Origin of the sequence: Corynebacterium sp. Marseille-P3884 (genome assembly GCF_017942225.1) — a bacterium.
GTDB lineage: Bacteria > Actinomycetota > Actinomycetes > Mycobacteriales > Mycobacteriaceae > Corynebacterium.
The window spans coordinates 1-54418 of the sequence record NZ_JAGKSD010000016.1 but is presented as its reverse complement, the minus strand read 5'-3'; the positions used below and the strand labels follow the sequence as shown (position 1 = coordinate 54418).

62 protein-coding genes, 1 pseudogene and 1 riboswitch (1 of these 64 cut by a window edge) are annotated in these 54418 nt (G+C 62.6%); of the genes and pseudogenes, 17 read left to right on the top strand and 46 right to left on the bottom strand.

The features are described from left to right. From rpsE to J5Y21_RS09660, 6 genes are all read right to left on the bottom strand, one after another. Positions 1–542 carry the 5' portion of a 30S ribosomal protein S5 gene (gene rpsE / locus J5Y21_RS09685; RefSeq protein ID WP_210575065.1) on the bottom strand. It extends 142 nt beyond the left edge of the window, so the window shows 542 of its 684 coding nt (coding positions 1–542); the start codon lies at positions 540–542; its stop codon lies beyond the left edge, outside the window. Between the two features lie 38 nt (positions 543–580). Beyond that, positions 581–988 carry a 50S ribosomal protein L18 gene (gene rplR / locus J5Y21_RS09680; RefSeq protein ID WP_246875142.1) on the bottom strand — a complete coding sequence of 136 codons (408 nt, stop codon included), beginning with the start codon at positions 986–988 and terminating at the stop codon, positions 581–583. A 3-nt stretch (positions 989–991) separates the two neighbouring features. Further along, positions 992–1528 carry a 50S ribosomal protein L6 gene (gene rplF / locus J5Y21_RS09675; RefSeq protein WP_210575047.1) on the bottom strand — a complete coding sequence of 179 codons (537 nt, stop codon included), beginning with the start codon at positions 1526–1528 and terminating at the stop codon, positions 992–994. Positions 1529–1545: 17 nt separating this feature from the next. After that, complete coding sequence (rpsH, locus tag J5Y21_RS09670; protein ID WP_210575045.1) at positions 1546–1944, bottom strand: 30S ribosomal protein S8; 399 nt, start codon at positions 1942–1944, stop codon at positions 1546–1548. A gap of 387 nt (positions 1945–2331) precedes the next feature. Continuing rightward, positions 2332–3693, bottom strand: coding sequence for an esterase-like activity of phytase family protein (locus tag J5Y21_RS09665; protein WP_210575040.1), 1362 nt, complete (start codon positions 3691–3693; stop codon positions 2332–2334). A 140-nt stretch (positions 3694–3833) separates the two neighbouring features. After that, positions 3834–4559 (bottom strand): DUF2786 domain-containing protein, encoded by a 726-nt coding sequence (locus J5Y21_RS09660; RefSeq protein WP_210575037.1) that lies wholly within the window; start codon positions 4557–4559, stop codon positions 3834–3836. Between the two features lie 195 nt (positions 4560–4754). On the opposite strand from J5Y21_RS09660, the gene J5Y21_RS09655 reads away from it, so the two are divergent. After that, positions 4755–5762 (top strand): L-lactate dehydrogenase, encoded by a 1008-nt coding sequence (locus J5Y21_RS09655; RefSeq protein WP_210575035.1) that lies wholly within the window; start codon positions 4755–4757, stop codon positions 5760–5762. Between the two features lie 21 nt (positions 5763–5783). On the opposite strand, the gene J5Y21_RS09650 is transcribed toward J5Y21_RS09655, so the two are convergent. Both J5Y21_RS09650 and J5Y21_RS09645 read right to left on the bottom strand, forming a co-directional pair. Further along, positions 5784–6548 carry an ABC transporter permease gene (locus J5Y21_RS09650; RefSeq protein ID WP_210575033.1) on the bottom strand — a complete coding sequence of 255 codons (765 nt, stop codon included), beginning with the start codon at positions 6546–6548 and terminating at the stop codon, positions 5784–5786. Beyond that, positions 6545–7369: an ABC transporter ATP-binding protein gene (locus J5Y21_RS09645; RefSeq protein WP_349236984.1), complete on the bottom strand. Its 825-nt coding sequence runs from the start codon at positions 7367–7369 to the stop codon at positions 6545–6547. Before J5Y21_RS09645 ends, J5Y21_RS09650 begins: the two co-directional genes overlap by 4 nt. Positions 7370–7508: 139 nt before the next feature. Here J5Y21_RS09645 and J5Y21_RS09640 point away from each other — a divergent pair, with 139 nt between their 5' ends. Beyond that, on the top strand, positions 7509–8297 hold the full coding sequence (locus tag J5Y21_RS09640; protein WP_210575028.1) for an HAD-IIA family hydrolase: 789 nt from the start codon (positions 7509–7511) through the stop codon (positions 8295–8297). Between the two features lie 21 nt (positions 8298–8318). On the opposite strand, the gene J5Y21_RS09635 is transcribed toward J5Y21_RS09640, so the two are convergent. From J5Y21_RS09635 to J5Y21_RS09620, 4 genes are read right to left on the bottom strand one after another with little or no spacing between them, the layout of a single operon-like run. After that, entirely contained in the window at positions 8319–9125 is an 807-nt protein-coding gene (locus J5Y21_RS09635; RefSeq protein WP_210575026.1) for an ABC transporter ATP-binding protein, read from the bottom strand. Between the two features lie 35 nt (positions 9126–9160). Beyond that, complete coding sequence (locus J5Y21_RS09630; RefSeq protein ID WP_210575024.1) at positions 9161–10189, bottom strand: iron ABC transporter permease; 1029 nt, start codon at positions 10187–10189, stop codon at positions 9161–9163. Continuing rightward, the gene (locus J5Y21_RS09625; protein ID WP_210575022.1) at positions 10190–11209 is read right to left on the bottom strand and encodes an iron ABC transporter permease; all 1020 of its coding nucleotides are present in this window, start codon (positions 11207–11209) and stop codon (positions 10190–10192) included. Positions 11210–11216: 7 nt separating this feature from the next. Then, complete coding sequence (locus tag J5Y21_RS09620) at positions 11217–12158, bottom strand: ABC transporter substrate-binding protein (RefSeq protein WP_210575019.1); 942 nt, start codon at positions 12156–12158, stop codon at positions 11217–11219. Between the two features lie 130 nt (positions 12159–12288). Here J5Y21_RS09620 and J5Y21_RS09615 point away from each other — a divergent pair, with 130 nt between their 5' ends. Further along, positions 12289–13083: a siderophore-interacting protein gene (locus tag J5Y21_RS09615; protein ID WP_210575017.1), complete on the top strand. Its 795-nt coding sequence runs from the start codon at positions 12289–12291 to the stop codon at positions 13081–13083. 20 nt (positions 13084–13103) lie between these two features. After that, positions 13104–13430: pseudogene (ldh, locus tag J5Y21_RS09610) on the top strand (L-lactate dehydrogenase); the annotation flags it as partial. 138 nt (positions 13431–13568) lie between these two features. Here ldh and J5Y21_RS09605 read toward each other — a convergent pair. The 3 genes from J5Y21_RS09605 to J5Y21_RS09595 form a co-directional block, all read right to left on the bottom strand. Then, complete coding sequence (locus tag J5Y21_RS09605) at positions 13569–14822, bottom strand: DUF4143 domain-containing protein (RefSeq protein ID WP_210575013.1); 1254 nt, start codon at positions 14820–14822, stop codon at positions 13569–13571. A gap of 85 nt (positions 14823–14907) precedes the next feature. Further along, positions 14908–15648: an ABC transporter permease gene (locus tag J5Y21_RS09600; RefSeq protein WP_210575011.1), complete on the bottom strand. Its 741-nt coding sequence runs from the start codon at positions 15646–15648 to the stop codon at positions 14908–14910. After that, entirely contained in the window at positions 15645–16349 is a 705-nt protein-coding gene (locus J5Y21_RS09595; protein ID WP_246875138.1) for an ABC transporter ATP-binding protein, read from the bottom strand. The genes J5Y21_RS09600 and J5Y21_RS09595 overlap by 4 nt, the downstream gene beginning before the upstream one ends. A gap of 37 nt (positions 16350–16386) precedes the next feature. Here J5Y21_RS09595 and J5Y21_RS09590 point away from each other — a divergent pair, with 37 nt between their 5' ends. Continuing rightward, complete coding sequence (locus tag J5Y21_RS09590) at positions 16387–17007, top strand: TetR/AcrR family transcriptional regulator (RefSeq protein WP_210575009.1); 621 nt, start codon at positions 16387–16389, stop codon at positions 17005–17007. A 32-nt stretch (positions 17008–17039) separates the two neighbouring features. On the opposite strand, the gene J5Y21_RS09585 is transcribed toward J5Y21_RS09590, so the two are convergent. The 5 genes from J5Y21_RS09585 to rplN form a co-directional block, all read right to left on the bottom strand. Further along, positions 17040–17942 (bottom strand): esterase-like activity of phytase family protein, encoded by a 903-nt coding sequence (locus J5Y21_RS09585; protein WP_349236985.1) that lies wholly within the window; start codon positions 17940–17942, stop codon positions 17040–17042. 520 nt (positions 17943–18462) lie between these two features. Further along, positions 18463–20175 (bottom strand): AIPR family protein, encoded by a 1713-nt coding sequence (locus tag J5Y21_RS09580; RefSeq protein ID WP_210575008.1) that lies wholly within the window; start codon positions 20173–20175, stop codon positions 18463–18465. A 160-nt stretch (positions 20176–20335) separates the two neighbouring features. Further along, a complete protein-coding gene (rplE, locus tag J5Y21_RS09575) occupies positions 20336–20917 on the bottom strand; it encodes a 50S ribosomal protein L5 (RefSeq protein WP_210575006.1) in 582 nt (193 codons plus the stop codon). Continuing rightward, positions 20917–21231, bottom strand: a complete 315-nt coding sequence (gene rplX / locus J5Y21_RS09570; RefSeq protein ID WP_210575004.1) for a 50S ribosomal protein L24 — start codon at positions 21229–21231, stop codon at positions 20917–20919. Before rplX ends, rplE begins: the two co-directional genes overlap by 1 nt. Continuing rightward, positions 21232–21600 carry a 50S ribosomal protein L14 gene (rplN, locus tag J5Y21_RS09565; protein ID WP_210575002.1) on the bottom strand — a complete coding sequence of 123 codons (369 nt, stop codon included), beginning with the start codon at positions 21598–21600 and terminating at the stop codon, positions 21232–21234. Between the two features lie 333 nt (positions 21601–21933). Beyond that, a riboswitch (TPP riboswitch) is annotated at positions 21934–22089 on the top strand. Here rplN and J5Y21_RS09560 point away from each other — a divergent pair. The 4 genes from J5Y21_RS09560 to J5Y21_RS09545 all read left to right on the top strand — a co-directional run bounded on the left by J5Y21_RS09560 (position 22079) and on the right by J5Y21_RS09545 (position 28016). After that, the gene (locus J5Y21_RS09560; RefSeq protein WP_210575000.1) at positions 22079–23647 is read left to right on the top strand and encodes a bifunctional hydroxymethylpyrimidine kinase/phosphomethylpyrimidine kinase; all 1569 of its coding nucleotides are present in this window, start codon (positions 22079–22081) and stop codon (positions 23645–23647) included. (Overlaps the previous riboswitch by 11 nt.) 70 nt (positions 23648–23717) lie before the next feature. Next, positions 23718–24512 (top strand): formate/nitrite transporter family protein, encoded by a 795-nt coding sequence (locus tag J5Y21_RS09555; RefSeq protein WP_210574997.1) that lies wholly within the window; start codon positions 23718–23720, stop codon positions 24510–24512. Between the two features lie 59 nt (positions 24513–24571). Further along, entirely contained in the window at positions 24572–26425 is a 1854-nt protein-coding gene (locus tag J5Y21_RS09550) for an ABC transporter (protein WP_349236983.1), read from the top strand. Further along, complete coding sequence (locus J5Y21_RS09545) at positions 26412–28016, top strand: GTPase (RefSeq protein WP_210574990.1); 1605 nt, start codon at positions 26412–26414, stop codon at positions 28014–28016. Before J5Y21_RS09550 ends, J5Y21_RS09545 begins: the two co-directional genes overlap by 14 nt. Here J5Y21_RS09545 and J5Y21_RS09540 read toward each other — a convergent pair. The 16 genes from J5Y21_RS09540 to rpsJ all read right to left on the bottom strand — a co-directional run bounded on the left by J5Y21_RS09540 (position 28013) and on the right by rpsJ (position 37804). Continuing rightward, positions 28013–28444 carry a hypothetical protein gene (locus J5Y21_RS09540; RefSeq protein ID WP_210574988.1) on the bottom strand — a complete coding sequence of 144 codons (432 nt, stop codon included), beginning with the start codon at positions 28442–28444 and terminating at the stop codon, positions 28013–28015. The genes J5Y21_RS09545 and J5Y21_RS09540 overlap by 4 nt on opposite strands. A gap of 63 nt (positions 28445–28507) precedes the next feature. Beyond that, the gene (locus tag J5Y21_RS09535; protein WP_210574986.1) at positions 28508–29434 is read right to left on the bottom strand and encodes a hypothetical protein; all 927 of its coding nucleotides are present in this window, start codon (positions 29432–29434) and stop codon (positions 28508–28510) included. Between the two features lie 46 nt (positions 29435–29480). Then, entirely contained in the window at positions 29481–30470 is a 990-nt protein-coding gene (locus J5Y21_RS09530; RefSeq protein ID WP_210574984.1) for a hypothetical protein, read from the bottom strand. Positions 30471–30619: 149 nt separating this feature from the next. Continuing rightward, positions 30620–31630, bottom strand: coding sequence for a hypothetical protein (locus J5Y21_RS09525; RefSeq protein WP_210574981.1), 1011 nt, complete (start codon positions 31628–31630; stop codon positions 30620–30622). Between the two features lie 28 nt (positions 31631–31658). Then, positions 31659–32552, bottom strand: coding sequence for a hypothetical protein (locus tag J5Y21_RS09520; protein ID WP_210574980.1), 894 nt, complete (start codon positions 32550–32552; stop codon positions 31659–31661). 94 nt (positions 32553–32646) lie between these two features. Continuing rightward, entirely contained in the window at positions 32647–32910 is a 264-nt protein-coding gene (gene rpsQ, locus J5Y21_RS09515) for a 30S ribosomal protein S17 (protein WP_210574978.1), read from the bottom strand. Further along, positions 32910–33143, bottom strand: a complete 234-nt coding sequence (rpmC, locus tag J5Y21_RS09510) for a 50S ribosomal protein L29 (RefSeq protein ID WP_210574975.1) — start codon at positions 33141–33143, stop codon at positions 32910–32912. The genes rpsQ and rpmC overlap by 1 nt, the downstream gene beginning before the upstream one ends. Next, positions 33143–33559, bottom strand: a complete 417-nt coding sequence (gene rplP, locus J5Y21_RS09505; RefSeq protein WP_210574973.1) for a 50S ribosomal protein L16 — start codon at positions 33557–33559, stop codon at positions 33143–33145. Before rplP ends, rpmC begins: the two co-directional genes overlap by 1 nt. A gap of 5 nt (positions 33560–33564) precedes the next feature. After that, positions 33565–34308: a 30S ribosomal protein S3 gene (rpsC, locus tag J5Y21_RS09500; protein ID WP_210574971.1), complete on the bottom strand. Its 744-nt coding sequence runs from the start codon at positions 34306–34308 to the stop codon at positions 33565–33567. A gap of 3 nt (positions 34309–34311) precedes the next feature. Next, positions 34312–34668, bottom strand: a complete 357-nt coding sequence (gene rplV, locus J5Y21_RS09495; RefSeq protein WP_210574969.1) for a 50S ribosomal protein L22 — start codon at positions 34666–34668, stop codon at positions 34312–34314. A gap of 3 nt (positions 34669–34671) precedes the next feature. Next, complete coding sequence (gene rpsS / locus J5Y21_RS09490; RefSeq protein WP_005286746.1) at positions 34672–34947, bottom strand: 30S ribosomal protein S19; 276 nt, start codon at positions 34945–34947, stop codon at positions 34672–34674. Positions 34948–34963: 16 nt separating this feature from the next. Further along, positions 34964–35800: a 50S ribosomal protein L2 gene (gene rplB / locus J5Y21_RS09485; RefSeq protein ID WP_210574967.1), complete on the bottom strand. Its 837-nt coding sequence runs from the start codon at positions 35798–35800 to the stop codon at positions 34964–34966. Between the two features lie 42 nt (positions 35801–35842). Continuing rightward, positions 35843–36145, bottom strand: coding sequence for a 50S ribosomal protein L23 (gene rplW / locus J5Y21_RS09480; protein WP_210574964.1), 303 nt, complete (start codon positions 36143–36145; stop codon positions 35843–35845). After that, positions 36145–36834, bottom strand: coding sequence for a 50S ribosomal protein L4 (gene rplD / locus J5Y21_RS09475; protein ID WP_210574962.1), 690 nt, complete (start codon positions 36832–36834; stop codon positions 36145–36147). Before rplD ends, rplW begins: the two co-directional genes overlap by 1 nt. Further along, the gene (gene rplC, locus J5Y21_RS09470; protein WP_210574960.1) at positions 36831–37484 is read right to left on the bottom strand and encodes a 50S ribosomal protein L3; all 654 of its coding nucleotides are present in this window, start codon (positions 37482–37484) and stop codon (positions 36831–36833) included. Before rplC ends, rplD begins: the two co-directional genes overlap by 4 nt. A gap of 14 nt (positions 37485–37498) precedes the next feature. Next, positions 37499–37804, bottom strand: a complete 306-nt coding sequence (gene rpsJ / locus J5Y21_RS09465) for a 30S ribosomal protein S10 (protein WP_003848085.1) — start codon at positions 37802–37804, stop codon at positions 37499–37501. A gap of 632 nt (positions 37805–38436) precedes the next feature. Between rpsJ and J5Y21_RS09460 the strand changes: the two genes are divergently transcribed. Genes J5Y21_RS09460 through J5Y21_RS09435 form a run of 6 tightly spaced genes read left to right on the top strand, consistent with a single transcriptional unit; the run spans position 38437 to position 41717 of the window. Next, positions 38437–38934: an Asp23/Gls24 family envelope stress response protein gene (locus J5Y21_RS09460; protein ID WP_210574957.1), complete on the top strand. Its 498-nt coding sequence runs from the start codon at positions 38437–38439 to the stop codon at positions 38932–38934. Positions 38935–38936: 2 nt separating this feature from the next. Beyond that, positions 38937–39254, top strand: a complete 318-nt coding sequence (locus J5Y21_RS09455) for a hypothetical protein (RefSeq protein ID WP_210574955.1) — start codon at positions 38937–38939, stop codon at positions 39252–39254. 54 nt (positions 39255–39308) lie between these two features. Next, positions 39309–39509 carry a hypothetical protein gene (locus J5Y21_RS09450; RefSeq protein ID WP_210574954.1) on the top strand — a complete coding sequence of 67 codons (201 nt, stop codon included), beginning with the start codon at positions 39309–39311 and terminating at the stop codon, positions 39507–39509. After that, positions 39509–40591, top strand: a complete 1083-nt coding sequence (locus tag J5Y21_RS09445) for an Asp23/Gls24 family envelope stress response protein (RefSeq protein ID WP_210574951.1) — start codon at positions 39509–39511, stop codon at positions 40589–40591. Before J5Y21_RS09450 ends, J5Y21_RS09445 begins: the two co-directional genes overlap by 1 nt. Beyond that, positions 40588–41160: a DUF6286 domain-containing protein gene (locus J5Y21_RS09440; protein ID WP_210574945.1), complete on the top strand. Its 573-nt coding sequence runs from the start codon at positions 40588–40590 to the stop codon at positions 41158–41160. Before J5Y21_RS09445 ends, J5Y21_RS09440 begins: the two co-directional genes overlap by 4 nt. After that, positions 41157–41717: a hypothetical protein gene (locus tag J5Y21_RS09435; protein ID WP_210574943.1), complete on the top strand. Its 561-nt coding sequence runs from the start codon at positions 41157–41159 to the stop codon at positions 41715–41717. The genes J5Y21_RS09440 and J5Y21_RS09435 overlap by 4 nt, the downstream gene beginning before the upstream one ends. On the opposite strand, the gene J5Y21_RS09430 is transcribed toward J5Y21_RS09435, so the two are convergent. Then, positions 41714–42463, bottom strand: coding sequence for a hypothetical protein (locus J5Y21_RS09430; RefSeq protein ID WP_210574937.1), 750 nt, complete (start codon positions 42461–42463; stop codon positions 41714–41716). The genes J5Y21_RS09435 and J5Y21_RS09430 overlap by 4 nt on opposite strands. A gap of 41 nt (positions 42464–42504) precedes the next feature. Here J5Y21_RS09430 and J5Y21_RS09425 point away from each other — a divergent pair, with 41 nt between their 5' ends. Beyond that, positions 42505–43503, top strand: coding sequence for a hypothetical protein (locus tag J5Y21_RS09425; RefSeq protein ID WP_210574935.1), 999 nt, complete (start codon positions 42505–42507; stop codon positions 43501–43503). 140 nt (positions 43504–43643) lie between these two features. Here J5Y21_RS09425 and J5Y21_RS09420 read toward each other — a convergent pair whose 3' ends face one another. From J5Y21_RS09420 to rpsL, 5 genes are all read right to left on the bottom strand, one after another. Continuing rightward, the gene (locus J5Y21_RS09420) at positions 43644–45737 is read right to left on the bottom strand and encodes a TerD family protein (protein ID WP_210574933.1); all 2094 of its coding nucleotides are present in this window, start codon (positions 45735–45737) and stop codon (positions 43644–43646) included. Positions 45738–45840: 103 nt separating this feature from the next. Continuing rightward, positions 45841–47031, bottom strand: a complete 1191-nt coding sequence (tuf, locus tag J5Y21_RS09415; RefSeq protein ID WP_210574931.1) for an elongation factor Tu — start codon at positions 47029–47031, stop codon at positions 45841–45843. Positions 47032–47421: 390 nt separating this feature from the next. Beyond that, the gene (gene fusA, locus J5Y21_RS09410) at positions 47422–49545 is read right to left on the bottom strand and encodes an elongation factor G (protein ID WP_210574929.1); all 2124 of its coding nucleotides are present in this window, start codon (positions 49543–49545) and stop codon (positions 47422–47424) included. Positions 49546–49754: 209 nt separating this feature from the next. Further along, complete coding sequence (gene rpsG, locus J5Y21_RS09405) at positions 49755–50222, bottom strand: 30S ribosomal protein S7 (RefSeq protein ID WP_210574927.1); 468 nt, start codon at positions 50220–50222, stop codon at positions 49755–49757. Positions 50223–50228: 6 nt separating this feature from the next. Then, the gene (gene rpsL, locus J5Y21_RS09400; protein ID WP_076598032.1) at positions 50229–50600 is read right to left on the bottom strand and encodes a 30S ribosomal protein S12; all 372 of its coding nucleotides are present in this window, start codon (positions 50598–50600) and stop codon (positions 50229–50231) included. A 299-nt stretch (positions 50601–50899) separates the two neighbouring features. Between rpsL and J5Y21_RS09395 the strand changes: the two genes are divergently transcribed. Further along, positions 50900–51556 carry a DUF1707 domain-containing protein gene (locus tag J5Y21_RS09395; RefSeq protein ID WP_210574918.1) on the top strand — a complete coding sequence of 219 codons (657 nt, stop codon included), beginning with the start codon at positions 50900–50902 and terminating at the stop codon, positions 51554–51556. A 25-nt stretch (positions 51557–51581) separates the two neighbouring features. Here the strand turns inward: J5Y21_RS09395 and J5Y21_RS09390 are convergent, their stop codons facing one another. The 4 genes from J5Y21_RS09390 to J5Y21_RS09375 form a co-directional block, all read right to left on the bottom strand. Next, complete coding sequence (locus J5Y21_RS09390) at positions 51582–52967, bottom strand: hypothetical protein (protein ID WP_210574911.1); 1386 nt, start codon at positions 52965–52967, stop codon at positions 51582–51584. 28 nt (positions 52968–52995) lie between these two features. Beyond that, the gene (locus J5Y21_RS09385) at positions 52996–53727 is read right to left on the bottom strand and encodes a hypothetical protein (protein ID WP_210574909.1); all 732 of its coding nucleotides are present in this window, start codon (positions 53725–53727) and stop codon (positions 52996–52998) included. 19 nt (positions 53728–53746) lie between these two features. After that, on the bottom strand, positions 53747–54181 hold the full coding sequence (locus tag J5Y21_RS09380) for a hypothetical protein (protein ID WP_210574907.1): 435 nt from the start codon (positions 54179–54181) through the stop codon (positions 53747–53749). Next, on the bottom strand, positions 54178–54418 hold a 241-nt coding region (locus J5Y21_RS09375; RefSeq protein WP_210574905.1), incomplete at its 5' end, for a hypothetical protein. The genes J5Y21_RS09375 and J5Y21_RS09380, both read right to left, overlap by 4 nt.

Here is a 54418-nt window from a genome sequence, read left to right as displayed (position 1 = left end):
TTGTCGGAACCCAGCGACTTAGCCAGGATGTCCTGGACGCCGGCGCACTCGAGCACCGGACGGGCAGCGCCGCCGGCGATGACACCGGTACCGGGAGCAGCCGGACGCAGCATGACCACGCCTGCGGCATCCTCGCCCTGAACCGGGTGCGGGATGGTGCCGCCGATCATCGGGACGCGGAAGAAGTTCTTGCGAGCCTCTTCTGCACCCTTCTGGATAGCGGCGGGGACTTCCTTCGCCTTGCCGTAGCCAACGCCGACCATGCCCTGGCCGTCGCCGACCACCACGAGGGCGGTAAAGGACATGTTGCGGCCACCCTTGACGGTCTTAGCAACACGGTTGATGGTGACAACGCGCTCGATGTACTTATCGCGCTCGTCCTGTGCACCACCTCGACGGTCATCGCGGCGGCCACCACGGCCACCACGGTCGTTGCGGTCATTGCGTCCGCCACGGTCGTTGCGGCCGCCGCGGTCGTTGTTGTTCTGGTTCTTCTGGTCGTCGGCGGATGCTCCGCCGTCACGCCGTTCACGCTCGGCCATGTCGCGATCCTTCCGTTGAGTTTCGTCTGCGGTGGTCATTAGAACTTCAGACCACCTTCGCGGGCGGCGTCGGCAAGCGCGGCGACGCGGCCGTGGTACTTGTAGCCGCCACGGTCGAAGACGACCGTTTCGATGCCGGCTTCCTTGGCGCGCTCAGCGATGAGCTCGCCGACCTTAGCTGCCTTAGCCTTCTTGTCACCCTCAAGGGTGCGCACTGCATCTTCCATGGAGGAAGCGGACACGAGAGTGTGGCCGGCTAGGTCGTCGATGACCTGGACATGCATGTGGCGGGAGCTGCGGTGCACGACGAGACGCGGGGTCTCCGGGGTGCCACGCAGGGTCTTGCGGATGCGGTTGTGGCGGCGGACGCGGGCCTCGCGGCGGCGGGTAGCAATGTCCCGGCCGACCGGGGTGCGCTTCTGAGTAGTCTTTTCTTCAGTGCTCATGGATTACTTACCCGTCTTTCCGACCTTGCGGCGAACCTGCTCGCCCTCGTAACGGATGCCCTTACCCTTGTACGGATCATCCTTGCGGAGGCGGCGGATATTCGCAGCGACCTGGCCAACCTGCTGCTTGTCAATACCTTCGATGGAGAGCTTCGTGTTGCCGTCGACGGCGAACGTGATGCCCTCCGGAGCCTCGATGAGGACCGGGTGCGAGTAGCCGAGGGAGAACTCGAGGTTCTTGCCCTTGAGCTGGACACGGTAGCCGACACCGAAGATCTCCATGTTGATCTTGTAGCCCTCGGTGACGCCGACAACGCAGTTGTTGATCAGCGAGCGGGACAGACCGTGGAGCGAGCGGTTGTCGCGGTGGTCATTCGGACGAGAAACCACGATCTGGTTCTCTTCAACGGCTGCGGTGATCGGTTCCGGAACATCGACGGTCAGGGTGCCCTTCGGGCCCTTGACCTCGACGTGCTGGCCGTCGATCTTGGTTTCCACACCGTTGGGGATGGCGATAGGCGCGTTACCTACACGAGACATATCTGTTCAACCTCCCTTTACCAGACGTAGGCGAGGACTTCCCCACCTACACCCTTCTCTTGGGCCTGACGGTCGGTCAGCAGGCCGTGGGACGTGGAGATGATCGCCACGCCGAGGCCGCCGAGAACCTGCGGCAGGTCGTTGGACTTCGCGTAGACACGCAGACCGGGCTTGGACACGCGACGCAGACCAACGATGGAGGTCTGACGCGACGGGCCGTACTTGAGCTCGAGGGTCAGGGTCTTGCCGACCTTTTCTTCCTCGACCTTGTAGTCAGCGATGTAGCCCTCCTGCTTGAGGATCTCCGCGATGTTGACCTTCAACTTCGAGGAGGGCATGGACACGGTCTCGTGGTGCGCATTATTTGCGTTGCGCACGCGAGACAGCATGTCCGCAATGGGATCTGTCATGGTCATGGTTGACCGCTTACCTTTCTCGTTGCGGTTCCCATAACCCACCTGGTCCATGTGCCCGAAAGCACCTTGAACTCGCGTTTTCCGTGTGTTCTGTCGGGGGCTACTACGAGTGGAAAATTCACCTGACCGGCGTGTTTTCCGACTCAAACAGTGTGGGCGCTCCTTGCCGCTCAATAACGGAAGATGCTCGCCGCCACCCTTCATACGGTCCGCATTTCGGCGGGGGGCCTGCAACAAAGTTGGATGTATACGTTCAATGCGGATCTGGCGCACGCATACCGCGCGCGCAGAACCGTTGGTAAACCATACAGGTCAGGGCAAAGAAAGCACAAATTGCTTAGCGACGCCCCGTGTGCCCCATCGTCCTGCCGAATCGTGAGCGTTCGGCTACGGCACCAGGACGGTGTGGAAATACGTCGTCTGGGTCTCGTTGAAATTGTTGTCCGAGACGACGATCAGGGTGCGGCGCCCGTCCTCGGTGCGCGGACCCCATGCCAGGCCCTCCACGTTGTCCGGGTGCGGCTTCTCGGTGGCGAAATCGAAGACGAGCTCCTTGGACACCGTCTTCTCGTCGCCGTCCAGCTTTTCTTTGCCCAGCACGTCGTCGGCGCCGTCGAGATCGAGCTTGTAGATCTCAGCCTTGTTCTCGCCGTTTTCGCCCAGGTCCTTGAAAAAGCCACGCTGCAGCATGTAGAGATCGCCGTTGTCGTCTGCCAAAAGCGACGTCGCGCCGCGTCCGGCTTCGAGCTTGACAACGAGCTCTCGGGTCGGCTTGCCGCTCTCCAGGTCGTAGAAGGTGATGCGGTTGACCGATGCGTCCTTCTCCGTATTCTTCGCGCCATCCTGGGCGAGGGCGTTTTCTTCGACGGTGACGGCCGTACGCCCGCCGTCGATAAGCGTCATGCCCTCCGGCCCGTTGTTGTTGTAGATGCCTCGCGTGGAAATGCCGTTGGGCACCTGGTAGCCCGGCACGTCAATGCGGCGGATTTCCTTGCCGTCAGGCGCGGACTCGATGAGCTGCGGCGCGACGACCTGACCGGGCTTGCCGTTGCCCTCCGTGGTCCACAGGAAATTGCCGTTCGGCAGGACACGGATTTCCTCCGGGTCAATGAACTCGTCGTAGGCCTTGCCCTCCGGATCGGTGAACTCGATGACGCCGTCGCGGGTGAATGTCTTGTGGTCCGTCGTGGTGAAGACATACGCGCGGACCGGGCCGTGCTCGTTCTTGTCGTCGGAGAGCACGACGTAGCGGCCCGGCGCGACCTCGTCGATGCCGCTGAACCCGCCAGCAGCCGGATCATCGTTGACCGCGCTGAAATCGAAGCGGTTCGCGTACTCCGCCCCCTTCGGCTCCGCTGGTGCGGGCTGATCCTTGTCCCCCTTCGAAGAACCCGGCAGCGCGCCCGTGATCGCCTGGATGATCACGAAGCTGAGACCGCCGAGCACCGCAGCTGCGGCCACGACACCCGCCAGCGCCGCCGGCACCGGCACCGTGACCCCACCGATATTCACCTCGCGCTGCCCGAGGCCTTCCAGGTCGAACGGCAACGACGACAGGTCGTTCAACCCTGGAATAGCGGGCGCTGGGGCCGGCTGCGGAGCGGGCGCCGGGGCTGGTGCCGGCTCAGGGTGACCGCCGTGCGCGACCGCGGGTGCTGGGTTGACTGCGAGGGCGACCGAAACGGTGAGGGCGACAGCGGCGCGCACTGCGGGGCGGCGGCCAGCGGCGAAACGGGTGGAACGGGACATGACTACTCCTGTGGCTCGGCGAAACGTGATTCCAAGCCTAAGAACCACCGCGTGTGCCGCAAGCGCTGCAGCGGCAATTCATGTCCCCGTAATAGACGCGTTGATCCGCGTTCAACTCGCCGGAGCGCCCCGGATGTGGCCTAGCACGGCAACGCCGGGCGCGCGCGGACACGAGTCTGGCCGAGATCGCTGGTCTCCCCCGCACTCACGCCGCGGAAATACGACCCGGCGTCGACCGTCGCCTTCGATGCGCGGTTGGTGAATTCGATGCCCTGCTGTGCGGCGAAAGCGCTCATCGCGTCACTTGCTTTATCGCGGTCGTCCATCAGTGCGAGGGCGTATTCGCCCTTGCCTGCGGCGACCGTGCCTTCAGCTGCTTGCAGCCGCTCAGTGATCACGCTGATGAACCCGCCCATGAAAGAGCGGCGCGCCACCACCGTCGCCACACCGAGTGCGCGGCTGCCGCTGATCTGCTGCGCCCCGGCAGCCATCTGCGGGTTGAGGACTCCGAAGAGCATGTCCACCCGCTCTATGTGGCGGCGGAGACCGAAAGCGGTGACGGTGGAGATTTTGCGGGAGCGCCTGGTGCTTTCCATGTAGCCCATGCAGTGCAACGCATTGCAGAGATTCAGCAAAAGCGACGCCTGCATGTCGGTATAAGAGCCGCCCAAGGCGAATGTGCGCATAATCACCTCATCACCGTCGGTCGGGTTCCGCAGATCTCTTTCCTCGAAACCGTACGCCGCCATGAGCTCAAAAGCCTTCTGGTAAAAGATCTCCCCCTCGGCCGTTCCGGCCCGGTCCGCTGCCTGGTTAAGCAGCTTTTGAACACGTTCTTTGACCTTGTCGATATTCGTCGTACCCATAATGTCCCCCTTGGTTTTGTTGTATGGAAGGTACGCCACTGGTTCTATCGCGCGCATGCACCCACGTCGCCCGCTGTCGAACACCGCCCTGTGGATAACTTCGTCCCCGGCACAATATTGCGGCCGGGACTAGGGTCGGGAACTAAGGCTGCCAACTGCTTTTGCACAGCAGCGACAACGAGCGAAGGAGCATCAATGATCCATCCGAACGCATCGCGCAAGGTCGACGTCGACACCAACACCCCCACCCCCGGCAACAAGGTCGTTCTGATCGGTGCCGGCGACGTCGGAATGGCCTACGCCACGGCCATCGTCAACCAGGGCTTGTGCGACCACCTCGCCATCATCGACCTGAATGAAGAGAAAGTCTGGGGCGAGGTCGCTGACCTCAACCACGCTGTGCCGTGGTCCGGACACAACACCCGCATCACCCAGGGCACCTACGAGGATTGCCGCGACGCCGCTGTCGTGGTCAACTGCGCGGGCGTCGCCCAGCGCGACGGCGAGACCCGCCTCGAGCTCGTCGGCCGCAACGTGAAGATCTTCAAGTCCATCGTCGATGAGGTCATGGACCACGGCTTCAACGGCATCTTCGTCGTGGCCACCAACCCGGTCGATGTCCTCGCGTACGCGACCTGGAAGTTCTCCGGCCTGCCGTCCAACCGCATCATCGGCTCCGGCACCGTGCTGGACACCGCACGCTACCGCTTCGCTCTCGGCGAGTACTTCGGCATCAGCGCTTCCTCCGTCCACGCCTACGTCATCGGCGAGCACGGCGACACGGAGCTGGCTGTCGTCTCCTCCGGTTCCGCAGCGGGCATCCCGCTGACCACCCGCCTGGAAAAGATGGCGGAGACCGACCCGAACACCTCCAACAAGATGGAGGAGATCTTCGTCAAGACCCGCGACGCGGCCTACGACATCATCCGCGCGAAGGGTTCCACCAGCTACGGCATTGGTGGCGGTCTCGCCCGCATCACCCGCGCTGTACTCAAGAACGAAGATGTCGTCCTGCCGGTCAGCGCCCTGCTCGAGGGACAGTACGGCGAAGAAGACATCTACATCGGCACCCCGGCCGTGATCAACCGCAACGGCATCCAGGACATCGTCGAACTCTCCCTCGACGAGCGCGAGTCCGAGCAGTTCGCCCACTCCGCTAAGGTCCTGCGCGATGTCATGAACCAGGCGGAGCTCACGGACTAGTTCCCGCTCTAACCGCGGCCGCTACTCGCGGCCTTTCTCTCGCCGGTCGAGCATCATGCTCGCACCGGCGAAAATTATGCTCCAGACAATGACACTGACGATGGCCCACCACAGTGGGTCGGTGACGAGTTGGTCACCATCGTTGGTCACCTGAGCTCCTTCGGTCAGCGGATACCGGGTCAACACGGCCGCCCCGTACAGCGGGGTGAATCGTGCGGCCTGCAGCATTGCGCCGGAAAGCGGAACGAACATATTCGCCGCGAAGCCGAGCACCACCACCGACATCGTCGCGATGGACACGGAAGCAGGCGTCTTCAGCGCCTGCGCCCACACGAGCCCGTAGAACCCGAACGGAAGCGACAGCAACGAGGTGAGCAAGAATGTTTGCCACCAGGCATTCGGCTGCATCTCGGCATTGAACAGGGCACCTGTGAGGAAGACTGCGGCGACGGGCAGCACGGCATGCACGGCGATGAGCAGCAGCCTGGCCCCCATGATCTGCGAGCTGCGCAGCGGGGTCAGCGCGAGCGTTCGCCCCCACCCCGTGATGTTCTCCACGACGGCGTTGCTCGCCGTGGAGACAGCTCCAGTGATTCCGCCGTACAGGGCCATACCGACCATGACGTAGGCAGCGACATTGCCGTTGCCGAATTCTGCGTCGGTCTGCTGGGTTGCCGAGCTGAAGATGAGATAGAAGACGACGGGGAGCACGACTGAGGAGATGAGCGTGCTCCACCGGGTGCTGATGCGTTTGAGGTTAAAGAGTGCGAATTTTGCGGAACTCATGAGTTGATCTCTTTTCCGGTCAGCTCGATGAATGTGTCTTCAAGCGTGGAGGGGGTCACGGTGAGATTGCGGGCGTCGGTTTCCGTGAGCAACCAACGCACCAACTCATCGGATTTCCCGGTTCGCACCGTCAGCGTTCCGTCGCGGTATTCGGCCCCGGGAACCTGCTGCGCATATTGCTTATCGACGACAGCGCTCACCCAATTCCACCCCGTGGCCTCCCGCAGTTCTGTGGCACTACCATCTGCGATCACTTGGCCCTTGTCCAGGATGACGATGCGGCGCGCCATCTGTTCTGCTTCTTCCAGATAATGCGTGGAGAACAAAATGGTCCGCCCGTTTCGGGCTTGCTCATGCATGGCATCCCAGAAAGTGTGCCGAGCAGCGGGATCCATGCCCGTTGTGGGCTCGTCGAGCACGAGGATGTCCGGGTGCCCCAGCAATGCGAGCGCGAACCTCACCCGCTGCTGTTGCCCGCCCGAGCACTTCCCTACCCTGCGTCCTGCAATATCCTGCAGACCTGCCGCTTCGATGGCGCTGTCGACGCTCATCGGATCGTGGTGGGTCGACGCGATCATCGCCACGGTGTCGCGCACCGTCAGGTCCGGCAGCAGCCCGCCGGTCTGCATGACCGCGCCGATACGAGCATCGCGCACAGCATCGTGCGGAGTCGTTCCAGCAATCCGCACGTCCCCCGATGTAGGCCGTGTCAGTCCGAGCAATAAGTCGATCAACGTCGTCTTGCCCGCACCGTTGCGCCCAAGCAAGCCGACTACTTCGCCCTCCCCGACATCCAGCGAGACATCGTTGAGGGCCGTCACACTCCCGAATTCTTTGTTCAATCCCCGTGTTTGGATCACAAAATAAATTTAAGCGTGATGTGGCTCACTTGTCCATATATTTCCCTTGTTTTTTGGCGAGTAGACTCGCGGGCGGATTCTCGCCCGGAAGGAGAAAAGCATGATTTCCTACTTGACCGACATGGACGGCGTGCTGCACCGCGAGGGATCGGTGATCCCGGGCGCTGAGGAGTTCGTCTCCGCCCTGCGGGAGGAGGAAATCCCGTTCATGGTGCTCACGAACAACTCCATGCAAACGCCACGGGACCTGTCCGCGAAGCTCGTGCGCATGGGCCTGAACATCGACCCCGAACGGATTTGGACATCTGCGACAGCCACCGCCCACTTCCTGTCCAAGCAGGCGGGCGAGTCCAGCGCGTACGTCATCGGGGAAGCAGGCTTGACGACGGCTCTTCACGAGCAAGGCTGGATCCTCACCGACGCCGACCCCGCCTTCGTGGTCCTGGGTGAAACGCGCACCTACTCCTTCGAAGCGATCTCTACCGCGGCGAACCTGATCATGAACGGTGCCCGCTTCATCGCCACCAACCCGGATGTGACCGGCCCCGGCCCGAACGGAGTCGTGCCCGCCACCGGCGCAGTCGCCGCGATGATCACCGCCATGACCGGCAGGAGCCCCTACTACGTGGGCAAACCCAATCCGGTGATGATGCGCACGGCCCTGAACAATATCGGCGCCCACTCCGAAAACACCGTCATGATCGGCGACCGCATGGACACCGATGTCAAAGCCGGCCTCGAAGCCGGCATGCGCACCATCCTCGTGCGCACCGGCATTTCCGACGACGCCGAAATTGCCCGCTATCCCTACCGCCCCACCACGATCCTCGACTCCGTAGCCGAACTGGCGAGTCGCGTTCACGACCCGTTCAACGACAACGAGGCCTAGGGGAGCCGGTATGGGAAGCACCTAGCGCACGGTCCCGCGCGGGACGATGACGGGGGCAACACCGGCTGGGTCGTCCCACACCTCGGCCCGCAGCCCGTAAGCCTGTGCCAGAACTTCCGCTGTCAAGGCCTGCTCCGGCGTGCCATGCGCCACGATGGCGCCGTCGCGCATGACCACCATCGTGTCGGAAAACATGCCGGCCAGCATGAGGTCATGCAAGACCATCACCACGGCCTTGCCGCGGCGCGCCTGCTCCCGGGCGAGGGAGAGCATGTCAATGGCGTGGGCGGGATCGAGGAAGGTAGTTGGCTCGTCGAGCAGCAGCACGGGTGTGTCCTGCGCCAAGGTCATGGCCAGCCACACTCGCTGACGCTGTCCGCCGCTCAATGCGTCGATATCGCGTTCAAGGAGATCGCTGATCCCCGTGGCCTCGCATGCGCGGGCGATCGCCTCATGGTCAGCGGCGGACGGGCCAGCCATGCGGGCCTGGTGCGGGTGTCGCCCGCGGGCGACCAGCTCCCCGACATACAACCCGCTCGGTGCGCTCGGGTGCTGCGGCAGGAGAGCCACACGGCGGGCGGCCTCGCGCGCCGACAGGGAGTGGATATCGACACCGTCGACGTGCACCATTCCCGCACTGGGCACGAGGAGTTTGGACATCGCCTTGAGCAGTGTCGACTTGCCGCAACCGTTCGGCCCAATGAGCGTGTTCACCTCCCCTGCGCGCGCCGTTAAGTCGATGCCATGGAGCACCTCCGCTCCGTCCCCGTAGCCCACCCTGATGCCCTGGGCCACGAGTGCGTCCGCGGTCTGTGTCTTGCTGTTCATTTCCTTGCTTTCCTTCTGGATTGTTGCGCCTCGCGCTAGCGGTCTCGGCTCCACACCAGCACCACCAGAACGACCCCTCCTATAGCGGCGGAAACAGCTCCGACCGGCGCTGTCGACGGAATGAAACCGCCGATCACAGCGCACACCCCCAAGATCGCCGCCCCTGCAGCCCCCGCCACCACCGGCGAGGGAGTCGGGGTGCCGGCGACGAGCCGACCGAAGTGCGGAGCGATAAGCGCGACGAAGCCGATCGGCCCGGCAGCTGCGACCACCACCGCCGATACACCCGTGGCCGCGATGAGCAACGCCCTGCGCTGCGCAGTAATGCTCACTCCGAGCATCGCGGCCGAGTCGTCGTCATGCGCCAAAACCGGCAGGTCGCGTCCACACCACACCCCGAGCGCGACGAAGGGCGCAAGCCCCAGCAGCAGCGGCAGGATGGCATCCATGCGGACAAACTCAGTGGACCCAGCCAGCCAGGTCTGTGCCTCGGCGGCGCGCAGGATCTCGGCGCGAAGCAGCAGGTAGCTCACCGCCGCATGCAGCATGAGGGTCAGCGCGACACCAACGATGACGATCCTGTCACTTGTACCGATTCCCCCGATCAGCGCCAGCACCACGACGACGGCAGCCGCGCCCACCAGTGCGAGCAGCGCGCGCCACCAGAAGACGGGGATGTCGTCTGCGAAGGAGGGGCGGTAGGTGATGCTGCCCAGCACCACGAAAGCCGCCGCACCGGAGGTCACCCCCAAAATATCCGGGGAGGCCAGCATGTTGCGTGACATCGACTGCGTCCACGCCCCCGCCATTCCGAGCGCTGTCCCGACGATGAGTGTCGCCAGGGCGACGGGCATCCGCAGGTCCCACACCGCCATGATCTCGCGATTGGTGCCACCTCCGGTAAGAACGTCCACCACACGCGCTGGGCTCAGCTCCAACGCCCCCTGCCCGAGAAGGACCAGGTAGGCAGCTCCAGCCACGGTGGCAAACACTGCTCCGGCGACGGCCGTCCTTCTCCTGCGCTCGCGCCGCTGCGCGCCCAGGACCTCTACGATCCGGTCCATCTACGCCACCGCCTTCTGCATCGTCGAGCCCTGGCGCACCGCCGCGATGAGCACAGGCCCACCAATCACGGCCATGACGATCGACATCTCAACCTCACCGGGACGCATGATGAGGCGCCCAACGACATCTGCGAGCAGCACCAACGCTCCGCCGAACAGGGCCGAGGGCAGCAGGAGACGGCTAACCTGAGGGCCGACGATGCGACGCATGATGTGCGGCGCCGCGAAGCCGACGAAGGCGACGGGTCCGGCGGTCGCGGTGGCGCAACCGGCGAGAATCACCACGCCGAGTGCAGCGAAAACCCGCGCCAGCCGGGGCGAGCCGCCCAGCGCGAGGGACGTCTCCTCCCCCATGGCCAAAAGGTCCAGGGGGCGTGCAGCCAACACAGCGACCAGCATCCCGACGGCGAACCCGGCCCACGCAACAGCAGCGTCGGCGTAGCCGCGGCCAATAGTCGAGCCGACCACCCAGTGCCTCATACTGTCGAGCACCTCAGTGTCGAACAGTCCGATGAGGACTGAACCCGCGCTCAAGGAGGCACCGACTCCCATACCCACCAGAATCAGAGTGAGCGGGCTGGCAGAGCGGCGTGACACGACGAGCACCAGAGCGGAAGCGGCAGCCGCACCAACGAAAGCGTGAACGGTGGCTCCGGCAAGGCCCGCCACCGTGCCCATGGCGCTACCGAGGGCCACCGCGAACGCTGCGCCCGCGGTGACTCCGATGAACCCGGGGTCCGCCAGCGGATTGCGTGTCCACGCCTGAGCCAAAACGCCGGCAACGGCCAAGCACGCCCCGACGGCGTAGGCGAGCAGGGTGCGCGGAACGCGCAGCTGCCAGAAGATGGTGCGCACGTCGATGCTGCCTTGCCCTGCTGCCGCGCCGACGAGCTCACCGAGCGGGATCGCGCGTGATCCAAGAGCGAGTGAGGCCACCACCGCCACGGCTGAAACGGCAACAAGTGTGATGAGTGCTCGTCGCGTTACCGCGGTGCGGACCAGGATATTAGCTGTGCTCATCGGGCTCTCAGAGCTGTTCCTCGAACCTCTCCGCGACCCACGGGATGGTCACCGGGTTGGGCATGCTCATAGCGCTGCCGGTATCGGTGTCGAGGTAGCGCACGCGCCCATCGCGCACCACATCGAGATTCTTGAACGTCGGGTCATCTTTGATCTGGTCGACCAAGCCGTTGTAGTCGAGGACAAACAGGTAGTCCACGTTATTGAGCTCGGTGTAATTCTCCGGCGCATAATCGACGAAGAAAGTCGAGCCGTCGCCCTGCAGTTCATCCGGGATCTCAAAGCCTAAGTCCTCGATAAACTGTCCTCGCCCGTCCTCCGCCGTGTAGAGGCCGATCTTGCCGTCGTACGGCATGACGATGGCCGCACGCGCGCCCTGCACCTCAGGGTGATCCCGGCGGAAATCATCGAAGACCTGCTGCGTCTGCTTGATCAGCTCCTGACCCTCAGACTTCTTTCCGACGCCCTCGGCAATCGCAGTGACCTGATCTTCCCAAGGGACCTGCCAGTCGTCGAACTCTTCAGGCGCAAGCGTCGTCGGCGCGATGTTTTCCAGTGATTCCTGGGCTTCGACATCGACCGCCTGGTTCACGGCGACAATATGGGTGGGGTCCACCGCAGAGACCTGCTCGAGAATATCGGCGGTAAAGCCACTAGCGGAGTTATAGATGGCCACGGGGTCGGCATCGCCAAGCAAGTGCTCAGACCACGGACCGACGCCGGAAGGGCCAATGTCTCCCTCCGCTCCCCACGGGGCAACGGCGACAGGAGTGATTCCGAGGGCGAGCAGCGTGTCAGCGTCGCCGAGGCCGAGGCTGGCCACGCGCATCTCGGCGGAGTTCGCCGCAGGCTCGGGCTCGCCCTCGCCGCGCGAGCAGCCCGTCAGTGCGACGGCGGCGGTTGCCACGAGGGCAACGGTGCTGACGGCACGCGTTTTCAGAAATTTCATAGTGGGGTCCTTGGAGCATCTGGGCCCATTTAGGGCACAAAAATGTGTTCAAATTGTGTCGACTGTCGTACCGTAGACCCCATAGGTAGAATAAAGCAAGCCTCACCTTACTTAGGACACCCTACGACACATGCCAACCCACCTCCTCCACCCCGTCACCCTCGTCGCCAACGAGCAGCTCAAGCCACGTCTGCACCGCCTCACCTTCACCGGAGAGGCTTTCGCGGACTACCCCTTGAGCGGCCCCGATGAGTATTTCGGCTTAGTCATGCCGAAGCCGGGCCACCCCTTCCGCCCCTTCAGCTTCAGCGGCGTCAACATCCGCGCGGCGGTGGCAGCAATCCCCGAGGAGACACGCCCCGCCCTCCGCTGGTACACCATCCGCAGCCTCGACAGGGCACGCAAGCTTATCGACGTCGACGTGGTCACCCACGGCGATTCCGGACCCGGCTCCCGGTGGATCCGCCAGGCGCGCCCAGGCGACACCGCCGGCATGTTCACGTGTCCCGCCCTGTGGAAGCCCCCGGCATCCTCGCAGCTACTCGTCGCCGATGCCTCAGCGCTGCCCGCCCTGCGCCATATCCTGGCCTACCAGGAGGCCAACGCACCCCAGGCCCTCACGCAGACCCACGCCGTCGCCGTCGTCACGTCCCCAGAGGAAATCGAGGACGGCCTGGCTGAGCAGTGGCACGAAAAGCTCGCCTCCCTCACCGTCATAGAAGCGCCGAAAACCGCCGAGACCGAAGCCACTCTGGCCGTCTTGCGCGAACACTTCGGCGCAGGACAACCGCCGCGCTCCGTGTGGGTCTCCGGCGAAGGGAACCTCACCAAATCCGTACGCGCACTCGCCGTGAAGGACTGGGGCCTTGCCCCGTCCGACGTGGTCTGGGTCCCGTTCTGGTTCCACGGCAAGGCCCGGCCATAACCGACCCGAGCACCTCCAACAAGATGGAGGAGATCTTCGTCAAGACCCGCGACGCGGCCTACGACATCATCCGCGCGAAGGGTTCCACCAGCTACGGCATTGGTGGCGGTCTCGCCCGCATTACCCGCGCTGTACTCAAGAACGAGGATGTCGTCCTGCCAGTCAGCGCCCTGCTCGAGGGCCAGTACGGCGAAGAGGACATCTACATCGGCACCCCGGCCGTGATCAACCGCAACGGCATCCAGGACGTCGTCGAGCTCTCCCTCGACGAGCGCGAGTCCGAGCAGTTCGCTCACTCCTCCAAGGTCCTGCGCGACGTCATGAACCAGGCGGAGCTCACCGACTAAGAGCTTTTCGACGGACGCGTTCACACCCCCTGACCCCGCCTCCCCCGAGACCGCGCGCGGCAGGGGGCCGCTGCCCGGAAAATGTGAACTGCAGCCCTGACGCGGTAGGTTGGGGCACCTTACGATCAGCGGCCGGGATCATGGACCGAAAAGGCCGATGGGCACGATCCACGTCCGATCGCTGACTTGCGCCGCGACACCAGTTGGAGTGACAAGCAGCAGCGCCTCGGGAGGACGCTTAATACTTTCGGCCACCTGTTGCAGACGCGGCGCAGCTTCAATAGCTGCTTCTTGGGTGAGTTTGACCTCGACACCGACCCATCTTCCGTCACGAAGTTCTAGCACAATGTCGATCTCCGCTGTCCCGTCCTTATTCCGGAAGTGGAAAGCGGTCCCGCGCAAAGGCTGGCTGTAGACGCGAAGGTCACGCAGCACTAGGGATTCAAATAGGAAACCCAGTGTGCGGGGATCTTTCGCGAGCGCAGTATGAGATGCACCCATCGCCGCAGCCGCCAACGATGGATCAACTAAGTGTCTTTTCGGTGTGGCATTCAGACGCGACTTGGAGCGTCGGGCCGGGGCCCACGGAGGCTGGTCTTCCACAAGGTACATTCGGCCAGCGAATTCATGGAAAAGAGGCGCGTATTTTTCCCCGACCTCGATTCCTTCTTCTCCTAACCGTTCCTGGATTGTGGTCAACGGAGATGGATGGGCTGTTAAGGACGCGTATGCGCGGACGAAATGCAGGAACCGCTGTGGCGAGCGTCGTGTTCCTCCCACAAACGGGAATTCGTTCTCGGCGAGATTATCCAGATAGCCTTCGACCAGAAGTTCAGCGACATCCGCATCCCTGTCAACCCAGGAAGGCCAACCGCCCCTCGTGATGAGACGACAGACATCCGAGATCGAATGTGTGCTCGACGCCGCGCCCTCGAGTGGAGTTTCTCCCGCAAGAAGCCGGCGAAGGGAAAAACTACCGGGCGAATCACCCGATTCGTAGAGTGTCATCGGGCGCATCGTTAAGTTCAGAATTCTCCCGGCGCCGGGATGCTTGATTGTTTCACTGTCGGGCCAGGCCGAGCCAGAAAGTATAAACCGCCCCGGAGTGGGATCTTCATCGACAGCTCGACGAACCGCACCCCACAAACTCGGGGCAAGCTGCCACTCATCCAACAAGCGCGGTGCCTCACCTTCGAGAAGCGCGGCGGGATTGAGGGCAACAATCTGAGCCGTCTCAGCTCCCATACGGTCAATCTGCGCGATTGAGCATGCGGCCTGCATGCCAGTTGTTGTCTTTCCCGAGGCGCGGGCACCCGCCAACTGCACCGCTGGTGAAGCTTCCAGATAAGCGTTCAAGAGCTGGTCTACAATCCGCGGACGATAAGTCTTCATACTGCAAGAATAGACAAACCTGCCGGAAGTGTCGACGTTAACCTAACGGAATAGTCGACGCAAACCTGCCGGAAGTGTCGACCTCCTATGGCGTCCTACGCCGTAGACTGAGCGAGGCGACTCCGAGCAACACGACGCAGACCGCCAGCAAAATCGCCGCATCGATCCCGATATTGCCCTGCGGGAAGGCAGCTTGATCCGGCACTCCACCGAGCGATTGCATTGCATCGACGGCGTAGCTGACTGGCATGGCCGCGGAGATCACTTCGAGAATCCGTGGCATATCCGCGCGCGGAACGAGGAGGCCGCAGAGCAAGAACTGTGGCACAACGACTGCTGGCACGAACTGCACAACCTGAAACTCCGTTCGTGCGAATGCTGAGGCAGTGAGACCGGCGGCGGTTCCCACCAGAGCGTCGAGAAGCGCGATGCCAAAGAAAGCCGCGAGCGACCCGTCGACATCAACCCCTAGCCACATCACGCAGACTGCGACCGTGATGAAAGTTTGCACGAGCGAGAGCAGCGAGAACGCCAAGGCGTATCCCCCGATAAAGGCTGCCCGCGACACAGGCATGGTGAGCGTGCGTTCCAACGTGCCGGACCTGCGCTCACGAAGCGTCGTGATGGATGCCACGAGGAACATCACAAGGAAGGGAAAGAGAGCGAAGATCGCGTGCGCAATGCGGTCGAACAGCTGAGTGTCGATGAGAATCCAGTAGAGCAGGGACATGAGTAGAGACGGGACCGCAAAGACAAGGATTAGGGTGCGCGGGTCACGTCGAAGCTGCATGAGCACGCGCTTTGTAACGGCTAGTGTTGCTCTCATTGTTCCATCACCGCCAAGAAAGCCTCTTCCATCGACTCCGCTCCTGTCTGCGCCAGGATGTCGTCATGGGTCGCGTGCGTGACCCGGCCATCATGGACGAACAGCACGTGTTCGCAATGATCAGCCTCGTCGAGAATGTGGCTGGAGACGATCAGTGCCGCGCCCTCGTCCACCATTTGCTGAAACAGGTCCCAGAGTTGCCGGCGCAACAACGGGTCGAGGCCGACAGTCGGCTCGTCGAGGACCACCAACTCCGGGCGAGGGAGCAGCGCCATCGCCAGACTGACGCGACTGCGTTGACCGCCGCTTAATCGCCCGCAGACCTGATTGAGATGATCGTGCAACCCCAGCTTTTCGACGATCTCATCCCTCCTCCCCTTCGGAAGCCCGTAGATGCTGCGGACGTAGTCGAGGTTCTCCCGCACGGTGAGATCGTCGAAGACGCTCGCCGCTTGGGTCGCGTACGTCACTCTCGTTCGCAGTTCGGGATGGCCTGCAGGCTGGCCAAGCACCCGCACCTCCCCGCGTACATGTGCTTGAGTCCCGACGATCATGCGCATCAGCGTGGTCTTTCCTGAGCCGGACGGTCCGACGAGTGCTGTCATGGAACCCCGGGGAACGGTGAACGTAGCGTTTTCGACGATGCGCGCCGACGCCCCGTTCATCGAGACCGCTGGGTCTTGGTTCGTTGAAGTTTCCATACCCTTATTTTCTCTTCCAGGCGCTAGTGTGGCCAGCGTGGTGAATAAACAACGAGGGCGCCCGCGCGGGGGTTCCGACGCTCGAGAGAACATCATTCAAGCAGCTAAGGAACTGTTCGCTGAGTTCGGATACAAGGGCACTACCCTCCGCAGAATCGCGGCCGAAGCGGGCATTGATCACTCATTGGTGAATTATTACTTCGGCACGAAAGAGAACTTGTTCAGCGAGGCGGTGCTTGGTGGATTCAGCCCATCGGCGATTTTCAAAGCGGTTAAGGCTGTGCCCGGGATTTCGCTCGCCACTCTTCCTCGCATTTTGTCGCGCACCTTCGTGGCCTTCTGTGAAACATCGAACTTCCAAAACAACGTGATCCCGACGCTGAAATTCGCCCTCGAAGACGACGAGGCCCGGCAACTGGTTACCGGTTACATGGAACGCGAAATATTCGAGGAAGCGGAAAAGCTCTACTTTGAACTTAGGTCGCGATCATCGCGTCCCATGGGTGCTAGCGCCCACGAAGCTGTCATCGGTGTGTCAACAGTATTGCTCGGTGCACTTGTCTCCCGCTACATACTTCGGACCGACCCGCACGCAACTATGTCCTCACACGAGTTCAGATCTGTCACGGAACGCCTGCTCAAAGGAGCACTCAGTTAGGCACGAAATTCGAGGGACGGCCTTTCCACGCGTCAGCGCACGGCGCGTAAGTGCATCAGCGTCGACTGGGAATCGTTGAAGTTATCGTCAGTGACGACCACTATCGAGCGGCCACCGTTTGGTGCCGCGTTCTTCGTGCCCCAAGCGAGGCCCTCGACGTTGTCGGGGTGGGGCTCCTGCTTGTCGAAGTCGAAGACGAGGGTCTTGGACGCGGTCTTCTCCAAGCCAGTGAGTGCTTCGGTGCCCAGCACATCATCCGCGCCCTCAAGGTTCAGCGTGTAGATCTGCGCCATGGTCGTCTTGGTGGCTTCGTCGAATCCGCGCTCGAGCATGAACAGGTTGCCGTTGTCGTCGGCAAGCAACGATGTCACGCCGCGGCCCAGGCTCACACGAACTGCGTGCTCTTTGACGGCCTTACCGGAATTCAAATCGTAAGCCGTGATGCGGGCCAGGGAGCTGTGCGTATCGGAGTTCTCCGGTCCGTCCTGGGCGAGAGCATCCTCGTTAATGGTGATCATCGTCTTCCCGTCAGCGAGAACCGCGATTGCCTCCGGGCCCTTGTTGTGCTGCACACCCCTCGTTCCTTTTTCATCGGGAGCATGGTGCGCTGGAGCATCGATGCGCCGGACTTCCTTTCCCTCCGGAGTGGACTCAATGATCTGCGGGGCGATGAACCTGCCCTCATCGGCTGCACCCTCAGTGGTCCACAGGTAGTTTCCGTTCGGCAGCAGGCGGATCTCCTCGGGGTCGAGGTAATCGGAGTACTCGCTCCCGCCCGCCTGCGTGAACTTGACTTCTCCATCTTCGGTGAAGGTCTTTCCACTGTCAGTCGTCTTGAAGTAGTACGCGCGGATCGGTCCGTGCTCATTCTTGTCGTCCGAGATAGCAATGTAGCGGTCCTGGTCGACGAGCTCGATGCCGCTGAGCCCGCCGATCTTCTTGTCGTCATTTCCTTCACCGAAGTCGAAGCGATTCAGGTACTCAGCTTGAGGGTTCGATTTCCCCGGCTTGCGGGGGAACCGCCGGGCGCAGACCCATCATTCTGCCCCGCTGCCGCATTGATGATTGCTTGCAGGATGAACGCGCTCAGCCCACCGAGGGCGGCAGCGATTCCGGCGACAGGGAGCAGTCCCGCTGGCATAGGCACTTTCACGCCATTGATAACGACGTCCTGCTGGGGCAGGGCGCCGATCTCCAGCGGTGCGGGCGCCGCGGCAGCGGGCTGAACAGTTGCAGTGGTCAAAGACAGGGCGGTTGCGGCTGCGATAACCGCACGGGCAGGACGACGGGACATGCGAACGCTCCTCGGGCAGACGGCAGAACTGGCGGAACTGGCAGAACCAGCCCCAACCCTAATTCGAGTTGCCGGCCACGGCACGGGGCGCAGCTGCCCACATGACAAAACCCCCGCAGCCACGGTGTCAAACCGGGGCCACGGGGGCGTGGGAACTTCCCTTAAGGTCTCTTAGACATCTCGCGCTCTACTTTCGTTGCGAGCTCTTCCACTTTCTTAGCGTTTTTGAAGAAGTTTGCCGGATAGCCTGCACGATTGAGCTTCTCATGCTGTTTCATGATCTCATCGAGAAGCGATCTTAAAGTAGGGTTATTCTCCTCAAACCATTTTGAGACGTTTGCGTCAAAGTTTCCAATGTGAAAACCACCCTCTTTGATTCGGCGGAATACGAGCGATGCGTAAACGTAGAGCGCATTCTCATATATTTTCTTAACTCGGCTACTCGGGGCAGATTTCGCTGCCGCCGAAGTCAACTCTTCAACTTCACGCCAAGCTCTCACCGCATTCCAAATTGCAGCTGGATCCGTTTGGGCGTTGAAAATCTGGGTATAGGGTGCCGCATGAATGTCCCCCCAAAGGGATCCGAGGTTACGCTTCGCCCTAGTGGCGAGCGCCACGGAATGCATACAGCTCAGGCACCTAGTGGCCTCGTCGATCGTGAATTCTTCTCTGAACTCATCTGGGGCTTTATCACCAGTCCGGAAAGAGTAGTAAATATTCTCCGAAAGGAGTGCGTCTTGAATTCCCTGTTGCAACGGATCCAGTGCGGCAAATTCCCGTCCCGTAATCCTATTTTGGGTGTTAGTGAATCTAGTTACTAATTGTTCGAACGCCGAGTCTCGGCCAGCCAAGGAAACGACCTTGACCGTCACGTATGCGCTATCAAGCGCACTGCTCGCCGCCTCCCCTTGCTGTTTTCCGAATGAGTAGATTGTGGAGCACGTCTGGGCGCCGTTAACAACACTCAATCCCTTTAGGCCGAAGCTAGCGGAGCTTTTAGGGTGAGGCACCGACGGTTTAATTTCGCTAGCAACGATAGTGATGCCGTTGTTGTAGTACCAAAAGCTCTCACTGTCCGATTCGAGCGTATTGCGCATATCACTATTTACCTGGGTGTCTCCAAGTGCCTTACGGATGTTTTTGTCGTAGAGCATCGGCCCGCAGTTTTGAACCATCTCAAAGATTTCTTGAGCACTTACCACACCGACTATCTCCGAACCGAACGAACTGAAAGGAGCGTTCCACTTCTCGAAGTAGAGTTCGTGTTCAAGCTCCTTTGGTGCGCTCGCTGCATTCCTGATCTCGAACAGTTCGCGAATCCCCATAAAAGACACTTCGAGAATTACCCCGTTCGCGTTGACATCAGCCTCAAAGTCTTTAAGTAACTTGTACGCTTCGTCGTTTTTGGCAATAGGTTTGTCACCTAAGTAGGCAAAGATAGCGTTGAACTTTGGGTCGTCAGTTTCACGGCTGAAGATCTCCTCGAATTCTTCTTTCCTAGCTTGGACCTTAGGCCCCATTCGGTCCCACTCGCTGTCAATGAAGAGTCGAATACCCTCTTTAAACTTCATCGCTTCGGTAGGACTCGGACCACCAGTGGAGGTCTTGGACTGAATTAGGAAGAGTCGCTGTACTAACGGGTCCGGAGCCACCCCATCGATGCCTTGATCGCCGGACTCATCCGTAACGAACTTGGCAGCTTCTTCCACGGTGTTCCCGCTTTTGTTACAGGCCACAAGCGCAGTTAGCGCCCTGGTTTTTCTAAAACTCTCTAGCTGCCGCTCTTGGTGGTGCTCTACATCGCTCAAATCAACGAACGGTTCGAAATCCACTTCAAGACGCTGTTCAATTTGACGGCGGTGAAAGTCGGTCATTATCCCTCCCCAGAATTAGAATCCATTGATTCGATCCTAAGCCGAAAAGATCTGATTTTTTGCAAATCGAAGAGCGTATGCTCAGACTTGAGCAGCCACCCGCACGCAAAACGCCCCCGCGACCACGGCGCGAAACCGGGTAGCGGGGGCGTCGACAAGCTTATGCCTGCTGCATCTTGCCGTCCTTGTCCTTGAACGGGAAGCCGAAGTGGCGCAGCAGCGCACGGCCTTCCTCGTCGTTGACAGCGGACGTGACAACGGTGATGTCCATACCGCGCGGACGGTCGATCTTGTCCACGTCGATCTCGTAGAACATCGTCTGCTCGGACAGGCCGAACGTGTAGTTGCCGTTGCCGTCGAACTGCGTGTCGGACAGACCGCGGAAGTCGCGAATACGCGGGAGAGCGACCGTCAGCAGACGGTCCAGGAACTCCCACATACGGTCGCCGCGCAGGGTGACCTTCGCACCGATCGGCATGCCCTCACGGAGCTTGAAGTTAGCGATGGACTTCTTCGCGCGACGCAGCTGCGGCTTCTGACCGGTGATCGCGGTGAGGTCCTCGAGCGCGCCGTTGATCATCTTGGAATCGCGGGCAGCGTCGCCGACACCCATGTTGACCACAATCTTGGTCAGACCCGGGATCTGCATGACGTTCTCGTAGCCGAACTGCTCAGACAGCTTGCCGCGAATCTCGTCCTGGTAACGCGTCTTCAGACGCGGGGTGTAGTTAGCCTCGGTCATTAGATGTCCTTCCCGTTCGACTTGGCAACGCGGACCTTCTTGCCGTTCTCATCGAAGCGGTAACCCACACGGGTCGGGGTGCCCTCAGAATCGACCACCATCACGTTGGACACGTGGATCGGGGCCTCCTGGGTGACAATGCCGCCGGACTCAGCGCCGCGCTCATTGTAAGAGTTAGCAACGTGCTTCTTCACACGGTTCACGCCCTCGACGAGGACACGGTCACGCTGCGGGTACGCCTCGATGACGCGACCCTGAGCGCCCTTGTCCTTGCCAGCGATGACCTGGACCATATCGCCCTTCTTGATCTTCAACTAGATCACCTCCGGTGCGAGAGACACGATCTTCATGAACTTCTTATCGCGCAGCTCACGAGCGACCGGGCCGAAGATACGGGTGCCGCGGGGCTCAGTGTCGTTCTTGATCAGAACAGCTGCATTTTCGTCGAACGCGATGTAGGAACCGTCCGGACGACGGGTCTCCTTCTTCGCACGAACGATGACGGCGCGGACAACCTCGCCCTCTTTCACATTGCCGCCCGGGGCGGCTTCCTTCACGGTGGCGACAATCGTGTCGCCGATACCGGCGAAGCGTCGAACAGAACCGCCGAGCACCTGGATGCACAGAATCTCGCGTGCACCAGTGTTGTCGGCGACCTTCAGACGCGATTCTTTCTGAATCACAGTTGGTCTCCTGACCTGGATCAATGTGCGCCAGATTTCCGTCCTGCACGCACGTGGTCAATGTCTTTTTTGTGCCTTTTCGCTTATCGACGAACAGTGCCCAGCACTTCACGTGCCGTCACCGCCGAAGGGTCTCGCAGCCTCAACTCGGAAACGCGCGTCAACTGCGACCAGCGATAGACAACTGTGGTATTAAACCACGCCGCCTGTGCGAACCCCAAATTCCCGCAGCTCCCCACAAGTTCGCTCCGGCAGTCACCCTCCGCCGCGCTCCCCCTACGCCTTGCTGGATCGAATTCAGCTCCCGCCTCCTCCCGTTCGCGTACGATGTCGGGTCAAGACACGGGGTGCCGCGCACCCGCCGCCGCGCAGCGCCGCAGTTCGCCAGAGCTGCAGCCGCGCGAAACGGAGGCGGGCGCGAAGCTGAGATCACACCCGTCGAACCTGAACGAACCAACATTCGCGGAGGAATTGTCTGATGGCTTCTTTGTCCACTTCTGATGGCGGCGCGCAGCGCAGCGCGATCCCGAACATCTTGTCCATCGCGGGCACGGACCCGACGGGCGGGGCGGGAATCCAGGCGGATCTGAAGTCGATTTCGGCGGCGGGCGGCTACGGCATGTGCGTGGTGACGGCGCTGGTGGCGCAGAACACGCACGGTGTGCGCAGCATTCACGTGCCGCCGCAGGACTTCCTGAAGGAGCAGCTGGACGCGGTCTTCGACGATGTCGAGGTGGATGCGGTGAAAATCGGCATGCTGGGGGATGTGGAAACGACGAAGACGGTCTCCGATTACCTGGCAGCGCACCCGGTCCCGACGGTGGTGGTCGACCCGGTGATGGTGGCCACGAGCGGCGATCGCCTGCTCACCGAGGACGCGGAGGAGGCGATGAGGCAGTTCGTGAAGGATCATGCGAGCGTCGTCACGCCGAATATTCCGGAGCTTGCTGTGCTGGCGGGCACGACACCTGCGGAGACATTCGATGAGGCGCTCGAGCAGGGCCGCGACTACGCGAAGGCGGCGGGCGTCAACGTGGTCGTGAAGGGCGGGCACCTCAAGGAGGGTTACGCGTCGAACGCGCTGGTCACGCCGGCTGGCGAAGTCGAGGTCGCGCACGTGCCGCGCGTGGACACGAAGAACACGCACGGCACGGGTTGTTCGTTGTCGTCGGCGTTCGCCACGCGCATGGCGATCGACCCCGACGGCGCGCTCGCATGGACGTCGAGTTGGCTCCACGAGGCGATCGCGCACGCGGACGACCTCAACGTCGGCACGGGTCACGGGCCTGTCGATCATTTCCACCGTTCGCGCCGCCTCGCGGCGGCAGCGTCGACGCAGCCATGGAAGCTTATCGACGACTGGACCGCCCCCTCCTCCCCCACCCTCGACCCCAAGATTCCTGCTGCCGGCCCGTTCACCCGCGAGCTGTGGGACAAGGCTGCGCAGAAGGTGTGGCCGGAGACGTTGGAATTGCCGTTCATCCGCGCGCTGCGCGACGGCACTTTGCCGGAAGAGCAGTTCAGCTTCTACCAAGTGCAGGATGCGTATTACCTCCGCGAATACTCCCGCGCACTGGCAATGGTGAGTGCGAAGGCCCCGGACGCGGAGGATCAGGTGTGGTGGTCGCAGTCCGCGACGGTCGCGATCGAGGCGGAGTCGGAGCTGCACCGCAACTGGATTTCTGAGCACCACATCGAGGCGGACACTCCACCCTCTCCTGTCACCCTCGGCTACGTGAATATGCTCACATCTACAGCCGCTTTTTCGGATTATATTGTCGGCGCCGCGGCAGTGTTGCCGTGCTTTTGGCTCTACGCGGAGGTCGGTTTGCACCTCGCGGAAAACAATCATCCTGAGCATCCGTACAACGCGTGGCTGTCCATGTACGGGGGCGAAGATTTCACAGATGCCGTGCGTATGGCCCTGAATTCGGTGGAGAAGGCTCTCTCCGGCGCGAGCGAAAAGCAGCGCGCGGACGCTCTCGAGGCGTTCATGTACGCGTGCTATTACGAACGCGAATTCTTCGATCAGGCCACTCGCAACTAGTTCTCGGATAGAGCTTCGGGGCCAAAATCACGGTTAGCCACCTACCCGAGAATGCTTTAGCTTGGGAGGAGTGAGTTTCAGTGAGAAGGCCCCAATTTCAATCCAGAACAAGCTAGACCTGTTCGGCCGCGAACCTGGTCGCTTCGCCCTTCGCGCCATCATGGCCGGCGTCTTGTTGGGCATCATGACTGCGTTCGCTGCAGCAACAGCAACTTTGACCGAATCGTACGCCCCTGGTTGGGGCAAGTACCCCTTCGCGATGATCTTCGCGGTGACCCTCTACATGATGGTCGTCCTCCAATCCGAGCTGGCCACCGGCAACATGATGTTCATGACGTACGGCTTCGTCCATAAGATGACGAAGATCCCGCGCGCCCTGCTGGTCATCCTGTTCGTGACGTTTTTCAACCTGGTCGGCGCGATCTTCGTCTCGTGGCTGATTTCCATGACCACGACCGGTCAGAACGCCGAGACGACGATGCCGTTCTTGTCCAGCCTGTGGGAGGCGAAGCTGGCGAAGCCCAGCCTGACCCTCTTCTTCGAGGCCATCCTGGCCAACATGGTCGTGAACGTCGGCTTCATCCTGACGGCGCAGGCCGGTAAGGATCACAGCGCCAAGATCTGGGCCGTGGCCATCATCATTCCGGCGTTCGCCGCAATGGGCTACGAGCACTCGATCGCGAACTTCGTGCTGACGACGCTGAACGGCTTCATGTTCGACCCGTCCTCCATCGAGGGCTTCACGGTCGGCAATGTACTGCGCAACTGGACGATCGTCTGGCTGGGCAACTTGGTCGGCGGCGGTCTGATCATGGGCGGCATTTACGGCTGGCTCAACCGCACGCGCACCAACTACCGCGACTAGTTCTTCCTCCTTCACTCCGTAATCCGCACGGCGTCGAGCTGTCTGCCAGAATGGCTTAGGTGAACTCCCCTAACCTTGACATGCTCGATGCCGTGCGTGGCGTTCGGGACGCTGTCGCCGGCACGCGTTTGAGCGATGGCGGCGTGGAAGCTGATGCCCGCGCTGTCGTCAACCAGCTCGACGATTATGTTCTGCCGCGCCTCGCCAATCTCGATGCTCCGTTGTTGGCGGTGATCGGTGGTTCGACCGGTTCCGGCAAGTCCACGCTCGTGAACGCAGTGCTGCGTGAGCGTGTGTCCAATCCGGGCGTGATCCGCCCCACGACGCGTCAGCCGGTGCTGGTGGCCAATCCAGCGGACGCGGACTGGTTCAATTCGCCGCAGGTCCTGCCGGGGCTCGCGCGTTCTCACGGCGCGGGCGACGAGCAGTCGACGACACTGCGCATCGTGCCCACTAGCAGCATCCCGGAAGGGCTCGCGCTTCTCGACGCCCCCGATTTCGACTCCATCGACGACCGCAACCGCGCCCTCGCTTCTCAGCTGCTGGCCGCAGCGGATCTCTGGGTCTTCGTCACTACCCCGGCGCGCTATGCCGACCAGCTGGTTTGGAATTTCCTGCACGACGCCGCCAGCCGCGGGATCGAGGTCCTGGTGGTGCTCAACCGCCTCGACGAGTCATCTGCAGAGACTGTCCCCGATGATCTGCGCCGCATGATGGACGAGGCGGGTCTGCACGGCGCGAGAGGTTTCACGGTTCCGTTCGTCCCCGGCCTCGGCGGCGACAGCGGCGAGGAATTCCTGCAGGACACTTTGGTCGCCGAGCTTCGTTCCTATCTCACTGACCTCGCGGAGGATTCCGCCGCGCGCCGCGCAGTCGCAGGTAAAACGGTCGCAGGGGCCGCCACGGGAGCCATCGAGAAAGCAGAGAAGCTTATCGACGCCCGGTCTCGCCAAGAAGCCTTCGCCTCCCAATTGGATAGCGCGATCAGTGAGCAGTATTCGGCCGCCCACACGCATGTGATCGATGCGACCTCCGACGGCAAGATGCTGCGCTCCGAAGTCATGGACCGTTGGCAGGATGTCGTGGGCACGTCGGATATTTCCCGCGGTTTCGAGCGCTGGTTCTCCCAGACGATGGACAAGGTGGGCAGCTTCTTCACTGGTGAGCCGGCGCCGCTGCGTGAGGTGGAGACTGAGCTCGAGTCCGGTCTCCACGCCGTGATCGTAGATGCCGCAGACACCGCCGCTGCACGTTCGTGGTCGCACATCGGTGCCGTCGCCCCGGACTTGCGCGCTGATGCCGACCCATCCCTCGCCCGTTCCTCCTCGGATATCGACGAGCGCGCCGCTGCCCTTGTCCGCGAATGGCAGGGCGCGCTTCTCGACCGCATCCAGGACACCGCCGGCGCCAAACGCCAGCGCGCCCGCGTCATGTCTTTCGGCCTCAATGTCTTGACCGTGGCGCTCATGCTCGTCGTCTTCGCCTCCACCGCCGGTATCACGGGCGGCGAGGTCGCTATTGCCGGCGGTTCCGCTGTGCTCGGCCAGAAATTGCTGGAGACGATCTTCGGCGAGGACACCGTCCGCCGCATGGCCACCGATGCCCGCAACGACTTGAATGAGCGTCTCCGCGAGCTCCTCCAGCGCGAACGTGAGCGCTACTACCCGGTCACCGATCCCCTCCTCGGGGGCACCACCGCCGACGATCTCACCACAGCCACCAACACTGCCCGCGCAGCTGTCGCTGAGCGCTTCCCAGAGCTCGCCGGCACCCCGAAGCCGACCCAGGCGGTCGAGGAAGCTCTCCCGAGCTCGGCATCCAGCCTCGAAGAGAGCGCCTCAAGTGGCCCACTTCGTGACTTATTCGCCCAGCTGCGCGGCGGTTTCCGGGGAGGCGACGATGGCTCTGTTTAAGCGAAAAACAGCCTCCCTCGGCGAACGTCTCACAGCTCTCGACGAAGCCGCCGAGATCGGCGCACCCTACCTCTCCCCCGCTCAGCGCGAGCGCCTGGAAAAGATTGCCCGCGCAGGTGCCGAACGCCGCGCCCTGTCTGCGGAGCACACCGTCGTCGGCTTCTTCGGCGCGACCGGTTCCGGCAAGACCTCCCTGTTCAACGCTGTCGTGGGTGAGGACCTCGGCAAGGCTGCAGCACGTCGCCCCACCACCTCCTCGCCACTCGCGGCGATCTGGGAGCCGGAGGGGTCCGAGGAGCTCCTCGACTGGCTCGGCGTCGAGGACCGCCGCGTCCGCTCCGGCGAATTCGCTCCCAAGGCCGGCCCCTTGATCCTGCTTGACCTTCCCGATTTCGACTCGGTGGAGGCATCCAACCGCGCCATCGCGGAGCGCCTCGCCGGCCAGGTCGACGTACTGGTCTGGGTGTCTGACCCGGAGAAATACGCCGACAGCGTCATTCACGACCAGTTCATCCGCCCCCACGCCAACCACTCGGCAGTCACGCTCGCGGTGCTGAACAAGGCAGACCTCCTCGCAGAAACCGACGTCCCCACCGTCTCACAGTCCTACGCGCAGCTGCTGCGCGAAGATGGCCTCACCAACGTGAGCGTCGTCCCCACCTCCACCTACACACAGGCAGGTATCGACGACCTCCGCTCCGCCATCACCCGCGTCGCCGCCGCCCACAGCGCACAGTCTGCACGCATTGAAGCCGACATCGCCTCTGTGACGGGGGAATACGCTGCCAGGGAGAAAGCAGCAGACGTCGATAAGCGAGCAAAGCGAGACTTGGATTCTGTGCTCGCCCAGGCCGCCGGCGCCGACCGCGTCGCCAACTCCACCGCCGCTGCATACCGCAAACGCCTCCACGAACGCACCGGCTGGCTGCTCACTTCCTGGGTGACCCGCTTCCGGCCCGACCCGCTGAAACGCATGGGCCTGCGTGAGGACGCCGACACCGTGGGCGTGCACCGCTCCTCGCTCCCGGAGCTCTCCGCCGCCTCCAAAGCCGTGGCCAACCGCGGCGTGCGCGACTACGCCGCCGCTGTCGCAGACGACCTGCCCCCGCAATGGGCCTCCGCCGTCTCCGACCGCGCCGACGAGGTCGCCGAAACACTTCCCGCCGAGCTCGACCGCGCCGTCGCCCGCACACGACTGCCGGCCGAACCGTCGAAAGGCTGGACCCTTCTCACCGTCGTCCAATGGTTGGCGCTGCTCGCCGCGCTCGTCGGCGTGCTGTGGTACCTGCTCGTCGCCTTCGTGCCCGGCGCGCTAACCCCGCTGCTCGGCGGCGACCTCGTCCCCGATGTCGAAGGCTGGCCGATCCCGACGCTGCTCATCATGGCCGGGCTGCTCACAGGCCTCGTGATCGGGCTAGTGACCGCCGTCTTCGGCGGAGTCATCGGCAGCGGCGTCAAACGGCGAACGCGCGCAGCGCTACGAAAAGAGGTCGCCGCGACCTCGCAATCCGCCGTCGTGGAACCCCTCGGCGCGATCCGCGACGACTACGCCCGCTTCAGCGAACGCATCGCCGTCGCCGCCGGCTCCTAGTAGCGCTGCGACGACAGGCGCGCCTTCGCCGCACCGTAGAAATTCAGCACCGGCCGCGTCAGCGGGGCGAACGCAGACACCCGGTCATCGAAGGAGTAGACCTCGTTCCCCATGTCCACGGCCTGCTTACCGTTGATGAAGCACGCCCCGCGCCCCGGCTTGCTGTACGCGCACACCGCCGTATCTGCCTCGGTGTGACCGAGGACCTGCAGCCCGCGGGTGTTCGTGTCGCCGAATCGGACCACCGGTTCCTCCGCCCACTGGGTGAACTGGGCTTCGTCCCAGTACGGGAGCTTCGTTCCGGGTGGCGGCGGGGTGAGCTTGGTCTCCATCACTGATGCGGCGGCCTCTGGGGCACTCACCGGAGCGACCACTACGGCAGCGGCGATCACGGCTGCGCTCAAACGACTGACAATCTTCTTCTTCATGGTGTGCGTATCTCCTTTCACCGATTCAGGCTTCCCTGTCTCAAGAGTAACGCACCTCACACATCAGGCGTCCGAAGCGAAAAGTTCCTGCATGCGTGGGCTCCACTCGGAGGGATCGTCCGGCTGCTCAGCCAGGGGCTTATTGACGTACGCCCACCCCAGCCGGTCCTCCGGCCCATCGATGATCACCGACGGGCTCTCCCCCGCCGCCGGCTCGGAGAGGATCTTTTTCAGCGCGCGCAGGTCCGACTCGTCGTACTGCGACTCGGTGTAGAACCGCCATTTGGTGTCGCCTGCGACCTGCTCTACGCGGATCTCGGGCACCGCTGCGTCGACACGCTTCACGAAGGCCAGTGCCTCTGTGTACGGCACCTGAAACGCTCCGAGCTCCAACGACACCGGTGCGCCGCCCGGTCTGAGCGGCGTGCCGTTGAACCTGGTCGCAATGCCTGTGTCCGTGGCATCGAGCGTCCGGTACAAACTGTCGCGGATCTGGATCGTGCGGCTGTCGTCCGCGCTTTCCGACGGATCCACGGTCACACGGGTGCTAGAACTGCCTGCCAAGATGTGGACGCTCCCGATGGCGGCGTCGGCAAGCAGTTCGTAGGCTTTCTGCTGCTCCGCCTGCGTGGCTGGCTCTGGGAGTTGCCCATCCCAGAAGAACCGCGTCGCTCCTATCTGGGCTTTCAGTGCGAGGCTGAAAGATGCCACACCTTTGCGTTTCATCTCCTCTTGCTTAGCGTGGAGTGCTGTCAATGCCTCGAAAAGCTGGTCGACGTCGTCAACGTGGAGTTCCCCTCTGAATTTCACCTGCGTCGTGGGAACGCCTTCATTGTTCTGCTGCACGGTGAGGTCCGAAAACACAGGGTCCTGATCCGCCCACGCGGCGACGGCGTCGACCTGCTTGTCGATCTTCGCGCAGCCGCCGAGCAACAGTGCGCACATGCCGAGCAGCACCGAAACAATGATGGAAAAAGGTTTCCTCGCCATAACGCCGGATTTTAACGGCGAAAGCAGACGCACTGCTTTGAGCAGGTTACCCATTTAAAACTTGCAGCATGCGTTCCTGCCACGGGCACTCGTCATAGGACGCTGACTCCGACGGAGGCTTCCCCATGTAAACACCACCGAGGGCCCCCTCGGGGCCAAGGATGACGATTAGAGTGGGCCTCTTTTCGGGAGTTTCGGACAGGATCTCCTTGACGGCGCGCAGACCTTCTTCATCGAATTCGCCTTCGGTGTAGAAGCCCCACACGCTGTATTCTTCCTCGCGGTGTTCTTCGGTGCCGCTCACGACGGTGAGGGACATATCGGTCGCAACATCTATGCGGTTGGCGCGCTCAAGAAGCTCCTGGTAGGTCCCATCCTCAGGGTTGAGGGCGAGTTCTGGCGGCGCGCAGTCCTGTTGCTCGACAAACTCCGTGGAGTGCATGAGGGGGAAACCGCATAATTCAAGTCGTGCGTCACTGTCCGCAGCGAAGTTCTCATAGGCTTTGTCGCGGAAGGCGCGAGCTTCGTCGTCAGAGAGGCTCGAACCACGCGTAGCTCGCAGTTCCAGCCCTATGTCATGCTCATATAGGGTGGCTTTAATTTCTGCAACGCCCGGCGCCACCAACGGTTCGATCAGTTTCTCGTTTCGGCGCGCGTCTTTCCGATCCAGCATTCTTCCGTACCAGACCAATGACGTTCCTCCGATATCCGCAGTGATGCCGGTGGACGTTAGGTCAATTGCCTGCTCTCGGTTCCGCTCCTTCTTGCGGAGGGTTTCTAAAACATCGATAAACTGCGGCACGCTTTCGACGTGAAGGACGCCGTCAACGCTGATTCGCTGAGGGTACCCCGACCTGCCTGTATCGCGATCGAACGTGAGGTCCTTCATCACTGGGTCGTCTGCGACGAATCTCTCCAGGCGCTGGGTCTCGGAGAGTTTTTCGTCTTTGTTAGATGGGTAGACGGCGGCGAAGGCAAAGAGGATCGCAACGGTAACCAACAACACGATGGTGTTCACCTGGTTCTTCGCCTTCATGAGAGCGATCCTACTGGGAAATCACCGCATGCAGCTGCTCGTTCCACGGCTGTTGATCGCACCGTCTTGCACCTCGATCTCCTTGCTGCGCAATGCGACCGCACCATACCGCCTGAGTTTAACGGCCGATTCGAGGCGTCACCCGGCGTTTACGGGCCCAACACTTCCTGCATGCGCTCTTCCCACGGATGTTGCTCGTAGGCTTTCGGCCTCGCCCGCGGCTTTCCCACTTTCACCGTTCCGAGGAGTCCGTCGGGGCCTTCGATTCGCACCCACACGCGTTTCCCGTCGACGGGTTCGGTCAGGATCTCCTTGATCGCGCGCAGGCCCTCCTCGTCGAATTCGCCCTCGGTGTAGAAGGTCCACTCGCTGTCAGGGCCTTCAGCGTTGTTCACGCTTGTGAGGAACATGTCGGAGGCGGCGTCCACATGTTCGGCTTGTTCCACCAGTTCGGTGTAGGTGGTGTATTCGGAGACAAGCTGAAGGCGCGGCAATAAGAATGGTTCGCCCTCACCGCCCGGCATGCCTGTCGGACCGCGCTCCTGGGCCGGTTTTGCCAGAGGAAAGCCCATCATCATTAACGACGCATCTGGGTACTTCTGCACATGGCTGTACGCCTTGTCCCGGAAGGCGCGGGCGTCATCGTCGCTGACGGACATATTCCGGGTCACCTCCGCGTCGATTTCTATCCGGTGGGGCGCGTGCAGTTTCAGTTTCTTCACCTCGGGCGCAGCGAACGGCGCGTACAGCTCTTCCGCGTCAGCGGCTTTCTCCGCCTCGGGGAGCTCGCCGGACCAGGTGAACGTCGTCCCGTCGATGTCCGCCGACACGCCAGCAGCGGTCAGCTTCGTCGCACGACCCGGCTCCGGCCCCTTGCCCTCGAGGGCGACCAAAGCAGCGAAGAATTCGGGCACGCTTCCGACATTGAGGGTCCCGCTGACTTCCGCCCGGGTGAATTCCTCCGGCTCGGCGCCGACGTAGGAGAAGGTGAGGTCTTTCATCACGGGATCTTCGGCAGCCCATTCATCTAGGCTTTTCATGTTGGATCGGTGCGGCCCGCCGGGGCCGCCGTGGGCGGGTTCGTAGAGAAACGCGGCGAGGAACACGAAGGAGTAGGTCGCGACCACCGCGCCGAGGCCGATCTTGTCCTTCTTTTTCACAGGCGCGATTTTAGCGGCGAAACTTCCGCTACGACGCGGCGATGGCTTGCAGTTGCGCGCTCCAGGGCTCGTTGCGGGCGGGCTGCGCGTCACGGGGTTGCCCGACGTCGGCCATACCTAGTCGTCCGTCGGGGCCGTGGAGGACGAGGGTCGCGGTCTTGCCGTCGATAGGCGTGGCGAGCAGCTCCACGACGGCGCGCACATCGGCCTCGTCGAAGGGATCCTCGGTGTAGAAATCCCACACGGAGTTCGTGACGCGGTTGTCGACGGAATCGAGCCGCATCCGGCTCGCGGCAGCGACCCGCTCGATAAAAGGGATCACCTCGCGGGCATCGTCGAGAAGCAGTCGCCCGGCAGGTGGGAAGCCGTGCAGCGCGAAATCGGTCCCGCGCGCACCGAGATGTTCGTAGGCGGCGTCGCGGAAGTCGCGCGCTTCGCCATCGCTTATCGACGCCTCCCTGTACACCCTCCCCGTGAATCCCCCATCACTAGTTACCACAGTCACCTCGATTTCCCCCACAGCCGGTGCCGCGAACGGCGCCAGGATCTCCGTCATGTCGCCGCCGAATTCCTCCGACGGGAACGGGCCCTCCCACGAGAAATCGGTGCCGTCGATATCCGCGGAGAGATGGGACGTGAAGGCGTTGATCACACCTTCTTGCACCTCGATCTCCTTGCTGCGCAATGCGACCAAAGCGTCGACGAATTCCGGCACCGTATCCACATTCAGCGAACCCCCGACCGAGATATCCGACGACTTGAAACCGCCGGCCACCACCCGCGTGAAATTCACGTCCTGCAACGCCGGCTCGGTCTGCGCCCACGACTCCAACTGCGCGACCTCATCGGCCACTGGGTCCGCGCACCCGCCAAGCAGCATGGCAAACGCACCCACCACACCGAGAACAGCCCTGCGCATCATGCGAACAATACTAATGCGCACCAAAAACGCCCGCCCCCAAAATCCAACAGTGTGTGGGATGGGGGCGGGCGTGGGGTGGTCGTCGATAAGCGTTTTAGCGTGCCTTCTCGATGACCTCGACGAGACGGAAGTGCTTGTCCTTGGACAGCGGACGCGTCTCCTCGATGCGGACGAGGTCGCCGATGCCGGCGGTGTTCTCCTCGTCGTGTGCCTTCACGCGGCTGGTGTTACGGACGATCTTGCCGTACAGCGCGTGGGACTTGCGGTCCTCGATCTCGACAACGATGGTCTTATCCATCTTGTCGGAGACCACGTAGCCGCGGCGGCGCTTCTGCAGGCCCTTGTTCGTTTCAGACATTAGTTAGCTCCTTCACCAGGGACGGTGGACAGGCCAAGCTCACGCTCACGCAGCACCGTGTAGATACGTGCGATGTCACGCTTGACCGCCGGGATACGACGGTTGTTGGTCAGCTGACCGGTCGCCAGCTGGAAGCGCAGGTTGAACAGCTCTTCCTTGGCGGCGCTCAGGCGGTCATTCAGCTCAGCATCATTGAGCTCACGGAACTCGTGTGCAGGGGTTCCAGTAGCCATTAGAACTGGTCCTCCTTCGAGATGATACGAGTCTTGCACGGCAGCTTAGCGCCAGCGCGGCGCAGAGCTTCCTGAGCGACAGCCTCGTTCGGGTAGGACATTTCGAACAGGATGCGGCCAGGCTTGACGTTGGCCACCCACTTCTCCACCGGGCCCTTACCGGAACCCATACGCACGCCGAGCGGCTTCTGGGTCAACGGACGATCCGGGAAGATGTTGATCCAGACCTTGCCGCCACGCTTGACGTGACGGTTGATGGCAATACGAGCTGCCTCGATCTGGCGGTTGGTGATGTAGGCCGGCTCGAGAGCCTGCAGGCCGAAATCACCGAAGTTAATGGTGTTGCCGCCCTTGGACACGCCGGAACGACCCGGACGGTGCTGGCGACGGTACTTAACGCGCTTCGGGATAAGCATGTGTCTTAGCCCTCCTTCTTCTGCTCTGCGCGCTGGCGGCGCTGGCCACCGCGGCGGGGACGGCGGTCACCGCGGCCGCGGCGCTCATTGCCCGGAGCGTTCAGCTCGGACTCGCGCACGCCACCAACGACGTCGCCCTTGTAGATCCACACCTTGACACCGATGTTGCCGAAGGTGGTCTCTGCCTCAGCCAGGCCGTAGTCGATCTCCGCACGCAGGGTGTGGAGCGGGACGCGGCCCTCGTGGTAACGCTCAACGCGGGACATCTCAGCGCCGCCGAGACGGCCGGAGCACTGAATCTTGATGCCCTTGACCTGCGGCTGGCGCATAGCGGACTGGATAGCCTTGCGCATCGCGCGGCGGAAAGCCACACGGTTGACCAGCTGCTCAGCCACGTTCTGGGCGACCAGAGCGGGGTTAGCGTCGACGTTTTTGACCTCGAGGATGTTGAGGGCGACCATCTTGCCGGTGAGCTTCTCCAGCTCGCGGCGGATGCGGTCAGCCTCAGCACCGCGGCGGCCGATCACGATGCCCGGACGTGCCGTGTGGATGTCCACGCGGACGCGGTCGCGGGTGCGCTCGATGACGATGTCAGCGATGCCGGCGCGCTGCAGGTTCTTGTTCAGGTACTCGCGGATCTTGATGTCCTCGGAGACGTAATCCGCGTAGGACTTGTCGGCGTACCAGTGGGACTTCCAGTTAGAAGTGATGCCCAGCCGGAGGCCGTGCGGGTGGATTTTCTGACCCATTGTTTAAGCCTCCTTCTGGCTCTCGACTACCACGGTGATGTGGCAGGTGCGCTTACGGATCTGGAAGGCGCGGCCCTGGGCGCGCGGCTGGTAGCGGCGCATCGTGGGACCTTCGTTGGCGTATGCCTCGGAGATGACCAGCGTGCGCGGGTCAAGACCGAAGTTGTTCTCGGCGTTCGCAGCAGCGGACGCGACGACCTTGGCCACCTGGGTGGACACGGACTGCGGCGCGTACTTCAGGATCGCCAGGGCCTCGGACACGGACTTGCCGCGGACGAGGTCGAGAACACGGTTCGCCTTCATCTGGGAAGTGCGCACGTACTTCGCGGTTGCGTGTGCGGAAGTGATCGTTTCACTCATCGCTTATCGACGCCCCTTCTCTTCCTTGACGTGACCCTTGAAGGTCTTGGTCGGTGCGAACTCACCGAGCTTGTGGCCGACCATGGACTCGTCGATGAACACCGGCACGTGCTTGCGGCCGTCGTGGACGGCGAAGGTGTGGCCGATGAAATCGGGGAGAATGGTCGAACGGCGGGACCAGGTCTTGATGACCTGCTTGGTGCCAGCCTCGTTCTGTGCGTCCACCTTGTTGAGGAGGTGTTCGTCGACGAACGGGCCTTTCTTCAGGCTGCGTGGCATGTGAATTTACCTCCTCTTAGCGCTTCTTGTTCGGGCGGCGGCGACGCACGATCATGTTGTTGGAATAACGGTTCGGGTTGCGGGTGCGACCTTCCTTCTGGCCCCACGGGGAAACCGGGTGGCGACCACCGGAGGTCTTGCCCTCGCCACCACCGTGCGGGTGGTCGACCGGGTTCATGACAACACCGCGGACAGTGGGCCTCCAGCCCTTCCAGCGCATACGGCCGGCCTTGCCCCAACGGATGTTGATCTGGTCAGCGTTGCCGACCTCACCGACGGTCGCGCGGCAGCGGATGTCCACGCGGCGGATCTCGGAGGACGGCATACGCAGAACTGCGTAGGAGCCTTCCTTACCGAGCAGCTGAATGGACGCGCCAGCGGAACGAGCCAGCTTCGCACCTGCGCCCGGCTTGAGCTCCACAGCGTGGATGGTCGTACCGGTCGGGATGTTGCGCAGCGGCAGGTTGTTGCCGACCTTGATGTCGGCGTTAGCGCCAGCCTCGATGACCGTACCCTGGGTCAGGCCCTTCGGTGCGATGATGTAGCGCTTCTCGCCGTCTGCGTAGTGCAGCAGCGCGATGTTGGCGGTGCGGTTCGGGTCGTACTCGATGTGAGCGACCTTTGCCGGGATGCCGTCCTTGTCGGAGCGGCGGAAGTCGATCACGCGCCACTGGCGCTTGTGACCGCCACCGCGGTGACGGGTAGTGATGTGACCGTGGGAGTTACGGCCACCGGTCTTCGGGAGCGGTCGCACCAGGGACTTTTCCGGGGTCGAGCGAGTGATCTCGTCGAACTCGGAAACGGAGCTGTTGCGGCGACCCGGGGTTGTCGGCTTGTACTTACGAATAGCCATAGTGGTTCCTTTTCTGCTCGAACTCTTTTTGGTGCGGAGCCGTTAGGCGACGCCGCCAAAAATGTCGATGGAGTCGCTGCCCTCGCGGAGGGTGACATACGCGCGCTTGGTGTCCTTCCGCTTGCCCCAACCGGTGCGGGAGCGCTTGCGCTTGCCCTCACGGTTGACGGTGTTCACGGAAGCGACCTTCACGCCGAAGATGTCCTCCACGGCAATCTTGATCTGGGTCTTGTTCGCGTTCGGGTTGACGTAGAACGTGTAGGTGTTCTGCTCCATCAGCGCGTAGGTCTTCTCGGAGACGACCGGGGCGATGATGATGTCGCGCGAGTTAGCGGTCTTAGCCATTAGTTCTCCTCGCTTTCAGCAGCTGCGACCACGGTGGAGCCGGAGGCTTCGGTGGTTGCGGCGTTGGCGCGGTTGACGAAGTCGTGCAGAGCCTCGACAGAGAAGACGACATCGTCGGCGTTGAGCACGTCGTATGCGTTCAGCTGACCCGGCTCGAGGATGGTGACGCCCGGCAGGTTCCGTGCGGAAAGACGGGAGTTAGCGTCCTCGCGGCCGATGACCAGCAGCACCGACTTGCGGTCGGTCAGGCGCTCGATGAAAGCGCGTGCGGACTTCGTCGACGGGGTCTGGCCAGGGACGAGCTCCTCGACCACGTGGATGCGGTCGTTCTGAGCGCGGTTGGTCAGGGCACCGGCGAGAGCGGCCTTGATCATCTTCTTCGGGGTGCGCTGCGCGTAGGAACGCGGCTGCGGACCGTGGACGGTGCCACCACCAGTGAAGTGCGGAGCACGGATCGAACCCTGACGGGCGCGGCCGGTGCCCTTCTGGCGGAACGGCTTCTTGCCACCGCCGGCGACCATGCCACGGGTCTTCGTGGCGTGGGTGCCCTGGCGCTTAGCAGCAAGCTGCGCGATGACGACCTGGTGCATCAGCGGAACGGATGCCTCACGGTCGAAGAATTCAGCCGGGAGCTCGACGGAACCCTTGGTGGCTCCGTCAGCGGTGTGGACATCGAGTGTCAGTGTCATGCGTGAGCACCGCCCTTCACTGCGGTCTTGACGGTGACGAGGCTGCCCTTAGCACCCGGGATAGCACCCTTGATGAGGAGCAGGTTGGAGTCGCCGTCGATCCTTTGAATCTTGAGGTTCTGGGTGGTCACACGGTTGCCGCCCATGCGGCCAGCCATGCGGGTGCCCTTGAACACGCGGCCCGGGGTGGCGCAGCCACCGATGGAGCCGACGCGGCGGTGCGAAGCCTGGTTACCGTGAGCGGCACCCTGGCCTGCGAAGCCGTGACGCTTCATGGCACCTGCGTAGCCCTTGCCCTTGGTGGTGCCGGCAACGTCGACGAAGGATTCATCCTCGAAGATATTGACGGTCACTTCCTGGCCGAGCTCGTAAGCAGAGGTGTCGTCCATGCGGATCTCTGCCACGTGGCGGCGCGGGTTCTGGCCGGCCTTCTTGTAGTGGCCTGCCTGAGGCTTCTTTGCCTTACGGGGGTCGATTTCGCCGTAGGCGATCTGGATGGCGGAGTAGCCATCGGTCTCTTCAGTGCGGATCTGGGTGACAACGCACGGCCCAGCCTCGACGACGGTGACCGGAATGACCCGGTTCTCCTCGTCGAAGATCTGGGTCATGCCGAGCTTGCGGCCCAGAATGCCCTTGATCTCGTTAGTCATATGTCTTGTTCTCCCTACTGGATGTTCACGTCAACGCTCGCGGGGAGGTCGATGCGCATGAGGGCATCAACCGTCTTCGGCGTCGGGTCGAGGATGTCGATGAGGCGCTTGTGGGTGCGCATCTCGAAGTGCTCGCGCGAGTCCTTGTACTTGTGGGGAGAACGAATAACGGCGTACACGTTCTTTTCAGTGGGCAACGGCACCGGTCCGACGACGCGGGCACCCGTGCGGGTGACCGTCTCAACGATCTTCTTCGCAGATGCGTCGATCGCTTCGTGGTCGTAGGCCTTGAGCCGAATGCGGATCTTCTGTCCCGCCACGTTAACCTCTTCCTCGCTTCCCACGTTCTGTGTCTTGCTCGCGCTCGCCACAAAAGAGGTGGGATTGATAGCTTTCAGTTTCTCTATAACGTTGTCCGGTTTGGGGCCGGCGCCAACGCCAGTGTCTGTTCAAACGAATGACTGCCATGACAATCGGCGGAAGGTGTGCACGCGCCTAAACAGCGCATGTTCAGTGCTTCCGCTGGGATGAGATCCCCATCGTCAGGCTCGGAAGGGGTTTCATAAAGCATGATCGCCTATCGACGACCACACCCACGTGGCCCTTACGTACTGCCGCTGTTTATTTGCCATGCCCCTTCTCCGGTCCCCGGTCTCGAGAGTGCCTACTCAGGTGGTGGCCTGTGCTCGATCGCAGGTCCTTCGTCGATAAGCATGATGCTCATCGTGCAAAGGTGTCATGTTCGCCTTACCAGCAGCGCTTATGCGCCGTGTTAAAGCAACCCAGGTATTCAAACACACTGGTCGTCGAAAAGGCAAATAGTCTCAAAATGGTGTCATTTCCGCTCCTGCGTGGCCGGACCAGAGTTTTGCACATACGATGGGCCAGTGTTACGTCGGTACGTCTTACCGGCGCAGACACCGCACATTAAAAACTTCCTGAAAGGATTGTCATGGCTGACAACGACCAGAACACCCCGAACACTCCGGCAACCGGCGGCTCCACCACCCCGGAGGCTCAGGCACAGCCGCGCAACGAGGTTCTTGAGACCGAGCACGGCACCACCGTCATCGATGACAACGTCGTGGGCAAGATCGCCGGCATCGCTGCCCGCGAGGTCTCCGGCGTGCACAACCTGGGCGGCGGCGCTGCCCGCATGTGGGGTGCTGTGCGTGAGTCCCTGACTTCTTCCACCAATGTTCAGCAGGGCGTCAACGTCGCTGTGGAGAACGGCCACGCGAACGTCGCTGTCGCTGTCATCGCTGAGTACGGTGTCGCGATCCACGAGCTGGCTAACGCTATCCGCGAGAACATCACCATCGCGATCACCCGCATGACCGGCCTGATCGTCGACCGCGTCGACGTCACCGTCCACGACGTGAACCTGCCGGAGGAAGCTACCGAGACTGAGCAGACCACCCAGTCCAACCAGCAGGCTCTGGACCAGTAAGAATGGCCGCATTCTCCGTCACCCAGGAAGTCGCGGAAACCATCCGTGACGCGGCGTTGTCAGTCGACGGTGTGGCGGGAGTGTCCGGCGGCCGCATGGGGCAAGCGTTCCTGCGGGTCAGTGGCGCGATGATCGAAGGCATTCAGCTTATCGACGACAGCGTCCCCCACCTCGCCCTGCACCTCACCTACGACCTGTCCTCCCGCCGCCAGATCCCCGCGATCGTGACTGATGTCCGCACGGCGGTAACGTCCCTGCCCGTCTTCGCGGACATGGACGCCGATCCGCGCATCGACGTCGTTTTCGATGACGCTGCGTAAAGAACCGCGCGAACAACCGCGTAATCAACAACGCACAAGAAATGTGGAATACACATGAACATTTTCTCTAACAAGACCGTCCTCGGTGCCGTCATCGGTATCGTTCTGGCGTTCGCTCTGATCTTCGGAGGCTGGCTCGGGTTCTTCTTCACGCTCCTGTTCGGCGCCATCGGCGGCGTCGTCGGCGCGCAGCTGGAGGGCCGCATCGACCTGGCTGATCTCGTCAGCACCACCTCCGGGCGGGGTCGTGGGTAATGGATCCAGCCGCGTACCGCATTAGCGAAAAAACCGTCCAGCGGATCGGCGAAGTTGCCGTACTAACGGTCCCGGGTGTCCGCGCCATCGACGCGAAGCTCGCTGGCCTGGCTGGCCGCAGCTTCCCGCGCGTGAACGCCCAGATCGACAGGCCTGGGGGCTCCGTGATCCTCGACGTCGAGATCGTCAGCTCCTACCCCGCCCCCGTCGGTGCGATCACCGACGAGGTCCGCGAGACCATCGGCTCCCATGTGGAGACCTTGACGGGACTGGCTGTCCAGAAGGTCAACATCGTCGTCGTGGACGCCGAATCCATGGCGCTGGGCCAGCGCGTGACCCGCAACGACCTGCTGCACCACCCGACGGGCATCGCGCCCGCCACGATCCGCGTCGCCAGGTCGAAGGTCTTCTCGCCGCAGGTGAAAGCACCGGTCAGGCTCGCCGACATCGTCGTCGACGACTCGACCTACAACCAGCTGACCTCGGTCCATACCCCGGACCCGATGCAGATCCGCCACATCACCACACCGCTCCCGCCGCACCCGCAGCCGGTTCAAGCACCGGAGCCACGTCGCGTGACGACAGTGGAAACCCCAGAACCGGTCCGCCCCGTTTCTCCGGAGCGTCCGGATCCGGCACCGCTGCGCGCGGTCAGCGTCGAAAAGCCTGTGCGTCTGCGCCACGTGAGCGCACCTGCCCCAGCGCCGCTGCGCACGATCGACGTGAACCGCATTGCGCCCCGCATTCCCGCGGAGCGACCCGCACCCACACCACTGCGTCTAGTCGAAGTCGCACGCCCGTCGCAGCTCACTCCGGTGTCCCTGCCGGCGCAGCGCCCGCTGACGCAGATCGAGGTGCGGAGGCCGCACCATGTGGACGTCGTCAAGCCAATGCCCGAACCGCTCCGCGCGATCACCGTTCCGCTCCTGGACGTCGTGAGCCCGCAGCTGCCTCCGCAGCGCCCGCTCGATGAGATCACCATCAACCCGGACCGGGCAGACGACGACGCCCTCGAAAAGCCCATCGGCAACTCCACGCAAACCGTGCGAATCCGCCCCGACAAGGAGGTGCAGCGACCGTGACCCGCCCCACCCACGAATTCACCGGCCCACGCTCCGGCGCCGAACCCAAAGGCAACCCGTCGGTCCGGTGGCTCACCATCCTCCTCGGACTGGTGCTGCTCGCCCTCTCCGGCGTCATCGGGCGCGACCTGTGGTACCGCTACCAAGAAAACGATCCGCAGAACTCCTGGGTGCGCCCCGTGCTCGAGTGGTTCGGCACCGCAGCCGTGAACCCGGTCGGCGTCGCAGTCGGCATCGTCGTCGCGCTCGTCGGCCTCTGGCTGATCATCGCCGCGTTGAAGCCGCGTCCGCGCCGCTACGTGCGCGTCGACTCTGCCTCCTCCATCTGGATGCGCCCCGTCGACGTCGCGCGCAAGGCCACCGCGTCGGCGCGCAACGAGCTCGGCCGCGCCAATATCGCGTCCCGGGCCACGCGTAAAAAGCTCACCGTCGACGTTGAAGACGACGGCTCAGTCGATCTCGACCACCGCCTCACCGACGTCCTCGGCGGCGAAATGCAACGCCTCGCGCAGACCCCGCAAGTCCGCGTCAACATTCACCGCCCAACCCAAGCGAAGGAGCTGGCATGACACGCACACTGGCATTCTTCGACCGGCTGATCATCTTCCTGCTCGGCCTTCTCCTGCTCGCCGGCGGACTCATTCCAGCCGCGCTGTACTGGGATATCCCCTACGTCTCCGAGTTCGTGCGCGGCATCAACCGCTCGCTGCTCACTGACGTGCCCGGCATGAACTGGTACACGGTGGCGCTCGTGGGCACGATGATCGGTGCGATCATTCTCGGCCTGTGGATGATCATGCCGAATATCCGCAACCGCGGGTTCAGCAACCGATTCATCGGCACCGCGGCGTTGGACTTGGGCGACACCCGCGTCAATGTGGCGCGTGTTGCGCAAGCGGCGTGCAACCACGCGGAGCGCTCTGAGATTGTGAAGCAGGCGAAGCAGTCCGTCGCCTACGTCGGCGACCGTCCGACCGCTACCTTCACCGTCACAGCCAACCCGGATTACGACCTGGAGACCGTCGTGGCGTTCGTCGAAGCGATCGACGCGGACTTCCGCGACGCGGTCGACACGATGGACATCGACACGGTGTTCAAGCTGCACCTCGACAAGGTCGCTGCTTAGCTCTCCACGAGCAGGAGCTTGACTACCTCCCCCATGGTCACTGCTTCCCCACCCGCGGTCTCGTAGACGAAATTCTCTCCCATACGACAACGCACGACCTGGTTCCAGGCGTGCGTTGTTTTCGTCACCGTGCGTTTGTCGACCTGCCAGAGGTGCAGCCGCTGCGTAATCAGCATCCGAACGCCGCCGGCGAGGAGGACGAGCCAGACGGAATTGCCGATCTCGTCGCGCGCCAGGCCGTCGATGCTGGTTGCGGCTGGGGTGTCCTGTCCGCTGCCAGTGCCAGAGCCGGTGACGCTACCGGTGGCGGTGCTATCAATGCGGGAAATCAGCGTCACCACTCCCAGGCGATGCTCCATGCCTTCGCTGTCTGCGATCGTGAGCATCCGTCCGGGCCCCGTCGGACGAACCGAGTCGTACTGCCACACGCTCGGCTGCCGGTCACGATCCCCGAGAGAGCGCACCACGACATCCCCGGCCGCAGTCAGCGTGACACGATGCGCGGGAGAGACAGTCTCTACCAGCACATCGTCTGACACGCGTCCATCCTGGGCGCGGGGAAGGTCGGAGGGGTGGGCGAAGGATTCGTCGATAAGCAATTGCTCGAGTTCCTCGTCCGTCGTGCCCCAGCCCGCGCCGCGGTTGGCCAAGATGCCGAAGAGGGTCGCCAACGGTAGATCCGGCTGTCCCTCCCACGTTCGGCGAAGCTGATCGAGAACACGCGGTATACGAGCGGGGTCATGCACATTGCCCAGCTTACGCGGGTCGCAAACGATAAAATTAAGGCATGTGGCCAGTAGCGCTCGACGTCGATACGTCCCTGCTTCGCCTCGCGCCCTGCGACTTTGCTGAAGGCTCACCCGTCACCTTCCTCGAAGCGCAATACGTGCGCGACAACGCTGGCGCGTGCGGAGTGCGCGTCGCGTACTGTCTCGCCGACGGCACCACCAACTACGCCTGGGAACCCCACCTGCAACTCGAGCCCGTCGACATCCCGCTCCGCGGCCCCATCGCGCATAACGCGCCGGCTGAATTCAGCGCTCAAACATTCGAGCTGGGTGAAGGCGGCATCGCCATCGACATCGCTTTCACCGCCGACGGGCACCGTCTCGCGTGGCACGCCCGCCAGCCGAGACCGTGGAGCGGATTCGACTTCATGGCACCGCCCGCGGCCGCCATCGCCGAGCCGACCGGCCTGTTCTTTCCGTACATGCGCGAGTTCAGTTTCGTTCGACAGCCGCTCGACTTTGAGGCCTCGTTCGATGGAATTCCCCTGATCCCGCAGAAGCTGCCATTCCTGTGGGGTGGACGGCGCGCAGTCAGCTTCAAAGCAGCGCGCGGGTCCCTGGCTGTCGATCTCATGCCCGACGGAGCCGACTGCACGCGTGGCGACGATCCGGGGGCGGACATCGACAGCCACGGTCGCCTTCACGCTGTGCGACGCACGGACGGGTCCCTCCCCGTCGAAATTCACTTCACCCCTCCCCTTCCCGCGGTCAGCCAACTGCCGAGTCGTGGAAGCAGAACTATTGGGTGGAGTCTCACCGTCGGTGAAGATCACGTTATGAACGGGACCGTCATGCTCTCGCCCGGCAACACCGGGACCGACATGACCTGGTCCGTTGACAAATCGTGGAGCGGTGTCAAGCAACGAGGCGCAGCCTGGGTGCTTACTCGATTGATCCCGTTTCTCACACGGTGGCCCCGCCACTACTCGTGGAGCGGCGCTGTGCACGCCGACGGATCCGTCACCGGATCGTGGATTAACGCGAAGCCGAAAACCTAGTGGCAATTGCAGCGCGGGCAAACGCCTCAACCCGCAAAGTGCAAAATGAAAGCACCCGGATGGCGAGTGTGCGGTATTTGAGAACAATCTCAAGAACGGGTGAAGGATGCCCACTCATGGCCGGAGTGCTGCCACTGATTCTAGCTCAAGAGTTTCAGAACTTCTTCGGTGTGGAATGGGTCGAGGGTGTGGGAAGGGTCGGCTGGTTCGCTGAGAAGCGTTCCGCCTGCAAGTCGAATATAGGTGGCGATGCTCATCGTGGCATTGCCCCGCACGTTGTCGAGCAAGACCTGCGTTTCCGTTCGTGTGGTTTCGGTGTTGATCGGCGCGTTCGCGTGCACTTTGGTGTTCCAGTCCACCCACACGAGCTCGCGGCGCTCCAGGTCGATGACGGCGACCGTGGCGTAGTTCGACTTTGCAGTCAAGTCGATCCGCGCGATCACCTCGCTGGCTTCGAAGTCCTCCCCCGCCGAGATGGTCCTGTTCGTCATTACACCGATCTGGGCCTCGGGGACCGTGTCGAAAGGCCCACCCGAATACGCATACCCAAGGAGTACGAGATAGCGGTAGCCTGCGGCTTTCGTTGCCTCGATGTCCAGCTGGATGTACTCTGCGGCCCCGTTCGGCGCGGATGTCAGATCACCGGAATGAAACGCTCCCGTCTCTTCGTCGCGAAGGTATGTGTACGAAATATGGCGTTCTTTCTTCCCGTCTTCGCTGGCAAAATACGCCGTCAAATCGAGGTCGACGGACCGCTCCGGCTTATTGCGCCAATGCAGGAAGAAGCGCATGTAGCGGTTATCCCCGAGCGCGATACGGCTGCCGCGGCCCGCTGTCCGGGTGCCGCTCGACGCGCTGCGCAGACCCAACGGGATAGCCAGGCGTTGGGAGGCGGAGGGGAACGGTTCGTCGAAGAAGAAGGATCTTCCGGCAAGGCGCCCGGACAGCCCGTATTCCACCGCGGCGACGATATCGCTGTAGTCCTCGTCCAGGGAAAGCGTGTTCAGGATGAATGACGTGCCACTTCCGGCCCGGCGCGGCAGAACGACGCGGTAGGGCATGGTTTGCATGCGTTCCGAGTTGAAGAAATTCCACATCTGCACGAGCACACGAGGCGCCACTTGTGGGGCAATTGTTCGGAACGTCTGGACGATAGCGTTCCGGTGTTGTGGGAGATGCCGTACGAGAGCGTGAAGGCGGCGAGCGAAATCGCCGGGATTCTCCGCGAGCAGCGGGAGCAGCGCATCGATATCGCCTGCGGCGACAAGCTGCTCAATGCGGTGTTCGCGCGCTGGGCCGATATCGATGCCGTTGCCGTGGACGAGGTCGCGCATAGCGTTTGTTCGCTCCGCCCACCGGTATTCCTGGGGGTGCAGGGCGCGAAACAGTCGCTTCCACCGCTCTATGTTCCGCTGCACGTCGTAGAGGTGCTCAGTCCATTCACCCCGCTGCAGCACATCCTCCAAAGCCGCCATGACGCGGCGGCGGTCTGCCCGACGGAGGCGGAACCGGGTGTTCTCCCCGAGGCTGCGCGACCCACCGCTTAACTCGCTGGCGAGGCGGAGGACATCCGTTGGTGTTTTCAGAAACGGTGTCCAGTCGTGGCCGCCAGCCCGGATCGCCGCGAGAAAAGCTAGGTTTTCGCGGATGGGCACGTCAACGGCTGCGGGCACGAATGGGCTCAAGGTGCGCACATCCGCCGCATCGACGTCTGAATACGGCTGGGAGGATGCAACGAGCGCTTCGCTTATCGACGCAATGTCCGCCCCGTTCCCTGTCCGCACCGGACGCAACGTGCGCACCTGCAGAGGTTCTCGTTGCATCACCTCCGCGGGCGGGCGAGGTGGCAACCATTGGTAGCCGGCGGAGCCGTAGACGTAATGCAATACGGCGGAGAGCATCAACTCATCGTCGGACAATCCTGGAACGGTTGCCCTGAAGTCGGGGTGCAGCGTCGTTTTCTTGGCCTTGCTCTGACCGGTGATCTCATTTGCTGCAGCGACCACATCGCGCAGCGATTGGGGGTCTGCCGCCGCCAATGCGTCGACATCCTCGTCCTCGACCCGGAACCCGAGTAACGCTAGCTCGTACAGGCACGTGTGAACCTGGTCCGGAGATGAAGACCCCGGCACAACATGGAGCAGGTTGCGTCGGCGGAGCGCTATCTCAGCTAGCCGTGGCCGGGCATCTGCGGAAACTTCTATGGCGACGGGGTCAAACGGCGGTTGCGTCATGCCACACGATTTTAGATCTCTGGGCGTTGAAGCTCCTGCCAACAAAATAAAAAAGCCGCACCTCACAGAGGAGGTGCGGCTGATCTAGGAAGCTAGTCGGAGACTAGTCCAGGATCTTGGTGACGCGGCCAGCGCCGACGGTGCGGGAGCCCTCGCGGATAGCGAAGCGCAGGCCCTCGTCCATAGCGACCGGCTGGATGAGCTCGACGGACATGTCGACGTTGTCGCCCGGCATGACCATCTCGGTGCCCTCCGGCAGCTTCACAACACCGGTGACGTCGGTGGTGCGGAAGTAGAACTGCGGACGGTAGTTGTCGAAGAACGGGGTGTGGCGGCCGCCCTCGTCCTTGGACAGGACGTAGACGGAACCCTCGAACTTGGTGTGCGGGGTGTAAGCGCCCGGTGCGATGATGACCTGGCCACGCTCGACGTCCTCACGCTTGAGACCACGGAGCAGCAGAGCGGCGTTGTCGCCAGCCTCAGCGGTGTCGAGAAGCTTGTTGAACATCTCGATGGAGGTGACGGTGGTCTTCTGGGACTTCTCGCGGATACCGATGATCTCGACCTCGTCGTTGAGGTTCAGGACACCACGCTCGACACGGCCGGTAACAACGGTACCGCGGCCGGAAATGGTGAAGATGTCCTCGATCGGCATCAGGAACGGCTTGTCGGTCTCGCGCTCCGGATCCGGAATGGAGTCGTCGCAAGCCTGCATGAGGTCCACGACGGACTGGACCCACTTCTCCTCGCCCTCGAGAGCCTTCAGAGCGGAGATGTGGACGATCGGAGCTTCCTCGTCGTAGTCCTGCTCTGCGAGCATTTCGCGGATCTCCATCTCGACGAGCTCGATGATCTCTTCGTCGTCGACCATGTCGCACTTGTTCAGTGCAACGAGGATGTACGGGACGCCGACCTGGCGGGCGAGCAGCACGTGCTCGCGGGTCTGCGGCATCGGGCCGTCGGTAGCAGCAACCACGAGGATCGCGCCGTCCATCTGAGCAGCACCGGTAATCATGTTCTTGATGTAGTCGGCGTGGCCCGGGGCGTCAACGTGAGCGTAGTGGCGCTTCGGGGTGTTGTACTCCACGTGGGAGATGTTGATGGTAATGCCGCGCTCGCGCTCCTCCGGAGCCTTATCGATCGAGTCGAAAGCGAAAGCCTTGTTCTCCTCCGGGTACTGGTCAGCCAGCACCTTCGTGATAGCGGCGGTGGTGGTGGTCTTGCCGTGGTCGACGTGACCGATGGTGCCGATGTTCACGTGCGGCTTAGAGCGCTCGAACTTTTCCTTTGCCACTGTTTGTCCTCCTGGACGTGCATGTGACTACGACTCTCGCAGCCACGTGGATTTACTTCTGCCTTGCTTTCATTTCCTAGCACGCGGTCCACCGTGTCCCACCTTCGGGGGTGGTTTACCGGTGCGTCGGGCATGGAAACAATGGCCATTTCACAATGTGCCAGTTACATGATCCTAGATTTGTTAACGCCGTTTTTCAAACCATGACGGGGAGGGTTTCAGGCCCCTCCTCATGGTCTTTCGGGCGACCCACGTGGCGTGGACCCACCTAGTGGTAACGGCCGGCTCAAAGTCTCACTTGGTGAGGCTCTCAGCTCGACCGCTACCGCGGCGCCGTGCGCTCCCCTAGTGGCACGGAGGATCTAGGGGAGCACCGTGAGGCTTCGCGTTTTAGGCGTTGCCGTTGCGCTCGTCGATGATCTCCTGAGCGATGCTGCTCGGGACCTCGGCGTAGGAGTCGAACACCATGGTGAAGTTCGCGCGGCCTGCGGTCGAGGAGCGGAGGTCACCGATGTAGCCGAACATCTCGGAGAGCGGGACCTTTGCCTTGACGACCTTGGCGCCGGAGCGGTCTTCCATGGCGTAGACCTGGCCACGGCGGGAGCTGATGTCGCCGTTGACGGTGCCCATGTACTCCTCGGGGGTGACGACCTCGACGGCCATCATCGGCTCGAGCAGAACCGGCTTCGCCTTAGCGACGGCTTCCTTGAGCACCTGGGAACCTGCCAGCTTGAACGCCATCTCGGAGGAGTCGACGTCGTGGTAGGCGCCGTCCTCGAGGGTGGCCTTGATGTTGACCAACGGGTAGCCGGCGAGGAAGCCGTACTGCATCGCATCCTGGATACCAGCGTCGACGGACGGGATGTACTCCTTCGGGACGCGGCCACCGGTGACGGCGTTCTCGAACTTGTAGGTTGCGGACTCGCCCTCTTCCAGGGTCTCCGGGTCCGGCTCGTACGGCTCGACGGTGACGATGACCTTCGCGAACTGACCGGAACCACCGGTCTGCTTCTTGTGGGTGTAGTCGAGGGACTCGACCTTCTTGCGAATGGTCTCGCGGTAGGCGACCTGCGGGGAACCGATGTTCGCCTCGACCTTGAACTCGCGCTTCATACGGTCGACGAGGACGTCGAGGTGGAGCTCGCCCATGCCGCCGATGACGGTCTGGCCAGACTCGTCGTCAAGCTTGACGGTGAAGGTCGGGTCCTCTTCGGCGAGCTTCTGGATAGCGGTACCCAGCTTCTCCTGGTCGGCCTTGGTCTTCGGCTCGATGGCGACCTGGATCACCGGGTCCGGGAAGTCCATGGACTCCAGGATGATCGGGTGGTCCGGGTTGCAGAGGGTGTCACCGGTCGTGGTGTCCTTCAGGCCGATGAACGCGTAGATATTGCCGGCATCAGCGTGCTCGACCGGGTTCTCCTTGTTCGCGTGCATCTGGAAGAGCTTGCCGACGCGCTCCTTCTTGTCCTTCGTGGAGTTGAGCATCTGCTCGCCCGGGATAGCCTGGCCGGAGTAGACACGCACGTAGGTGAGCTTGCCGAAGAACGGGTGAACGGCGATCTTGAACGCCAGAGCGGAGAACGGCTCCTCGACGGACGGCTTACGGGTCATCGGCTCACCGGTGCCCATAGCGGTGCCGTTGACCTCGCCGACGTCCAGCGGGTTCGGCAGGAAGTCGACGACAGCGTCGAGCAGCGGCTGGACGCCCTTGTTGCGGTAAGCGGTACCGCAGTAGACCGGGTAGACCTCGGAGTTGACGGTCATCTTGCGGATGGCGCCCTTGATCTCCTCCATGGTCAGCTCTTCGCCGCCGAAGTACTTCTCCATGAGCTCTTCGTCGGACTCTGCGACGGTCTCGAGGAGCTTCTCGCGGTACTCTTCAGCCTTCTCCTGGAGGTCAGCCGGGATCTCCTCGACGGTAGCCTCGGTACCGATCTCGGTCTTGCCGCGCCAGGTGAGGGCCTTCATCTGCAGCAGGTCGACAACGCCGTCGAAGTCGTCCTCGGCGCCGATCGGGATCTGCATGACCAACGGCTTCGCGCCGAGGCGGTCGACGATGGTGCCGACGGTGTAGAAGAAGTCTGCACCGAGCTTGTCCATCTTGTTGACGAAGCAGATACGCGGAACGTCGTACTTCGCGGCCTGACGCCACACCTGCTCAGACTGCGGCTCAACGCCTTCCTTGCCGTCGAAGACGGCGACTGCGCCGTCGAGGACACGCAGGGAACGCTCGACCTCAACGGTGAAGTCGACGTGGCCCGGGGTGTCAATGATGTTGATCTGGTTGTTGTTCCAGAAGCACGTCACGGCAGCGGACGTAATGGTGATGCCGCGCTCTTTCTCCTGCTCCATCCAGTCGGTGGTCGCGCCACCGTCGTGGGTCTCGCCGACCTTGCGGTTCAGACCGGTGTAGAAGAGGATGCGCTCGGTCGTGGTCGTCTTACCGGCATCGATGTGGGCCATGATGCCGATGTTGCGGACCTTGTTCAGATCCTTAAGCACTTCTTGTGCCACGTTGTGTACCCCAACTCGTTTGTCGTCGACGCCCATAAGCCGTATCCCCCGTTTCTCACGGGGCGGCCGAAGACGCCTTGGCGGATATTTTCCTTGGTCGATTCTGCCACTTTATCGCTGATCTGGCATTACGAAGTCTCTGAAACTTCGTGCCGGTATCCGGCGGGGCAACCAAAGAACACCCCCGCCGGGTACGTTGCAGCGGGGAACTACCAGCGGTAGTGGGCGAAGGCGCGGTTTGCCTCTGCCATCTTGTGGGTGTCCTCGCGGCGCTTCACGGATGCGCCGAGACCGTTGGATGCGTCCAGGATCTCGTTGGCGAGGCGCTCGGTCATGGAGTTCTCGCGGCGCTGGCGGGTGAAGGTCACCATCCAGCGGAGGGCGAGGGTGGTGGAGCGGCCCGGACGGACCTCGACCGGGACCTGGTAGGTCGCACCGCCGACGCGGCGGGAGCGGACCTCGAGGTCCGGGCGGATGTTGCCCAGTGCCTTCTCGAGGGTGCCGACCGGGTCGGTGCCGGTCTTCTCGCGGCACATCTCGAGCGCGCCGTAGACGATGCGCTGTGCGGTGGACTTCTTGCCGTCCTGGAGGATCTTGTTGATCAGCTGGGTGACCAGCTCGGAGTCGTAAACCGGGTCCTTGACAACGGGACGCTTCGGAGCTTGCTGCTTACGCATTGTTCTTTACTGTCCCTTCTTCGCGCCGTAACGGGAGCGAGCCTGCTTGCGGTCCTTGACGCCCTGGGTATCCAGTGCGCCGCGGATGATCTTGTAGCGAACACCCGGGAGGTCCTTCACACGGCCGCCGCGGACGAGGACCATGGAGTGCTCCTGGAGGTTGTGGCCTTCGCCCGGAATGTAGGCGGAGACCTCGATGCCGGAGGTCAGGCGGACACGCGCGACCTTACGGAGAGCAGAGTTCGGCTTCTTCGGGGTGGTGGTGTACACGCGGGTGCACACGCCGCGGCGCTGCGGGGAGCCCTTCAGCGCAGCAGTCGCCACCTTCTTGCTTTTGTCGTGACGGCCCTTGCGGACCAGCTGCTGGATAGTTGGCATACCAACTCTTTCTTGTTCGGGGGTCGCACTCCCCTGGGCTGGAAAGGTGGTCAAACATGCAAAAATGGGGGCTCTTCTTCGGGGCCCTGCCGTTTTCACATGAACTCACCTTCGCTGCCCCGGAGGGTGCGTGGAGTTCAATGGTTTCCCTACCCCGGCACGCGGGGCGGAATCGGTAGAGAAATTACACGCCGCGCCATCGCAAAAGCAAATCGGACCTCGGCAATGACCGCCGCGCCGCGAAAGTGCCAATCATCGTTTGCAGGGAGAATTGCGCAGCCAGTTGGTATATTCAGGACATGTCGTCCGAGATTGAACGCTCAGAAGCGCAGCTGCCGCGTAAGCGCGCGAGTTCAGCTGCCCGCCAGGCCACGGCCAATCTGCTCACTGAGGCTCTGGCTGACGGCCAGATCGACATCACGGAATTTGACGAACGCACCGCCCAGGTTTGGCAGGCCACATATGCCGACGAACTGGAACATTTGACCGCCGACGTGGCGGTCCCCGACAGCAAAAAGCCGGATTCGCAGGTGACTGCGACTCCGCGCACTCAGCCAACCATGGAGATTGTCCCGCACCAGGGCGGTTCAGCTTTCTCCTTCGCAGTAATGGGTGGCTCGACGAGCAATGGGTCGTGGCACATCGCACGCCACCACACGTCACTCGCGATGATGGGCGGCAACTACCTCGACCTACGTGAAGCGACGCTCTCCTCGCACGAAACGGTGATCACCGCCGTCGCATTGATGGGCGGCATCGAGATCGTCGTACCCGAAGATGTCCGGGTCATTAGCGAGGGCTTCGGAATCATGGGAGGATTCGGCGTCACGGACCACCCGTCGTGCACATTGCGTATCGACGACATCCCAGCAAGCGCCCCCATCGTCCGAGTCCGCGGGCTGGGTCTGATGGGTGGAGTAGGCATTACCCGCGCGGCGCGAGGAGCACGCGTCTGATAGCGCCGGATTCTCTCCGTGAGGGCTAGTCCTCCCGGTGGCGGGCGATGACGGCGTCCCAGGGGCCGGCCCAGCCGTCGTCACGCGATTCGGCGGCGACGGGTTCGATCTCCCCGTCGTTCCCCAACGCTTCGGTGAGGAAGAGGATGGCACTACGCGCGGGGTGGGTGGGCACGGTGTCGGCGTTGCCGGAGTGGTTCGCGTCGAAATCGCTGCGCGCCGCACTTTCGAAGGCCAGGGCGCTGGTGGTGTACCACTGCATCAAGAGCATCGGGTCGATGCCGTTTGCCCAGGACCACGGTATTTTCGCGCGTCCTTGGACAACAGCGAAGCAGATCATCGAGTTCCGGCCGAAGGTGAGGTGGCGCTCCCAGGCGTCGCCGTCGGTGTCGCCCGCGTACCGCTCCAAGTGCTTCTGCATGTTGTCCAGGTGGGCGACGACGGCTCCGTTATCGGCACCGAGTACTGCGGTGACGGTTTCCGCCAGAAGGGCGAGGGCGGTGCGAGCGGTGTGGCCATCGGGCTCGGCGGTGCCGTCGATAAGCGGATGCTTTGCCGTGAGCTCGTCGATGATGCGTGATTGCTCGTCGGGCGTGAACTCATTTTTGAAAAAGCCGGAGAGGTTGAATGCGCCGAAGTAGCCACCGAACGGCCCGCTGTCTTCGCTGTTGCCGAGCTTCGGCGCGAGGCGGTTGATGCGGCGCGTCCAGTCGTCGTTGCGGTCGATCCAGCCTGCGCTGCGCGCGTCGAGCGCGATGCGGTACGCGAGCAGGAGGTCATTGTTCTTCTCCGCGATGATCGCCATTTGGCGGAAGCACGGGTGCTCCTCGCTGTAGGCAGAGCTGTCGTGCGCGCCTTTGATGCGCTTCTCTCGCGCCTCGAGCTGCAGTTTCGCAGCCTCCTGGATGTTCCCCTTGCTGCTTGCTTCTTCCGCTTTCTTCTCCAGTGCGCTGGCTTTGCGGTACGCGCCACGTTTGATGCGCTCGCGCTTGGCACGCAGGACGCGCGCTTCGATATTGACGTTGTCTTGCGCGATCCGCAACGTCATGTCGAGGGCGTGCGAGGCGTAATTGCGTTGCCCGTAGAAGTAGTTCATGACGCGGATCTGCGCGTGGTGGAGGTCGATCAGTGCGTCGTCGTCAAGCTGGTCAGGTGCGGGAAGGTGCGCGTAACGCTCCATTAGCTTATCGATGATTTTTCCCTGCAGCTCCGGGTTCTTGCTCACCCAAATGAGCAAATCGGACAGGAAACTGACGTCAATGGACCGCTCTGCTGGCGCGCTGAGGATGCTCTGGCCGTGCCGGCTTTTTTGCTTGAAGACCTCGTCCAGAATCGTCCGGTCCATGTCGGTGAGTCCACCCCACCAGTCCTGGAGCCCGAAGTAGTTGATCGAGTTCTGGTTGTCCGCCATAGCACCTCCTCAATCTGGCAAGACCGATTTAAAGACCCGGGAAGGGCACCACGTTCAGAAGGATGAGCAGTCCCAGCACGAAGATCATCAACAGCACGACGCAGATCGCCGCCAGTATGACCAGCCCCGATTTGGACCCGCCCTGCTTGCCTTCCGCACCGGTGCGCGCCTCGCTCCGCTGGCGCTGCTGCGCATCACCGTAAGGCTCACCGTACGCCTCGCCATATGCCTCGCTGTCACGCGCCGTCGTCTGCGGAACTCGCCGCGGCTCCGGCGTGTCCTGAACACGCGAGCGCTCAGCCCCTGCGCCACCCAGCGCCGGACGCTGCTCCGCGCGCTGTTCGTAGCTGCCGCCGCCGTACGGGTTCGATTCGTAGCGCTGCTCCTCATTGCGCGTCGCCCCGCCCAGCTGCGTGCCGTACGGGGTCGACTCGTAGCGCTCCTGCTGTTGCGGTGTTTGCGGGGCCTGCGACCGCGCCTGTGCCGTCGCTCCCCCAACGTCAGCGGCTGTGCTCCCGCCTGCCGGCGCACCAAGCGCAAATCCTGGCGTGGATGCGCCCGGCGACTGTGCCTTGATCACTTCCGTCTGCGGCTCTGCTTGCGTCGGCTGCACTGGCTGCGCTGGCTGAACTTGCTGCACTGGCTGCGCTGCCTGGCGCGGCTGCTCATGTGACGGCTGCGGGGCGTCCGGCAGCGCTGCGAATGGCGCGACATCGGTGAAGTCGTACTGGTCAGCTGCGGTGGGGTTTTCGCGGGTCATTTTCTCGTACCTCGTTTTCCTACAGGTCCTGAACGGGCACAACGCCCAGTGCATTGAGGTGGATATCTGCCACGTGCAGCGGTGCCGCAGTGGGGTCGAGCGGCGGATCGGGGATGAACGTCCAGGCCACGATTGCGATGAAGGCAATCAGCAGAGCAAGGCCGATGACACCGAGGATTTTGCTCCAAATCCGGGAGCGTCGCTGCTCAGTCTCCTGCACCTTCTCGTCGCGGGCGGCGGCGATGGTGTCCGCTTCATCCGTGCTCATCTGAGACGGGTCGACCTGACCAGGCTGCTGGAATGGGCGCGGCCCACCGAACTGGTTCTGCCCGAAGCCGCCTGCGGGTTGCGCCGGTTGGGCCGGGTTCGCGGGGTTGGCGTGCTGCGGGAACTGCGGTGCATTACCACCGGGCCCGAAGCCTGGCTGCGCTCCTGGGTTCATGCCGTTCGTCATCGTTGCGGCCCTTCTTCTCGCGGCGCGGCCCCCTGATCGAATTTGTAGGGCGACGCGTACGGGTTGTCATTGTGCGGTTGCTGCTGCGGCTGGTACTGCGGGTACTGCTGGCCCGGCATCTGCTGCTGGCCCGGCGCAGGCTGCTGCTGGCCCGGCGCAGGCTGCTGCTGGCCCGGCGCAGGTTGTGCCGAAGGCTGCTCGGTGGGGTGCAGTGCCGGCCACTGTTCCATCGAGGGC

Excerpts from the sequence above, each read along its gene's own strand:
- J5Y21_RS09640 (WP_210575028.1), top strand. The coding sequence starts at position 7,509 with ATGATTTCCTACTTGACCGACATGGACGGCGTGCTGCACCGCGAGGGA.
- J5Y21_RS09435 (WP_210574943.1), top strand. The coding sequence starts at position 41,157 with ATGACACGCACACTGGCATTCTTCGACCGGCTGATCATCTTCCTGCTC.
- rpsL (WP_076598032.1), bottom strand. The coding sequence starts at position 50,600 with ATGCCAACTATCCAGCAGCTGGTCCGCAAGGGCCGTCACGACAAAAGC.
- rplC (WP_210574960.1), bottom strand. The coding sequence starts at position 37,484 with ATGACTAACGAGATCAAGGGCATTCTGGGCCGCAAGCTCGGCATGACC.
- J5Y21_RS09385 (WP_210574909.1), bottom strand. The coding sequence starts at position 53,727 with ATGACCCGCGAAAACCCCACCGCAGCTGACCAGTACGACTTCACCGAT.
- J5Y21_RS09635 (WP_210575026.1), bottom strand. The coding sequence starts at position 9,125 with ATGAACAGCAAGACACAGACCGCGGACGCACTCGTGGCCCAGGGCATC.
- J5Y21_RS09535 (WP_210574986.1), bottom strand. The coding sequence starts at position 29,434 with ATGGCGAGGAAACCTTTTTCCATCATTGTTTCGGTGCTGCTCGGCATG.
- rpsH (WP_210575045.1), bottom strand. The coding sequence starts at position 1,944 with ATGACCATGACAGATCCCATTGCGGACATGCTGTCTCGCGTGCGCAAC.
- rplR (WP_246875142.1), bottom strand. The coding sequence starts at position 988 with ATGAGCACTGAAGAAAAGACTACTCAGAAGCGCACCCCGGTCGGCCGG.
- J5Y21_RS09520 (WP_210574980.1), bottom strand. The coding sequence starts at position 32,552 with ATGATGCGCAGGGCTGTTCTCGGTGTGGTGGGTGCGTTTGCCATGCTG.
- J5Y21_RS09425 (WP_210574935.1), top strand. The coding sequence starts at position 42,505 with ATGTGGCCAGTAGCGCTCGACGTCGATACGTCCCTGCTTCGCCTCGCG.
- J5Y21_RS09560 (WP_210575000.1), top strand. The coding sequence starts at position 22,079 with ATGGCTTCTTTGTCCACTTCTGATGGCGGCGCGCAGCGCAGCGCGATC.
- J5Y21_RS09600 (WP_210575011.1), bottom strand. The coding sequence starts at position 15,648 with ATGAGAGCAACACTAGCCGTTACAAAGCGCGTGCTCATGCAGCTTCGA.
- J5Y21_RS09450 (WP_210574954.1), top strand. The coding sequence starts at position 39,309 with ATGAACATTTTCTCTAACAAGACCGTCCTCGGTGCCGTCATCGGTATC.
- J5Y21_RS09460 (WP_210574957.1), top strand. The coding sequence starts at position 38,437 with ATGGCTGACAACGACCAGAACACCCCGAACACTCCGGCAACCGGCGGC.
- J5Y21_RS09665 (WP_210575040.1), bottom strand. The coding sequence starts at position 3,693 with ATGTCCCGTTCCACCCGTTTCGCCGCTGGCCGCCGCCCCGCAGTGCGC.
- rplD (WP_210574962.1), bottom strand. The coding sequence starts at position 36,834 with ATGACACTGACACTCGATGTCCACACCGCTGACGGAGCCACCAAGGGT.
- J5Y21_RS09395 (WP_210574918.1), top strand. The coding sequence starts at position 50,900 with ATGTCGTCCGAGATTGAACGCTCAGAAGCGCAGCTGCCGCGTAAGCGC.
- J5Y21_RS09580 (WP_210575008.1), bottom strand. The coding sequence starts at position 20,175 with ATGACCGACTTTCACCGCCGTCAAATTGAACAGCGTCTTGAAGTGGAT.
- rpsG (WP_210574927.1), bottom strand. The coding sequence starts at position 50,222 with ATGCGTAAGCAGCAAGCTCCGAAGCGTCCCGTTGTCAAGGACCCGGTT.
- rpsQ (WP_210574978.1), bottom strand. The coding sequence starts at position 32,910 with ATGTCTGAAACGAACAAGGGCCTGCAGAAGCGCCGCCGCGGCTACGTG.
- J5Y21_RS09595 (WP_246875138.1), bottom strand. The coding sequence starts at position 16,349 with ATGGAAACTTCAACGAACCAAGACCCAGCGGTCTCGATGAACGGGGCG.
- J5Y21_RS09530 (WP_210574984.1), bottom strand. The coding sequence starts at position 30,470 with ATGAAGGCGAAGAACCAGGTGAACACCATCGTGTTGTTGGTTACCGTT.
- rplW (WP_210574964.1), bottom strand. The coding sequence starts at position 36,145 with ATGGCTAAGACCGCTAACTCGCGCGACATCATCATCGCCCCGGTCGTC.
- J5Y21_RS09625 (WP_210575022.1), bottom strand. The coding sequence starts at position 11,209 with ATGAGCACAGCTAATATCCTGGTCCGCACCGCGGTAACGCGACGAGCA.
- J5Y21_RS09390 (WP_210574911.1), bottom strand. The coding sequence starts at position 52,967 with ATGGCGGACAACCAGAACTCGATCAACTACTTCGGGCTCCAGGACTGG.
- rplF (WP_210575047.1), bottom strand. The coding sequence starts at position 1,528 with ATGTCTCGTGTAGGTAACGCGCCTATCGCCATCCCCAACGGTGTGGAA.
- J5Y21_RS09545 (WP_210574990.1), top strand. The coding sequence starts at position 26,412 with ATGGCTCTGTTTAAGCGAAAAACAGCCTCCCTCGGCGAACGTCTCACA.
- rpsC (WP_210574971.1), bottom strand. The coding sequence starts at position 34,308 with ATGGGTCAGAAAATCCACCCGCACGGCCTCCGGCTGGGCATCACTTCT.
- rpmC (WP_210574975.1), bottom strand. The coding sequence starts at position 33,143 with ATGGCTACTGGAACCCCTGCACACGAGTTCCGTGAGCTCAATGATGCT.
- J5Y21_RS09615 (WP_210575017.1), top strand. The coding sequence starts at position 12,289 with ATGCCAACCCACCTCCTCCACCCCGTCACCCTCGTCGCCAACGAGCAG.
- J5Y21_RS09540 (WP_210574988.1), bottom strand. The coding sequence starts at position 28,444 with ATGAAGAAGAAGATTGTCAGTCGTTTGAGCGCAGCCGTGATCGCCGCT.
- rplP (WP_210574973.1), bottom strand. The coding sequence starts at position 33,559 with ATGCTTATCCCGAAGCGCGTTAAGTACCGTCGCCAGCACCGTCCGGGT.
- J5Y21_RS09445 (WP_210574951.1), top strand. The coding sequence starts at position 39,509 with ATGGATCCAGCCGCGTACCGCATTAGCGAAAAAACCGTCCAGCGGATC.
- J5Y21_RS09655 (WP_210575035.1), top strand. The coding sequence starts at position 4,755 with ATGATCCATCCGAACGCATCGCGCAAGGTCGACGTCGACACCAACACC.
- J5Y21_RS09660 (WP_210575037.1), bottom strand. The coding sequence starts at position 4,559 with ATGGGTACGACGAATATCGACAAGGTCAAAGAACGTGTTCAAAAGCTG.
- rplB (WP_210574967.1), bottom strand. The coding sequence starts at position 35,800 with ATGGCTATTCGTAAGTACAAGCCGACAACCCCGGGTCGCCGCAACAGC.
- J5Y21_RS09620 (WP_210575019.1), bottom strand. The coding sequence starts at position 12,158 with ATGAAATTTCTGAAAACGCGTGCCGTCAGCACCGTTGCCCTCGTGGCA.
- J5Y21_RS09630 (WP_210575024.1), bottom strand. The coding sequence starts at position 10,189 with ATGGACCGGATCGTAGAGGTCCTGGGCGCGCAGCGGCGCGAGCGCAGG.
- J5Y21_RS09420 (WP_210574933.1), bottom strand. The coding sequence starts at position 45,737 with ATGACGCAACCGCCGTTTGACCCCGTCGCCATAGAAGTTTCCGCAGAT.
- rpsS (WP_005286746.1), bottom strand. The coding sequence starts at position 34,947 with ATGCCACGCAGCCTGAAGAAAGGCCCGTTCGTCGACGAACACCTCCTC.
- J5Y21_RS09455 (WP_210574955.1), top strand. The coding sequence starts at position 38,937 with ATGGCCGCATTCTCCGTCACCCAGGAAGTCGCGGAAACCATCCGTGAC.
- J5Y21_RS09605 (WP_210575013.1), bottom strand. The coding sequence starts at position 14,822 with ATGAAGACTTATCGTCCGCGGATTGTAGACCAGCTCTTGAACGCTTAT.
- J5Y21_RS09380 (WP_210574907.1), bottom strand. The coding sequence starts at position 54,181 with ATGACGAACGGCATGAACCCAGGAGCGCAGCCAGGCTTCGGGCCCGGT.
- rplE (WP_210575006.1), bottom strand. The coding sequence starts at position 20,917 with ATGACCGAGGCTAACTACACCCCGCGTCTGAAGACGCGTTACCAGGAC.
- rplV (WP_210574969.1), bottom strand. The coding sequence starts at position 34,668 with ATGAGTGAAACGATCACTTCCGCACACGCAACCGCGAAGTACGTGCGC.
- J5Y21_RS09650 (WP_210575033.1), bottom strand. The coding sequence starts at position 6,548 with ATGAGTTCCGCAAAATTCGCACTCTTTAACCTCAAACGCATCAGCACC.